This is a genomic window from Pseudomonas sp. UBA6753 (assembly GCF_002453565.1).
GTDB classification, from domain to species: Bacteria; Pseudomonadota; Gammaproteobacteria; order Pseudomonadales; family Pseudomonadaceae; genus Aquipseudomonas; species Aquipseudomonas putida_Z.
Genome location: NZ_DKHD01000032.1, coordinates 171,872 through 229,542 on the forward strand (window position 1 = coordinate 171,872; position 57,671 = coordinate 229,542).

The 57,671-nt window shown below is 63.5% G+C and carries 48 protein-coding genes and 2 pseudogenes (2 of these 50 running past the window's edge); 25 read left to right on the top strand and 25 right to left on the bottom strand.

From position 1 onward, the window contains the following. From B2790_RS12475 to B2790_RS12495, 5 genes are all read right to left on the bottom strand, one after another. Positions 1–1,030, bottom strand: the 5' portion of a protein-coding gene (locus B2790_RS12475) for a type II and III secretion system protein family protein (RefSeq protein WP_075046196.1). The gene continues 458 nt to the left of window position 1, outside the view; only the first 1,030 of its 1,488 coding nucleotides appear in the window; its start codon is at positions 1,028–1,030; its stop codon lies off the left edge, out of view. 87 nt (positions 1,031–1,117) lie between these two features. Continuing rightward, on the bottom strand, positions 1,118–1,930 hold the full coding sequence (gene cpaB / locus B2790_RS12480) for a Flp pilus assembly protein CpaB (RefSeq protein WP_075046197.1): 813 nt from the start codon (positions 1,928–1,930) through the stop codon (positions 1,118–1,120). Positions 1,931–1,942: 12 nt separating this feature from the next. Continuing rightward, complete coding sequence (locus B2790_RS12485) at positions 1,943–3,277, bottom strand: AAA family ATPase (protein ID WP_075046198.1); 1,335 nt, start codon at positions 3,275–3,277, stop codon at positions 1,943–1,945. A 15-nt stretch (positions 3,278–3,292) separates the two neighbouring features. Next, positions 3,293–3,811: an A24 family peptidase gene (locus tag B2790_RS12490; RefSeq protein WP_286100495.1), complete on the bottom strand. Its 519-nt coding sequence runs from the start codon at positions 3,809–3,811 to the stop codon at positions 3,293–3,295. A 23-nt stretch (positions 3,812–3,834) separates the two neighbouring features. Beyond that, entirely contained in the window at positions 3,835–4,014 is a 180-nt protein-coding gene (locus tag B2790_RS12495; protein WP_286100497.1) for a Flp family type IVb pilin, read from the bottom strand. 450 nt (positions 4,015–4,464) lie between these two features. On the opposite strand from B2790_RS12495, the gene B2790_RS12500 reads away from it, so the two are divergent. Further along, positions 4,465–5,343, top strand: coding sequence for a DNA-binding response regulator (locus B2790_RS12500; RefSeq protein WP_286918934.1), 879 nt, complete (start codon positions 4,465–4,467; stop codon positions 5,341–5,343). Between the two features lie 4 nt (positions 5,344–5,347). On the opposite strand, the gene B2790_RS12505 is transcribed toward B2790_RS12500, so the two are convergent. Together B2790_RS12505 and B2790_RS12510 are read right to left on the bottom strand one after the other, a co-directional pair. Continuing rightward, entirely contained in the window at positions 5,348–6,571 is a 1,224-nt protein-coding gene (locus B2790_RS12505) for a class I SAM-dependent methyltransferase (protein ID WP_286100500.1), read from the bottom strand. A 257-nt stretch (positions 6,572–6,828) separates the two neighbouring features. Continuing rightward, complete coding sequence (locus tag B2790_RS12510) at positions 6,829–7,446, bottom strand: TPM domain-containing protein (protein WP_075046203.1); 618 nt, start codon at positions 7,444–7,446, stop codon at positions 6,829–6,831. Between the two features lie 186 nt (positions 7,447–7,632). Between B2790_RS12510 and bglX the strand changes: the two genes are divergently transcribed. The 5 genes from bglX to B2790_RS12535 all read left to right on the top strand — a co-directional run bounded on the left by bglX (position 7,633) and on the right by B2790_RS12535 (position 16,078). Next, positions 7,633–9,924, top strand: a complete 2,292-nt coding sequence (gene bglX, locus B2790_RS12515) for a beta-glucosidase BglX (protein ID WP_025340465.1) — start codon at positions 7,633–7,635, stop codon at positions 9,922–9,924. Between the two features lie 148 nt (positions 9,925–10,072). After that, positions 10,073–11,830 (top strand): ATP-binding protein, encoded by a 1,758-nt coding sequence (locus B2790_RS12520; RefSeq protein WP_286918935.1) that lies wholly within the window; start codon positions 10,073–10,075, stop codon positions 11,828–11,830. Next, positions 11,824–13,158, top strand: coding sequence for a sigma-54-dependent transcriptional regulator (locus B2790_RS12525; protein WP_286918936.1), 1,335 nt, complete (start codon positions 11,824–11,826; stop codon positions 13,156–13,158). Before B2790_RS12520 ends, B2790_RS12525 begins: the two co-directional genes overlap by 7 nt. Positions 13,159–13,436: 278 nt before the next feature. After that, the gene (locus B2790_RS12530) at positions 13,437–14,756 is read left to right on the top strand and encodes an MFS transporter (protein ID WP_075046206.1); all 1,320 of its coding nucleotides are present in this window, start codon (positions 13,437–13,439) and stop codon (positions 14,754–14,756) included. Between the two features lie 182 nt (positions 14,757–14,938). Beyond that, complete coding sequence (locus B2790_RS12535; RefSeq protein WP_286918937.1) at positions 14,939–16,078, top strand: Fic family protein; 1,140 nt, start codon at positions 14,939–14,941, stop codon at positions 16,076–16,078. Here the strand turns inward: B2790_RS12535 and B2790_RS12540 are convergent. Then, entirely contained in the window at positions 16,057–16,809 is a 753-nt protein-coding gene (locus B2790_RS12540) for a membrane protein (protein WP_025340470.1), read from the bottom strand. The genes B2790_RS12535 and B2790_RS12540 overlap by 22 nt on opposite strands. A gap of 343 nt (positions 16,810–17,152) precedes the next feature. Here B2790_RS12540 and B2790_RS12545 point away from each other — a divergent pair, with 343 nt between their 5' ends. Continuing rightward, positions 17,153–17,557: a heme utilization protein gene (locus B2790_RS12545; protein ID WP_215520800.1), complete on the top strand. Its 405-nt coding sequence runs from the start codon at positions 17,153–17,155 to the stop codon at positions 17,555–17,557. Between the two features lie 118 nt (positions 17,558–17,675). Continuing rightward, a complete protein-coding gene (locus B2790_RS12550; RefSeq protein WP_085614260.1) occupies positions 17,676–18,281 on the top strand; it encodes a flavin reductase family protein in 606 nt (201 codons plus the stop codon). Here B2790_RS12550 and B2790_RS12555 read toward each other — a convergent pair whose 3' ends face one another. After that, positions 18,282–18,548 (bottom strand): hypothetical protein, encoded by a 267-nt coding sequence (locus tag B2790_RS12555; protein WP_015271637.1) that lies wholly within the window; start codon positions 18,546–18,548, stop codon positions 18,282–18,284. It lies immediately after the preceding gene. A 130-nt stretch (positions 18,549–18,678) separates the two neighbouring features. Continuing rightward, a complete protein-coding gene (locus B2790_RS12560) occupies positions 18,679–18,972 on the bottom strand; it encodes a putative quinol monooxygenase (protein WP_137162335.1) in 294 nt (97 codons plus the stop codon). A gap of 202 nt (positions 18,973–19,174) precedes the next feature. Between B2790_RS12560 and B2790_RS12565 the strand changes: the two genes are divergently transcribed. Continuing rightward, positions 19,175–20,095 (top strand): AraC family transcriptional regulator, encoded by a 921-nt coding sequence (locus B2790_RS12565; RefSeq protein ID WP_025340474.1) that lies wholly within the window; start codon positions 19,175–19,177, stop codon positions 20,093–20,095. Positions 20,096–20,230: 135 nt separating this feature from the next. On the opposite strand, the gene B2790_RS12570 is transcribed toward B2790_RS12565, so the two are convergent. Next, positions 20,231–21,868 (bottom strand): 5-guanidino-2-oxopentanoate decarboxylase, encoded by a 1,638-nt coding sequence (locus B2790_RS12570; RefSeq protein ID WP_025340475.1) that lies wholly within the window; start codon positions 21,866–21,868, stop codon positions 20,231–20,233. A 114-nt stretch (positions 21,869–21,982) separates the two neighbouring features. On the opposite strand from B2790_RS12570, the gene B2790_RS12575 reads away from it, so the two are divergent. Then, positions 21,983–22,858, top strand: coding sequence for a LysR substrate-binding domain-containing protein (locus tag B2790_RS12575; RefSeq protein ID WP_286918938.1), 876 nt, complete (start codon positions 21,983–21,985; stop codon positions 22,856–22,858). Positions 22,859–22,956: 98 nt separating this feature from the next. Here the strand turns inward: B2790_RS12575 and B2790_RS12580 are convergent, their stop codons facing one another. Both B2790_RS12580 and B2790_RS12585 read right to left on the bottom strand, forming a co-directional pair. Then, complete coding sequence (locus B2790_RS12580; RefSeq protein WP_286918939.1) at positions 22,957–23,571, bottom strand: NAD(P)-dependent oxidoreductase; 615 nt, start codon at positions 23,569–23,571, stop codon at positions 22,957–22,959. A 27-nt stretch (positions 23,572–23,598) separates the two neighbouring features. Beyond that, positions 23,599–24,474 (bottom strand): MBL fold metallo-hydrolase, encoded by an 876-nt coding sequence (locus tag B2790_RS12585; protein ID WP_286918940.1) that lies wholly within the window; start codon positions 24,472–24,474, stop codon positions 23,599–23,601. 103 nt (positions 24,475–24,577) lie between these two features. Here B2790_RS12585 and B2790_RS12590 point away from each other — a divergent pair, with 103 nt between their 5' ends. After that, a complete protein-coding gene (locus B2790_RS12590; protein ID WP_075046215.1) occupies positions 24,578–25,483 on the top strand; it encodes a LysR family transcriptional regulator in 906 nt (301 codons plus the stop codon). 22 nt (positions 25,484–25,505) lie between these two features. Here B2790_RS12590 and B2790_RS12595 read toward each other — a convergent pair whose 3' ends face one another. Further along, positions 25,506–26,375 (bottom strand): isocitrate lyase/PEP mutase family protein, encoded by an 870-nt coding sequence (locus B2790_RS12595; protein ID WP_003259571.1) that lies wholly within the window; start codon positions 26,373–26,375, stop codon positions 25,506–25,508. Between the two features lie 440 nt (positions 26,376–26,815). Here B2790_RS12595 and B2790_RS12600 point away from each other — a divergent pair, with 440 nt between their 5' ends. Then, positions 26,816–28,267, top strand: a complete 1,452-nt coding sequence (locus B2790_RS12600) for an MDR family MFS transporter (RefSeq protein ID WP_286918941.1) — start codon at positions 26,816–26,818, stop codon at positions 28,265–28,267. A gap of 221 nt (positions 28,268–28,488) precedes the next feature. On the opposite strand, the gene ttgR is transcribed toward B2790_RS12600, so the two are convergent. Further along, positions 28,489–29,121: an efflux transport transcriptional regulator TtgR gene (ttgR, locus tag B2790_RS12605; RefSeq protein ID WP_025340482.1), complete on the bottom strand. Its 633-nt coding sequence runs from the start codon at positions 29,119–29,121 to the stop codon at positions 28,489–28,491. 258 nt (positions 29,122–29,379) lie between these two features. Here ttgR and ttgA point away from each other — a divergent pair, with 258 nt between their 5' ends. The 6 genes from ttgA (at position 29,380) to B2790_RS12635 (ending at position 38,586) form a co-directional block, all read left to right on the top strand. After that, positions 29,380–30,534, top strand: a complete 1,155-nt coding sequence (gene ttgA / locus B2790_RS12610; RefSeq protein ID WP_075046218.1) for a toluene efflux RND transporter periplasmic adaptor subunit TtgA — start codon at positions 29,380–29,382, stop codon at positions 30,532–30,534. Positions 30,535–30,537: 3 nt separating this feature from the next. Then, entirely contained in the window at positions 30,538–33,690 is a 3,153-nt protein-coding gene (gene ttgB, locus B2790_RS12615; protein ID WP_286918942.1) for a multidrug efflux RND transporter permease subunit TtgB, read from the top strand. Then, positions 33,687–35,144: an AdeC/AdeK/OprM family multidrug efflux complex outer membrane factor gene (locus tag B2790_RS12620; RefSeq protein ID WP_025340485.1), complete on the top strand. Its 1,458-nt coding sequence runs from the start codon at positions 33,687–33,689 to the stop codon at positions 35,142–35,144. Before ttgB ends, B2790_RS12620 begins: the two co-directional genes overlap by 4 nt. A 359-nt stretch (positions 35,145–35,503) precedes the next feature. Continuing rightward, the gene (locus B2790_RS12625; RefSeq protein WP_137162342.1) at positions 35,504–36,760 is read left to right on the top strand and encodes an OprD family porin; all 1,257 of its coding nucleotides are present in this window, start codon (positions 35,504–35,506) and stop codon (positions 36,758–36,760) included. A gap of 183 nt (positions 36,761–36,943) precedes the next feature. Then, positions 36,944–37,867, top strand: a complete 924-nt coding sequence (locus B2790_RS12630) for a LysR family transcriptional regulator (RefSeq protein WP_286918943.1) — start codon at positions 36,944–36,946, stop codon at positions 37,865–37,867. Positions 37,868–38,061: 194 nt separating this feature from the next. After that, positions 38,062–38,586, top strand: a complete 525-nt coding sequence (locus B2790_RS12635) for a DUF962 domain-containing protein (protein WP_046617257.1) — start codon at positions 38,062–38,064, stop codon at positions 38,584–38,586. A gap of 113 nt (positions 38,587–38,699) precedes the next feature. On the opposite strand, the gene pcaC is transcribed toward B2790_RS12635, so the two are convergent. From pcaC to pcaR, 9 genes are all read right to left on the bottom strand, one after another. Beyond that, positions 38,700–39,095 (bottom strand): 4-carboxymuconolactone decarboxylase, encoded by a 396-nt coding sequence (gene pcaC / locus B2790_RS12640; RefSeq protein WP_003259581.1) that lies wholly within the window; start codon positions 39,093–39,095, stop codon positions 38,700–38,702. Between the two features lie 11 nt (positions 39,096–39,106). Then, complete coding sequence (gene pcaD, locus B2790_RS12645; protein WP_286918944.1) at positions 39,107–39,898, bottom strand: 3-oxoadipate enol-lactonase; 792 nt, start codon at positions 39,896–39,898, stop codon at positions 39,107–39,109. Between the two features lie 11 nt (positions 39,899–39,909). Further along, positions 39,910–41,262: a 3-carboxy-cis,cis-muconate cycloisomerase gene (locus tag B2790_RS12650; protein WP_274078304.1), complete on the bottom strand. Its 1,353-nt coding sequence runs from the start codon at positions 41,260–41,262 to the stop codon at positions 39,910–39,912. 9 nt (positions 41,263–41,271) lie between these two features. Further along, positions 41,272–42,561, bottom strand: a complete 1,290-nt coding sequence (locus B2790_RS12655) for an MFS family transporter (RefSeq protein WP_286918945.1) — start codon at positions 42,559–42,561, stop codon at positions 41,272–41,274. A 188-nt stretch (positions 42,562–42,749) separates the two neighbouring features. Further along, positions 42,750–43,955, bottom strand: coding sequence for a 3-oxoadipyl-CoA thiolase (gene pcaF, locus B2790_RS12660; protein WP_286919001.1), 1,206 nt, complete (start codon positions 43,953–43,955; stop codon positions 42,750–42,752). Further along, on the bottom strand, positions 43,952–44,731 hold the full coding sequence (locus B2790_RS12665; RefSeq protein ID WP_015271653.1) for a CoA-transferase subunit beta: 780 nt from the start codon (positions 44,729–44,731) through the stop codon (positions 43,952–43,954). Before B2790_RS12665 ends, pcaF begins: the two co-directional genes overlap by 4 nt. Continuing rightward, entirely contained in the window at positions 44,728–45,588 is an 861-nt protein-coding gene (locus B2790_RS12670) for a CoA transferase subunit A (protein WP_286918946.1), read from the bottom strand. The genes B2790_RS12665 and B2790_RS12670 overlap by 4 nt, the downstream gene beginning before the upstream one ends. A gap of 239 nt (positions 45,589–45,827) precedes the next feature. Continuing rightward, the gene (locus tag B2790_RS12675; protein ID WP_025340493.1) at positions 45,828–47,174 is read right to left on the bottom strand and encodes an MFS transporter; all 1,347 of its coding nucleotides are present in this window, start codon (positions 47,172–47,174) and stop codon (positions 45,828–45,830) included. 434 nt (positions 47,175–47,608) lie between these two features. Then, the gene (pcaR, locus tag B2790_RS12680; protein WP_025340494.1) at positions 47,609–48,499 is read right to left on the bottom strand and encodes a pca regulon transcriptional regulator PcaR; all 891 of its coding nucleotides are present in this window, start codon (positions 48,497–48,499) and stop codon (positions 47,609–47,611) included. Positions 48,500–48,988: 489 nt separating this feature from the next. Here pcaR and B2790_RS12685 point away from each other — a divergent pair, with 489 nt between their 5' ends. Both B2790_RS12685 and B2790_RS12690 read left to right on the top strand, forming a co-directional pair. After that, positions 48,989–49,189 carry a hypothetical protein gene (locus B2790_RS12685; RefSeq protein ID WP_003259583.1) on the top strand — a complete coding sequence of 67 codons (201 nt, stop codon included), beginning with the start codon at positions 48,989–48,991 and terminating at the stop codon, positions 49,187–49,189. Positions 49,190–49,501: 312 nt separating this feature from the next. Beyond that, positions 49,502–50,974, top strand: coding sequence for an inorganic phosphate transporter (locus B2790_RS12690; protein ID WP_025340495.1), 1,473 nt, complete (start codon positions 49,502–49,504; stop codon positions 50,972–50,974). A gap of 169 nt (positions 50,975–51,143) precedes the next feature. Here the strand turns inward: B2790_RS12690 and B2790_RS12695 are convergent, their stop codons facing one another. Further along, complete coding sequence (locus tag B2790_RS12695; protein ID WP_085706234.1) at positions 51,144–52,619, bottom strand: helicase HerA-like domain-containing protein; 1,476 nt, start codon at positions 52,617–52,619, stop codon at positions 51,144–51,146. 170 nt (positions 52,620–52,789) lie between these two features. Between B2790_RS12695 and B2790_RS25005 the strand changes: the two are divergent. The 5 genes and pseudogenes from B2790_RS25005 to B2790_RS12715 form a co-directional block, all read left to right on the top strand. Next, positions 52,790–53,806 (top strand): annotated as a pseudogene (locus tag B2790_RS25005) (HAMP domain-containing protein); the annotation flags it as partial. A gap of 261 nt (positions 53,807–54,067) precedes the next feature. Further along, positions 54,068–54,664 (top strand): annotated as a pseudogene (locus B2790_RS25010) (methyl-accepting chemotaxis protein); the annotation flags it as partial. A gap of 243 nt (positions 54,665–54,907) precedes the next feature. Continuing rightward, the gene (locus B2790_RS12705; RefSeq protein WP_025340498.1) at positions 54,908–56,029 is read left to right on the top strand and encodes a glycosyltransferase family 4 protein; all 1,122 of its coding nucleotides are present in this window, start codon (positions 54,908–54,910) and stop codon (positions 56,027–56,029) included. Beyond that, positions 56,022–56,786 carry a DUF2334 domain-containing protein gene (locus tag B2790_RS12710; protein WP_137162348.1) on the top strand — a complete coding sequence of 255 codons (765 nt, stop codon included), beginning with the start codon at positions 56,022–56,024 and terminating at the stop codon, positions 56,784–56,786. The genes B2790_RS12705 and B2790_RS12710 overlap by 8 nt, the downstream gene beginning before the upstream one ends. Next, positions 56,783–57,671, top strand: partial view of a lysylphosphatidylglycerol synthase transmembrane domain-containing protein gene (locus tag B2790_RS12715; protein WP_061551882.1) — the 5' portion only. 104 nt of this gene lie beyond the right edge of the window; the window shows 889 of its 993 coding nt (coding positions 1–889); the start codon lies at positions 56,783–56,785; the stop codon falls past the right edge of the window. Before B2790_RS12710 ends, B2790_RS12715 begins: the two co-directional genes overlap by 4 nt.

Sequence of the window (57,671 nt, forward strand, 5' to 3'; positions counted from 1 at the left end):
TTACCGAGACATTCAGGTTGAGGTTGATACGCCCGGATTCGAGCACCACCGGCAGGAACTTCACGCCGACACCGAATTCCTTGTATTCGATGGTGATGCCATCATCCTCGGTGATCGGGATCGGGAACTCGCCACCGGAAATGAACTCGGCCTGCTGGCCGGTCAGCGTGGTGAGAGTGGGCTCGGCCAGCACTTTGGCCGAACCATTGTCCTTGGACGCTTCCAGCACCACATTGAACAGGAAATCGTCGGACAGGAACTGGGCGAACAAACCTTTGCCGCCACCAATCAGCGAACCTGGCGAAAGGATCGACCCGCCGCCTGGAGTCAGGCCCAGCCCTTGGCCATTGTTGAACCCGCCACCGCTCCAATTGCCGGATGAGCCAAGGGCATTGAAGCGCACGTTGAGGTTCTTGATCAGGCTGCGCTGCATCTCGGCCACTTTCACTTCCAACATCACCTGCTGGCTGCCACCGACGCTGAGCAGGTTGATCACCTCCAGCGACTGGGCCGGTGCCGCTTCAGCGGCTTCACCCTTGCCTTGCACCACGCTCGAGGTTTGCGCGGCATAGGTCTTGGCGACCTTCATTGCCGTGTCCATGGCAGCGGCGCTGCGCACCTGGCCACGCAGTACCAGCGCGCCCTGGGCGCTGAACACTTCGATGTTCTCCTCGGGCAGCAACTGGTGCAGTTTGGTCTTGAGCCCGGTGAGGTCATGCACGACCTCCACATCCATGGTCTCGATCAAGCGGTTGTTGTTGTCCCACAGCAGCACGTTGGTAGTGCCCAGGGAACGGCCGAGCAGGTAGAGCTGGGTCGGGCTGGTGATCAGGATATCGGCGATATCCGGATTGCCGACCGAGATTTTCCTCACCGGCGTACGAGCGCTGATCGTACGCGACTTGTAGATGGGTACCTGGATCATATTGGTGTTGGCCGCCGGCATGGCGCTGTATCCCGATCCCGGTTCTGCAGCCTGCGTCACACCGACGAACAGCAGCTGCGTACCCAGCCCGCACAACAGGTACATCCCTAATCTCTGCAAAGTATTCATGCACAACTCCTTGCGAGGTGTTCTTGTTCCTGCCGAAAGTTAGCCATTCGGACGCCAGCTGCTTTAGAACCGCGCTTTCGCTACTTCAACTTCAGTCCCGCGGATGATGGTGACCGAGCCACCTTCACTATTACGATTTACCACCGGTCTCGGTTGGGGTTTGAATGCTGGCGTTGCAGCCTTCACCGGCTCGACAGCGGCTAAGGCTGGCGCCTGCTTCTGAGCGTCCAGCGGATTGCGCAGGGCCAGTTGCAACTTGCCTTCGGATTGCGCCCTGACCAGCACCTCGGCCTCTTTGGCCGACATTTCCAGGGTCACGGCACGTACCACCACCGGCTGGGTCTTGTCCGTCCCCGCAGTCTGGTCCACGGCCAATACCCGGAGGTCCTGGAGGATGGTTCTGGACTCAGCGTCATTACTACCGCCATTGCTTTGCTTGGTTGCCAGAACATCGACTCGGTTACCCGGCAACAGGAACCCGCCCACCCCGACCACGTCATCCACACGCACCGAAATGGCGCGCTTGTCTGGAGCAATCAACGAAGCCAGGGTACTGCCACCCAGGTGCTCGGCCAGGCGAGCGCTACGCAGCACATCGCCGCGCAACAGGGCGAAAGTGGCAATCTTGCCAACCACCTTTTCATTGCTGTCAAAGGCATCGTCAGGTACTGCATCCTTGGGCATGCGCACGATGGCGACTTGCTGCGCCTCGATCATCTGCCCGAACGGGATCTCCACCGTGGCCACCACCACGTTCTTCATGTTGTCATCCGGGGCGGCGTTGAGCCGACCATTGAGCCAGTTGTTGGCCATCAAGGCGGCGCCAAGCCCCAAGGACAGGGAAACGGCAACCAGGATCAGCGTACGGGCACTCATGTCTGCATCTCCTCATCCAAGGAAGTCGATCTGCACGAAGTAGCTTTGCCAGGCCCATTTCAGCTCCTGCTCCGACAACGGCCCCTCGCCCCCCAGATAACGCTGGCGGTCAAGTGCCATGTTCAGCAGGTCGCGAGGGTGGCAGGGCACCAGCGGCACGCCTTCGGCCTCGTACAGCGCCTGTAGCGCGTAACGCAACAGCAGCGGGTCGTAAACCAGGCCCAGGCGTTCGCATTCCTGGCGCCAGATGCGTTCGTACTCATCGACTTTCAGGTAGCTGAACTGCAGCTTGTAGCCAATGCGCCGCAAGAAGGCCTCGTCAGCCAACTCCAGAGGGTTGAGGTTGGTGGAGAACACCAGCACCAGATCGAACGGCAGCTCACAATGACGCCCGCCACCCAGGTTGAGGAAGTCGCGCTTCTCTTCCATCGGCACGATCCAGCGGTTGAGCAGTTCGGCCGGGGCCATGCGCTGGCGCCCCATGTCGTCGATGATGAACAGGCCATTACTGGCCTTGAGTTGCAAGGAGGCCTGGTACTGACGGGTACTGGGATCGAAGCGGACATCCAGTTGCTCCATGCCCAGTTCGCCGCCAGTGATCACTACGGGGCGTTTGCAGCGCACCAGTCGGCGATCGATGCCTTCGTTCAGCAACAGGCTGGTGGGTTGACCCTCCTCCTCCAGGCGCTGATGCACCTGAGGGTCATACACCTCGATGACCGACTCATTGATTTCTATGGCATGCGGTACCCAGATGGATTCGGCGAACAGGCGAATCAACCGGCTGCTGATGTAGGTCTTGCCGGTACCTGCGGGGCCATAAATCATGATGGCGCGCCCTGAGTTCAACGCTACGCCCAGTTGATCGAGCATGCTCTCCGAGAGCACGACGCCAGCGAACGCCGCATGCATGTCCTGCGTACTGATGCGTCCATGGTGGATGGTCTGCAGCTTGAGCAGGTCACGGTAGGCACTTACGGGGAAGGGCGCCGCGCCGATGTAGCCGCTGCGCGCCAGTGCATCTCGGGCGGTACCGCGGCCGCGTTCGGTCAAGCCGTAACGCAGCACCTGCCCCCCCGTTTGCACACCGACCTGGCCCAGTACTTCGACGCGGCCATCCTTGCGCAGAAAGGCCAGCACTTCTTCCACCACCGCACCGGTCAGCGCAAGGCGCTCGACCAAGCGCGACAGGTCCAGCGTACCGGCGTCATGCAGGTGCTTGCACAGCAAATCACCGAGAAAGCTTTCCGCCAGGCCAGTCTCGCGAACTGTACGTGGCTGAGGTGCCAGGCTCTGCACTGCGTCCTTGTCACAGGCGCCGGCACCACTGTCTCTGAGTGCGTACATTATTAGCCTCCCAGGCTATAGGCCTAGCGGTAGCCCAAACAGGCTAACAAGGGTTCCAGAAAGGATTGCGACCGAATAAGGGAATGGCTTGGCTGCAACTGCATCCGACGCTGGTGCCAAATAAGCCCCTGCCCTCAACATCAACCAGTAGCGTTGTAACGTCTGTTGCAACTGGCCGCGGATGAGCACTATCAGGATCCCGAACATGCCACCGGCTATCAGGCTGAAAAGTGCAGCCGAAAGTACGTCGTACGGTGTAAGAAAGGCGCCGACCATGGCCATCAACTTGACGTCGCCGGCGGCCATTCCCCCCAACGCATACATCGGTAGAAATATGGCGAACCCGATAAGCATACTCAGCACGCCATACCCCAACCCGGCGAGTGCTGCGGAGTAAACCTGGCCCGCCAACCCCAACCCCAACCCCACTAAGATCAGGACGTTGGGGATGCGGTGGTGTCGAAGATCGCTCACCACCGCGATACCCAGCAGCCCTAGCAGCACGACAATGGCGAACAGAGACTCTGCTGACATTGCTGCATCCCCCGTCGGGCTTATTAGTTGATTGCATCTATCAGTTCGTTGATTCTGGCAGTAACTGCACCACCCAATGCCTGGAAAGCAGCCACTACGGCAAGAGTGATCAACCCACCAGCCACCGCATATTCCACAATGGTCAGGCCATCTTCGTCTTTGACGAACTTCATCACCGAAGCCTTGATTGTTTGCAGACTCATTTCGCTCACCTCGCTAAGGACATTATTTTTCTTCCCGGGCAGTGGTGTTTTGCACTACCTGTTGCGAATCCTAGTCAGAGGGTGACAGCAGTGGTTAGGAGATTTTTGCGAATCGCTAGGACTTTTTTGCGGCCATTGGCCAGCATCGAAAAGGTGGGCGAGGACACCAGTAAAACAGGCAGGAAACCCGAATATGAGAAGCACTTTCGTACGCATTTGCAGCCGGCTCAGGGAAAGGTTCTGGCACGTTTGTTCAAAGCCGACGAGCGGTCGCCATGATCAAGGACCAGCCTGGCTGCGGAACCTGTCTAACATCAGGGTTTTACAAAACGTATAGAACCCCTTAAGCAAAATCGATCTAAGTTAATAACCAAATTGCTCGTCGAACTAATAGTGTTTTGACAATACTGCTGCTCGTAGGGAAACTCCCAGCACTAAGGTTAAGTCACGATGTCTAACCCGGGCACAAAGCCGCTGTTGTTGTGGTTCGATCTGACACGCGATCATTCCACCGACGCGCTGATGGCACAGTTCAGTCATGTCTGCGATTGCAAACTGGCGAAGGCCGTGGCGCATTCCGAACGCCAGCAGGCAGACATGATCTGCATGCATTTCGATCGCCCCGATACCCTCAACCTCAACCTGTTGCTGGAAGTGAAGCGCAACTCACCGTCAATCCCGGTCACCATGTTCACCGTGCAGCACTCCGAAGAGTTGGCCGTCTGGGCCATGCGTTCGCGGGTCTGGGAGTATCTGGTATTGCCGCTGACAAGCGGTGAGAAAAGTCGCTACATCGATGTCCTCAAGCAGCTTTGCGACATACGCCGCGCCAGCAAGGCCTCAGGCAATGCGCAGCGCATCGATCACCTTCCCTCCCTGCCGGACAGCATTCGCCTGACCGGCGAACACCACAAGCACCAGGCGCTCAGCAAGGTCATGCCTTACATCGACCAGCACTTTCGCGAATGTGTCGATCAAAAGGACCTCGCGCAGCGCTGCGGCATGACCACGGCCCGCTTCAGCCGCCTGTTCAAGGAAGTCAACGGCGTTGGGTTTCTGGATTACATCCTGAGCAAGCGCATGAACCTGGCCATGGACCTGCTCGTCAACAGCCAGATGCCGATTACCAGCATCGGCTATGAGGCCGGCTTCAAGGACCCGTCCTATTTCGCCCGAACCTTCAAGCAGGTGAGCAACTGCACGCCCAGCGAATACCGCCAGGCCCGCCAGCTCGAAGCGACGGCCAGCGAAAGCGAGCCCTTGAAAGGTTCGAATGCGCCACTACTGGATAACGTGTTACCGAGTGCGGCGTTTCACAAGAGCCGCTGAAGGATCACACGCCAGGCAGCAACCCGTCCCCTCGCAACAACGTCTCCAGGCAATGCTCCTGCACTCCATAGAACGCCTTGAGCTGCCCGATCTTCTCCAGCAACGCGCCGTTGTCCCCTGCCTGGCGCCGCTTCACCGCAAGAATCATCTTGTTCTTGTTGGTGTGCTCCAGCGAGATGAACTCGAACACCTTGGTCTCGTACCCGCAGGCTTCCAGGTACAGCGCGCGCAGGCTGTCGGTCAGCATCTCGGCCTGCTGGCCCAAGTGCAGGCCGTACTGCAGCATCGGTTGCAACAACCCCGGGCTGTGCAGTTGCGGGCGGATCTGCTTGTGGCAGCACGGCGAGCACATGATGATCGCGGCGTTGCAGCGGATGCCGGTGTGGATGGCGTAGTCGGTGGCGATATCGCAGGCATGCAGGGCGATCATCACCTCGATGGCCTCGGGCACCACGCTACGCACGTCACCACACTGGAACTCCAGGCCCGGATGCTCCAGACGCAAGGCGGCGGCGTTGCACAAGTCGACCATGTCCTGGCGCAGCTCGACGCCGGTTACCTGCGCTTCGCGGCCCAGGCTGTTGCGCAGGTAGTCGTGCATGGCAAAGGTCAGGTAGCCCTTGCCAGAGCCGAAGTCGGCTACCCGCAGCGCCTGCTCCGCCGGCACCGGGGCGCTGGCCAGGGCGTGGTCGAAGACTTCGATGAACTTGTTGATCTGCTTCCACTTGCGCGACATGGACGGGATAAGCGCGCCTTGTGCGTCAGTCACGCCGAGGTCTCGCAGGAACGGCCGCGACAGCTCCAGATAGCGCTTCTTCTCGCGGTCATGGCCGCTGCTGCTGGCAGCTTCGCGCGGTGCCTGTGCGCCGTGGCGCTGGAGCATGGGCTTGCCCTTCTTGCTGAAGGTCAACTGCACTTCACCGTCGGCGTCGAACAGGTGCGCATTGCGGAAACTGTCCGGCAGCAACTCGGCGACCAGCGCCTGGGCCTGATCCAGCGCCAGGTTGCGGGTGATGTCGCGGGTCTGGTGGCGATAGACCAGCGACAGGCACGGCTGGCCCTTGACCTGCAGCGGCTTGGCAATGATCCGTTGCAAGGTCTGGTCGGCACCGACATGGCGCGCCAATACCAGTTTGACCAGGGTATTGCCATGCAGGGCGGCGTTCAGCAGATCGAGAAACTGGGTGCGCGCATCCGGCGCGGATGGGGCAGAAGAACTGGCGGACATGGAAAAACGGTGCCTCGGATAGCGGGGAGCGCATGGCGCAATGCGCGCATTCTACAGGGTGCTCAACTTCCTGTGGGAGCGGGCTTGCCCTAATGGTTTGCCTGTTTAATTGGGGCTGCTTTGCAGCCCTTCGCGGGCTTGCCCGCTCCCACAGGGGTCGCGCAAATCATGGGCTCAGCGACACACCTGTGGGAGCGGGCAAGCCCGCGAAGGGCCGCAAAGCGGCCCCAATTTGCTTGACTGACTGGCATTAGGACTCAATCGAGAATCACCAACCGGTTGGGCAACTCGTTACGTGCATGGGTAGGCGGCACATGTTCGCTGAGCAGTTCGCCGCACGCCTCGATGCACTCGACAAACCCCTGCAAGGTGCGGCCCTGGCGCACCTGTTCGGCAAAGCGGGCGACGATGGCCGCGCGGGCGGTGGCATCCAGATGGTGTTCGATACCGCGGTCGACCAGGATCTCCACATGCCGCTCCGCCTCGCTGACGAAGATCAGTACGCCCGTGGCACCAGCAGTGCGCTGCAGGTTCTGTTCGCGAAACTGCTGGCGGGCCAGGCGCGAGGCGCGCCAGCGGCGCAGGGCCCGGGGGATCAGCCAGCCGGCCAGGCGTGGGCTGCGCAGCAGCAGGCACAAGCCGACGAACAGCAGCACATTGGCCACCAGCAAGCCACGCACTCCGGGCCAACCCAGCAGCCAGTGCAACAGGGCCGGCACGGCCAGCGCCAGCACGGCGGCCCAGAACAACGGCCAGTAGGCGTAGTCATCGGCCCGGCGGGCCAGCACCGTCACCAGTTCGGCATCGGTGCGCCGTTCGGCACGGGCAATGGCTTCGGCGATCTGGCGCTGATGGTATTCGTCGAGGGGGGTCATGCCGTCGGTCTCTTGAGCGTTCTTATAGTTGTTGTCCCGGCATTCGGGGCTTCGTCCGCAGGCGACATATTCAGGCATAATCCGCCGCTGGAAGAAATGCCTGCAAATCGTACAACAATAGCCGCCTGAAAACTTCGGCCGCGCGCGTATCACCGTGGATACGGCAGAGGCCCCACAACGGAATTGATGATGAAACTGTCTTTGCTGGGCCTGGCCATGGGCCTTGCCAGTCAGGCGGCCCTCGCCGCCCCCTCCGCCCCGCCCCTGCAGGACAAGCAGGCGTTCATCGACCATCTGATCAGCCAGATGACCGAAGCCGAGAAGATCGGCCAGCTGCGCCTGATCAGCATCGGCCCGGAAATGCCCCGCGACAAGATTCGCGAGGAGATCGCCGCCGGCCGCATCGGTGGTACCTTCAACTCGCGTACCGCGCCCGAGAACCGGCCGATGCAGGACGCGGCCATGCGCAGCCGCCTGAAGATCCCGATGTTCTTCGCCTACGATACCGTCCACGGCGAACGCACCATTTTCCCGATCGGCCTGGGCATGGCCGCGACCTGGGACATGGACGCCGTCGCCAAGGTCGGCCGCACCGCCGCCATCGAAGCCGCGGCCGACGCCCTGGACATGACCTTCGCACCGATGGTCGACATCGCCCGCGATCCGCGTTGGGGCCGCACCAGTGAAGGCTTTGGCGAAGACACCTACCTGACCTCGAAGATCGGCCAGGTGATGGTCCGTTCGTTCCAGGGCAGCAGCCCGGCCAATCCCGACAGCATCATGGCCATCGTCAAGCACTTCGCCCTGTATGGCGCGGTGGAAGGCGGGCGCGACTACAACACGGTCGATATGAGCCTGCCGAAAATGTACAACGACTACCTGCCGCCCTACCGCGCCGCGCTTGACGCTGGTGCCGGCGGGGTGATGGTGGCGCTGAACTCGATCAACGGCGTGCCGGCCACCTCCAACACCTGGCTGATGAACGACCTGCTGCGCAAGGAGTGGGGCTTCAAGGGCGTGACCATCAGCGACCACGGCGCCATCCAGGAGCTGATCCGCCATGGCGTCGCCCGCGACGGTCGCGAAGCCGCCAAGCTGGCGATCAAGGCCGGCATCGACATGAGCATGAACGACACCCTGTACGGCGAAGAGCTGCCAGGCCTGCTGAAGTCCGGCGAAGTGACCCAGGGCGAGCTGGACCAGGCGGTGCGCGAAGTGCTGGGTGCCAAGTACGACATGGGCCTGTTCAAGGACCCGTACGTGCGCATCGGCAAGGCCGAAACCGACCTGAAGGACTACTACGGCAACGACCGCCTGCACCGCGATGCCGCGCGTGACGTGGCGCGCCGCAGCCTGGTGCTGCTGGAAAACCGCAACCAGACCCTGCCGCTGAAAAAGGCCGGCACCATCGCCCTGGTCGGCCCGCTGGCCGATGCCCCGATCGACATGATGGGCAGCTGGGCTGCCGACGGCAAACCAGTGCACTCGGTGACCGTGCGCGAAGGCCTGCGCCGCGCCGTGGAGGGCAAGGCCAAGCTGGTCTACGCCAAAGGTTCCAACGTCACCGGCGACAAGGCGATGTTCGATTACCTGAACTTCCTCAACTTCGATGCCCCGGAAATCGTCGACGACCCGCGCCCGCCCGCCGTGCTGATCGACGAGGCGGTGAAGGCGGCGAAGCAGTCCGATGTGGTGGTGGCAGTGGTGGGTGAATCCCGCGGCATGTCCCACGAGTCGTCGAGCCGTACCACCCTGGAAATCCCGGCCAGCCAGCGGGAGCTGATCAAGGCCCTGAAGGCCACCGGCAAGCCGCTGGTGCTGGTGCTGATGAACGGCCGCCCACTGTCGATTGCCTGGGAACGCGAGCAGGCCGACGCCATTCTGGAAACCTGGTTCGCCGGTACCGAAGGCGGCAACGCGATTGCCGACGTGCTGTTCGGCGATTACAACCCGTCCGGCAAGCTGGCCATCACCTTCCCGCGTTCGGTCGGGCAGATCCCCATGTACTACAACCACACCCGTATTGGCCGGCCCTTCACGCCGGGCAAACCGGGCAACTACACCTCGCAGTACTTCGAGGAGCCCAATGGCCCGCTATACCCGTTCGGCTATGGCCTGAGCTACAGCAGCTTCGAGCTGTCGGGGCTGAAGCTGTCGAACAAGGACCTCAAGCGTGGCGACACGCTGGAAGCCAAGGTGACGGTGAAGAACACCGGCAAGGTGGCAGGCGAGACCGTGGTGCAGCTGTACCTGCAGGATGTATCGGCATCGATGAGCCGCCCGGTGAAGGAACTGAAGAACTTCCAAAAGCTGATGCTCAAGCCTGGCGAATCGCGCACGTTGAGCTTCCGCATCAGCGAAGAAGACCTGAAGTTCTACAATGGCCAACTGCAGCGGGTTGCCGAGCCAGGGGAATTCAATGTCCAGGTCGGGCTGGATTCCCAGGCGGTGCAGCAGCAGAGCTTTGAACTGCTGTAACTGACAGGTTTTGCCTGTACCGGCCCCTTCGCGGGCTTGCCCGCTCCCACAGGTACTGCACAGGTCCATCGGGCTGTGAATCTCCTGTGGGAGCGGGCAAGCCCGCGAAGAGGCCGGCCCTGATATCCCATTCATCCGGATCCGCCGCATGCCCTTTTCCGTTCGCGCCCTGCGTCTGGGGCTGATCACCCTGCTGATCGTGTTGGGCACCGCCTTCAGCGCCGGCTGGGCCATGCACCAGGCCAAGCGCCAGGCCATGGAAGCCGACGCCCAGCGTGCCAGCCAGCAGTTGGGCCTGTACGCCAATGCCCTGCACACGCTGATCGACCGCTACCGCGCCCTGCCCGCCGTGCTGGCGCTGGACCCGGAGCTGATCGCAGCCCTGCGCGGCCCGGTCAGCGAAGCGGTGCAGGACGCCCTGAACCGCAAGCTCGAACGCATCAATGGCGCCGCCAACTCCTCCACCCTCGAACTGCTCGACCGCACCGGCCTGGCCATCGCCGCCAGCAACTGGCGGTTGCCCAGCAGCTACGTGGGCTCCAACTACGGTTTCCGCCCCTACTTCAAGCAGACTCGCAGCCAGGGCAGTGGCCGCTTCTACGCCGTGGGCGTGACCAGTGGCGTGCCGGGCTACTTCCTCGCCAGCGCGGTGAACGACGAGCATGGCCGCTTCCTCGGCGCCATGGTGGTGAAGCTGGAGTTTCCCGAGCTGGAACGCGAGTGGCGCCAGGGCAGCGACATCCTGCTGGTCAGCGATGCCCGCGGCATCACTTTCATCGCCAACCAGGACGGCTGGCGCTACCGCGAACTGCAGCCACTCAATGGAGCCGACCGTGCCGAACTGGCCGAAACCCGTCAGTACGACAAGCAGCCGCTGGTGCCGCTGCAGCACCAGGTGCTGACCCGCTTTGCCGCCAACAGCACCCTCAGCCGGGTGCAAGGCCCGGAGGGCAGCGCCGAATACCTGTGGGAAAGCCTGCCGCTGGAAGGTGAAAACTGGACCTTGCACCTGCTGCGCAAGCCGCAGGTGGCCGCCGACGGTCGCAATGCCGCCCTCGGCGCCGCCGCCGTGTGGCTGAGCCTGGTGTTCGCTGCGCTGTTCGTCAGCCAGCGCCTGCGCCTGGCCCGCTTGCGCCAGCGCAGCCGGGAGGAGCTCAAGCGCCAGGTCGAGGAGCGCACCCGTGAGCTGCGCACCGCCCAGGAGGGGCTGGTGCAATCGGCCAAGCTGGCGGCGCTGGGGCAGATGTCGGCAGCCATGGCCCATGAAATCAACCAGCCGCTGACCACCCAGCGCATGCAGCTGGAAACCCTGCGTCTGCTGCTCGACCATGGCCGACATGACGAAGCACGCCAGGCACTGGAGCCGCTGGAGCAGATGCTCACACGCATGGCCGCGCTCACCAGCCACCTGAAAACCTTCGCCCGCAACAGCCCGGTCGGCCTGCGCGAGCGCCTGGACCTGGCCACCGTGGTCGACCAGGCCCTGCACCTGCTGGAAGCACGCATTCGCAGCGAAGAAGTGGAAGTAGCCCTGTACCTGGCGCGCCCGGCCTGGGTGCGCGGCGATGCCATTCGCCTGGAGCAGGTGCTGATCAACCTGCTGCGCAATGCCCTCGACGCCATGGCCGACAAGCGCTACAAACGCCTGGAGATCCGCATCGAGCCCGACGGCGAGCTGTGGCGCCTGAGCGTGCTGGATTCGGGTGGCGGCATTGCCGAGGCCGACCTGGCCAAGGTCTTCGACCCGTTCTTCACCACCAAGCCGGTGGGCGAAGGCCTGGGGCTGGGCCTGGCCATTTCCTACGGCATCGTCCACGAGGCCGGCGGCCAGCTGCAGGCCGAAAACCTGCCTGGCGGCGCGCGCCTGAGCCTTACCCTGCCCCGTGACCTGGAGCCTGTATGTTGAATTCAGTGATCGTCATCGATGATGAAGCCAGTATCCGCACCGCGGTCGAGCAATGGCTGAGCCTGTCCGGCTTCAGCGTGCAACTGTTCGCCCGCGCCGAAGAATGCCTGGCACACCTGCCACGGCACTTTCCCGGGGTAATCATCAGCGATGTACGCATGCCGGGCATGGATGGCCTGCAATTGCTCGAACGCCTGCAGGCGGACGACCCCGACTTGCCGGTGATCCTGCTGACCGGCCACGGCGATGTGCCCATGGCAGTGGAAGCCATGCGCAGCGGGGCCTACGACTTCCTGGAAAAACCCTTTACCCCGCAGCACCTGCTGGGCAGCCTGCGCCGGGCCCTGGAAAAGCGCCAGCTGGTCCTGGAAAACCGCCGCCTGCACGAGCAGGCCGACCTAAAGTCACGCCTGGAAGGCACGCTGCTTGGCATGTCCCAAGGCCTGCAACAGCTGCGCCGGCAAGTGCTGGACCTGGCCTGCCTGCCGGTCAATGTGCTGATCCGCGGCGAAACCGGCAGTGGCAAGGAGCGCGTGGCGCGCTGCCTGCACGATTTTGGCCCGCGCGCCGGCAAGCCGTTCGTCGCCCTCAACTGTGCAGCCATCCCCGAGTCGCTGTTCGAGGCCGAGCTGTTCGGCCATGAAAGCGGCGCCTTCACCGGCGCCCAGGGCAAGCGCATCGGCAAGCTGGAGTACGCCAACGGCGGCACGGTGTTCCTCGACGAAATCGAAAGCATGCCACTGGCCCAACAGGCCAAGCTGCTGCGGGTGATCCAGGAACAGAAGCTGGAGCGCCTGGGGGCCAACCAGAGCATCAGCGTCGACCTGCGCATCATTGCCGCGACCAAGCCCGACCTGCTCGAAGAAGCCCGCGCCGGGCGCTTCCGCGAAGACCTTGCCTATCGCCTGAACGTGGCCGAGCTGCGCCTGGCGCCATTGCGTGAACGGCGTGAGGACATTCCACTGCTGTTCGAGCACTTTGCCCGTGCCGCCGGCGAAAAGCTTGGCCGCGCAGCCCCACCACTGTCGGGTGCGCAACTGGCGCAGCTGCTGTCACACGACTGGCCGGGCAACGTGCGTGAACTGGCTAACGCGGCGGAACGCCATGCATTGGGGCTGGGCTCACCGAACATCGAGGTGGCGCCTGCCGGGCAGTCGCTGAGCGAGCAGATGGAAGCATTCGAGGCGCAATGCCTGCGCGCGGCGCTGCGCCAGCACGGGGGCGCGATCAATGCAGTGATGGAAATGTTGCAGCTGCCGCGGCGCACGCTGAACGAGAAGATGCAGCGGCATGGGTTGGTGCGCGAGGACTTCATTGGGCGGGAATGAGCGGAAATCCGCCTATCGCACTCGGCCGGCAAGCAAAAAACCGCTCATTAGCAGGATTTTTTTGGGCTGCCTTGCAGCCCTTCGCGGGCACGCCCGCTCCCACAGGGAAACGCGAAGAGTCAGACGTCACGCGGTCCCTGTGGGAGCGGGCGTGCCCGCGAAGGGGCGCGCAGCGCCCCAACTTGAAGCCCAACGCACCCATTTGGCACACCTTCTGCAATTGCCTTGGCAAGCTGCGCCACGGCGCGCTCCACAAAAACAACGAGAAGGTATCCCTGATGGATAATGCCACCTCCCTGCCAGCCGGGGCGGCCACCGCGCCTGCCACAGAAAAAACCACCGCCAGCCGCCTGAAGTCGATCTTCAGCGGGTCCATCGGCAACATGGTCGAATGGTACGACTGGTACGTCTACGCCGCATTCTCGCTGTACTTCGCCAAGGCCTTCTTCCCAGCCGGCGATTCCACCGCACAATTGCTCAATACCGCCGCGATCTTCGCCGTGGGCTTCCTCATGCGCCCGATCGGTGGCTGGCTGATGGGCCTGTACGCCGACCGCAAAGGCCGCAAGGCCGCATTGATGGCCTCGGTGCTGCTGATGTGTGCAGGCTCGCTGGTCATCGCCCTGACCCCGGGCTACGAAACCATCGGCGTCGCCGCGCCAATCCTGCTGGTCATCGCACGCCTGCTGCAGGGCTTGTCGGTGGGTGGTGAATACGGCACCTCGGCCACCTACCTCAGCGAAATGGCCAGCAAGGACCGCCGTGGCTTCTTCTCCAGCTTCCAGTACGTGACCCTGATCTCCGGCCAGCTCATCGCCCTGGCGGTACTGATCGTCCTGCAACAGACCCTGACCACCGAGCAGCTGTATGCCTGGGGCTGGCGCGTACCGTTCGTGATCGGTGCGCTGTGCGCCGTGGTGGCCCTCTACCTGCGTCGCGGCATGGAAGAAACCGCCTCCTTCACCAAGAAGGAAAAGGCCAAGGAAAGCCTGATGCGCACCCTGCTGCGCCACCCCAAGGAGCTGATGACCGTGGTCGGCCTGACCATGGGCGGCACCCTGGCCTTCTACACCTACACCACCTACATGCAGAAGTACCTGGTCAACACCGTGGGCATGAGCATCAGCGACTCGACCACCATCTCGGCCGCGACGCTGTTCCTGTTCATGTGCCTGCAGCCGGTGATCGGCGGCCTGTCCGACAAGATCGGTCGACGCCCGATCCTGATCGCCTTCGGTGTACTCGGCACCCTGTTCACCGTACCGATCCTCAGCACCCTGCACACCATCCAGACCTGGTGGGGCGCGTTCTTCCTGATCATGGCGGCGCTGATCATCGTCAGCGGCTACACCTCGATCAACGCCGTGGTCAAAGCCGAGCTGTTCCCAACCGAAATCCGCGCCCTGGGCGTGGGCCTGCCGTACGCCCTGACCGTGTCGATCTTCGGCGGCACCGCCGAGTACGTGGCCCTGTGGTTCAAGAGCGCCGGCATGGAGAGTGGCTTCTACTGGTACGTCACCGCCTGCATCGCCTGCTCGCTGCTGGTTTACGCGACCATGAAGGACACCAAGCAGCACTCGCGGATTACCACTGAGTGATGCTGGCCTGGCAGTACTGAAAAGGGGCGCTCCAGTGCATGGGGCGCCCCTTTTTTGTGATACGCGGCAGCCTGTGAGCCGATTGACGGCCTTATTCGGCTCACAGAATGAGCCGAATAGCGCTATTATTCGGCTCACAAGATGAGCCGAATGGCCGGCTCATTCGGCTCATGGGACGGATCATGAATAGCCCCGTATGGATCTGGCAGCAACCTGCCTGGCCACGCTTCACCTGGCAAAACGAAGCCATCGCCCCAATGCTACGCAATTGCATCGACATGCAAGGACGCCTGCTGGGCAAGATCGGCAGCGTCGATGCACTCAGCGAGTGCCAGAACATCCTCGATACGCTGCTGCAAAACATCGTCACCTCTTCGGCAATCGAAGGTGAGCAGTTGAACGTGGGTTCTGTCCGCTCTTCCCTCGCTCGCCGGCTGGGCATCGAGGAGCATGGACCTACCAATGCCCGCAGTGAAGGGCTGGCGGAGCTGATGCTGGATGCAACGCAAGGGTATGACCGACCGCTGACCCTGCAGCGCCTGTACACCTGGCACCAGTGGCTGTTCCCACTGGCACAAGGCGCCTTGAGCAAAGCGATACTGGTCGGCCAGTTGCGTGATGAAATGCCCATGCAGGTGATCTCCGGCCGGCTCGACAAGCCTACCGTGCATTTCGAAGCACCACCGCGCGATGGCCTGGAAGCCCGACTCAACGAGTTTCTCGACTGGTTTGCCAACAGTCGCGATTCCACCAGCCTGGACCCACTGCTACGTGCCGGCATCGCCCACTTCTGGTTCGTCACCCTGCATCCGTTCGACGATGGCAATGGCCGTCTGACTCGGGCAATCACCGACCTGGCGCTGGCGCAAGGTGAGCGACAGGCCATTCGTTTCTATGCCATGTCTGCCAGCATCCTCGAAGACAGGGCCGGCTATTACCAAGTGCTGGAGAACAGCCAGAAAGGCGACCTGGATATCACCCGCTGGCTATCCTGGTTTCTTTCTACCCTGCTGCGCAGCCTGGAACAGGCCCTGGCCAATATCGACCGGATACTGGCCAAGGCCAGGTTCTGGCAAGCACATCGCTCAGATGGTTTGCTGCCCGAACAGGTAAAGGTGCTCAACAGGTTGCTCGATGGCGGCCCCCGAGGATTCGAGGAAGGCATCAACGCAGCGCAATACCAGGCGGTGGCGAAGGTATCAAAGGCCACTGCGACCCGCCACCTGTCCGATCTGCTCGACAAGGCCTGCCTGGTTCGCCTGCCTGGCGGGGGCCGCAGTACCCGCTACCGCATCAACACTCAGGACATCTCCAACGCCTGACGCGGCTCACGGCGCTGGTACCAGGTGGCCATCAGCACCAGTACCAGCAACACCCCGCCCAGCACTGCCGAAGAGCCGACCGTGCCGAAGTCCAGGCCGCCCTTCTCGTGGGGCTTGGTAAGGAAGTCGCCCAAGGTGGCGCCGAACGGGCGGGTAAGCACGAACGCAACCCAGAACAACACCACGCCAGGAATGCGTGTCCAGTAGCGGGCCACCACTACCAAGGCGATGGCACTGCCGATCAACAGTGCGCCACCGGCAAAACCGAGCCCCGAGTCATCGGCCAGGTAATCGCCCAGCGCCGTGCCGAGGGTGTTGGAAAACAGGATCGCCACCCAGTAGAACAATTCGCCCGTGCGGTTCTTGATGCGGGTGACATCCAGCGGGTTGCCGCTCAGGCGCCATACCAGGAAGGTCAGCAGCAGGATGCCGATGAGGATGGCCGAACCCGCGGCGTAGCCCAGGCCCAGGGTGCGGTCCATGAAGTCGGACATGGTGGTGCCGGCGGTGCTGGTGGAGAGGATCACCAGCCAGTACAGCATCGGGTGGTAGCGGCGCGAGTACAGCTGGCCGAGCAAGGTCAGCAGGAACACGCTGATCAGCAGCAGCGAGCTGAGGGCATAGCCGATGTTCAGGGTCATCGACAGCAAATCACCCGCCGTTTCGCCAAGGGTGGTAGCGCAGATCTTCATGACCCAGAAGGCCAAGGTGATTTGCGGAAGTTTGTTCATTGTTGTGCCGCTCCGGTTTGAGGTGCGGCGATGGTGCTGAGCAGCATTTGAAAAATCGGTTGGTGATGTATGAAAAATGCGTTGAGCAGCCTTCAATGACAGATTTTTCATCCTTAACGCCCCATTAATTCCACCCCCTCAAGCTGCAATGGCTGGCAGAACGTCGGCGCATGGGCAGACACATCCTGAGCTAGAACCGCTGCCAGATCCCAAGATGCGCGCCAATATATATCTAATTATTCGATTTTTAAGCGCTATTATTTGCGCTTTTTAATCAAGTTAATCGGCGTAGGATTAAACCCATAGAAACAAAACAACCTCAAGAACCCCTGGAGCAACGACCATGAAAAACAAACTGATCCTTACCCTGGCCCTCTCGGTTTTCGCTGCTGGCGCCTTCGCCGAAGATGGCTTCAACCGCACCAACGCCCACACCTTCGCAGCGACCCAGAGCCAATCCGCTGCCTACGCTGAAGATGGTTTCGACCGCACCGGTGGCCAGCGCTTCGCCGAAGACGGCTTCGACCGCACTGGTGGTCAACGCTTCGCCGAAGACGGCTTCGACCGCACCGGTGGCCAGCGCTTCGCTGAAGACGGCTTCGACCGCACCGGTGGCCAGCGCTTCGCCGAAGACGGCTTCGACCGCACCGGTGGCCAGCGCTTCGCCGAAGACGGCTTCGACCGCACTGGCGGCCAACGTTTCGCCGAAGATGGCTTCGATCGCACCAACGCCCACCGCATCAGCTGATCCCTGATGCGAGCACCCAGCCCGGCTTCGGCCGGGCTTGATCATTTGCAGGCGGGCACAGGCTTGGCACACTAGGCGTCTTGTCCACCAGGAGGTAGGGCCAGCAAGCCCAGCACAGATGTATTACTACGAACCCGCAAAAGGCCACGGCCTGCCCCACGACCCGTTCAACGCCATCGTCGGCCCCCGCCCTATCGGCTGGATCTCCTCACAGGACCGCGAAGGCCGCCTGAACCTGGCGCCCTACAGCTTCTTCAACGCCTTCAACTACATTCCGCCGATCATCGGTTTCTGCAGCGTCGGGCGCAAAGACAGCCTGAACAACATCGAGCAGACCGGCGAATTCGTCTGGAACCTGGCAACCCGCCCGTTGGCCGAGCAGATGAACCAGAGCTGCGCACCGGTTGCCGCCGAGATAAACGAATTCGAACTGAGCGGCCTCACCGCCAAGCCGTCGAGCATCGTCAACGTGCCGCGTGTCGGCGAAACCCCGGTGGCCTTCGAGTGCAAGGTCAGCCAGATTGTCCAGCTCAAGCGGGCCGACCAGGAACTGGTGCCCAGCTGGCTGATCCTGGGTGAAGTGGTGGCGGTGCACATTGCCGAGCACCTGTTGAAGAACGGTATCTACGATACCGCTGCTGCCGAGCCGATCCTGCGTGGCGGTGGCCCGGCAGACTATTTCGAGCTGGGCAACCTGTTCAAGATGGCCCGCCCGCCGGCCTGATCACCAGATCAGCTCACCCTCTTCGCTGACGCCCTGCAGGCGTTGCAGCTCGGCCGTGGCCGCTTCATCGGCGGCCACGGCGCCCTTGAACACCTGGCCGTCGAGAATCTTGTGAAAGCGCGGCGCGCCGCCCATGCCCAGGGCCTTGACCGCGATGGCCGCGTTGTAGCCGCCACCTTCCACCGGGACCATCGCCGAAACCGCTTCGAAATGCGGGAATTCTCTACGTGCCATGTTGCTATCTACCTGGTTGATCAAGGGCAGCATCTTACCCCATTCACCTGTACCGGCCCTATCGCCGGCAAGCCAGCTCCCACAGGTACTGCACCGCCCTCAAGACCTGTGATGACCCTGTGGGAGCTGGCTTGCCGGCGATGAGGCCAGAACAGGCAATACCTCAATCAAAGGTATGCAGATCCAGGCTGCTGACCACCTGTTCCTGCACCAACTCACCAAACGCTTCCAGCGTCGGCGAAGCAAAGTAGCCAGTCATCGCCTGCTGGTCTTGCCAGCTGCCACTGAGCAACCATAAATCGGCATCAGCCTGCGAACGCTGCACCGTGAAACTCAGGCAGCCCGGTGCCCGCAACGAGGGCTCGAGCAGATCACGCAGGCGCGCGCCCAGCTCCGCCGAGCGCCCGCTGCTGGCACGGATGAAAGCAAGGTGGGTGACCGGTTGTGTCGGGGTCATTGCACAATCTCCTTGAAGCAGGCGGACGGAAAAACCAGGCTGCCAAGGTTAGGGCCTCACCCGCGCGACGCGTTAGGCCATTACTGCTCGCCGATTGCCTGATCCTGCAGCGCGGCAGGATCAGGCAATCGGCGTGCAGCTTTTGACTAGCGCCCGCCATTGCCCAAACCTATGCTGCGTCGGTCAGCAGAGGAAAGCCATCATGACCACCGCCACGTCCATCGACCCTAGCCTGGAACTGCAACGCCAGGAGCTGGCCGAGCTGATCCGCCGCCACGCCGGGGAGCCCCACGGCCCGGCATCGGCCATCGATGACCTGTACCTGGTGCGCTACACCGAAAACGTGCGCTCGGTACCGACCCTGGCGCAACCCGCGCTGTGCATCCTCGCCCAGGGCAGCAAAAGCCTGTTCCTGGGTGACGAGCAGTACGCCTACGACCCGCTGCACTACATGGTGGTCTCGGTAACCTTGCCGCTTAGCGGCGTAAAGCTCGACGCCAGCCCCGAGCACCCGAGCCTTGGCCTGCGCATGGACCTGGACCCGGCCGAAATCAGCCAGCTGATCGCCGAAAGCGGGCCAATGCTGGTGCCCAACCGGCCTTCCGGTCGTGGCTTGTATGTGGAAAGAACCGATGCCGCATTGCTCGACGCCTTGCTGCGGCTGATACGCCTGCTGGACACCCCTCGCGACATCGCGATGCTCGCGCCGCTGTTCCGCCGGGAGATTCTGTACCGCCTGCTGCGCGGGCCGCAGGGCTATCGGTTATACGAAATCGCCTTGGCCAACAGCCAGACCCACCGGGTTTGCCAGGCCATTACCTGGCTCAACCAGAACTACCAACTGCCTTTGCGCATCGAGGACCTGGCGCGGGAGGTCAACCTCAGCACCTCGACCTTGCACCACCGGTTCAAGGCCGTGACGTCGATGAGCCCGTTGCAGTATCAGAAGCAACTGCGCCTGCAGGAGGCGCGGCGCTTGATGCTGAATGACGGGCTCGAGGCGGCGGTGGCGGCCTACCGGGTGGGGTATGAAAGCCCGTCACAGTTCAGCCGTGAATACAGCCGGCTGTATGGCGCGCCGCCTATTCGTGATGTGGCCAGGTTGCGGGCAACTGCTGGCTGAAATTTTGGCTGGCAGTACCGGCCTCTTCGCGGGCTTGCCCGCTCCCACAGGTACAGCACAATGTTCAGAGCCTGTGCAAAATCCTGTAGGAGCGGGCAAGCCCGCGAAAGGGCCGGTACAGACAATAGCTTCACTTCAACCCAACACAGCCCCCTGCCACTGATTCTGGTCAACCTGGATCAAGGTCGGCCCCTTGCGCTCAACTGCCTGCCCCAACGCCACCTGCAGCTGCGCCACATCTGCCACCTGCTCCGCCGCCGCGCCCAGGGCCCGCGCCACACCGATGAAGTCCGGCGTATGGATATCCACCCCGACTGGCTCGATGGCCCGGTTGACCATGTACTTCTTGATTTCCTCGTACCCCTGGTTATTCCACAGCAGCACGATCAGCGGCACCTGCGCTTCCACCGCGCTGGCCAGCTCCGGCAAGGTGAACTGCAAACCGCCATCACCAATCAGGCACACCGCAGGCGCACGCTCACCGATCTGCTCCGCGCTGCCCAGCCAGGCGCCCATGGCCGCCGGCAATGCATAACCCAAGGTGCCGTAGCCGGTCGAGGCATTGAACCAACGGCGTGGCTGGTCCATGTCCAGGGTCAGGTTGCCGGTGTACACCGGTTGGGTCGAATCGCCCACCAGAATGGCATTGGGCAGGCGCTCGATAATTGCATTCAGCAAACGCGTCTGGCTCAGGGTCGGCTGGTCCCAACCCGCCGCCAGTGCCTGCCGCAGCTTGGCCACCCGGGCGGCCCCCCACGTACTTTCACGCACGGGTTGCGGCAATGCTTGCAAGGCGCCAAGCAGCGCCTCGGCGGCCAGTTCGGCATCGGCCACCAGCGACAGTGTCGGCAGGTAATTGCGCACGGTCTGGTCCGGGTCGATGTCGATGCGCAACAGGCTGCCCGGGATCTCGAAACCACCTTTGAAGGTGACGTCATAGTCGGTTTCGGCCAGTTCGGTGCCGATCGCCAGCACCACATCGGCCTCGGCCACCAGCGCCCGCGTGGCTGGCAGTGACTGGGTCGAGCCAATCTGCAGCGGGTGGCTGGCCGGCAGCAGCCCCTTGGCATTGATGGTCAGCGCCACCGGCGCCTGCAGGTGTTCGGCCAGGCGCGCCAGCGCAGCGCCCGCGGCCAATGCGCCGCCCCCGGCCAGGATCAATGGTCGCCGTGCATTGGCCAGGCGCTCGGCCATCTGCGCCACTGCCTGCGGCGCTGCCCCCGCCCGGCTGCTGCGCACCACGCGCCCCGGCAGCAGGTGATCGGCCGGTTCGACCAGCACGTCGAGCGGGATCTCGATATGCACCGGGCGCGGCCGGGCGCCTTCGAACACGGCGAATGCCCGGGCCAGCACCTGCGGCAGGTCATCGGCACTCATCAGGGTGTGGGAAAACGCCGCCACACCCGACACCAGCGCTGCCTGGTTGGGCAACTCGTGCAACTTGCCGCGGCCACCGCCCAGCTGGTCGCGGGCCTGCACGCTGGAAATCACCAGCATCGGGATCGAGTCGGCATAGGCCTGGCCCATGGCGGTGGTGATGTTGGTCATGCCCGGGCCGGTGATGATGAAGCACACCCCCGGTTTGCCGCGGGTCCGCGCATAGCCGTCGGCCATGAACCCGGCACCCTGCTCGTGGCGCGGGGTGACATGGCGGATGGACGAGCCCGCCAGGCCGCGGTAGAGCTCCACGGTATGTACACCAGGAATGCCGAAGACATGGTCAACGCCATAGCCTTCAAGGAGTTTTACCAGTACTTCGCCGCAGGTTGCCATCGGGTTTCACCATGAATCTTGGTTGGGTTATGCCCTTATTGGACCCAGCCACGGCTATCGCCACAATGCAAAAAAACACATACTAGCCATGTCCTGCAATCATGGCTCAGCACAATGAAACGCCTCCCGCCCCTGCCCGCCCTGCATACCTTTCTGGTCACCGCCCAGCACTGCAATTTCACCCGTGCCGGGCAGCAGTTGCATATCACCCAGGGCGCCGTCAGCCGACAGATCGCGGCCCTCGAAGAGCATCTGGGTTATGCCTTGTTCCAGCGCCAGGCCCGTGGGCTGAGCCTGACCCGTGAAGGCCAGGACTGGCTGCCAAGGGTGCAGCAGGTGTTCGCGCTGATCGAACAAGCGGTGCGCGAGGTGGGTGGGCGCAACACTACCTTGCAGCTCAAGGCACCGACCTGCGTGATGCGCTGGCTGCTGCCACGCCTGATGGAATGGCAGGCGCTACGCCCGGATGTACCTGTAGAGCTGACCACTACGGTGCAACATGGAGTGGACTTTCGCCGCGAGGGTTTCGATGCGGCGGTGGTGTATGGCGATGCGCCGAACCATGGGCTGCGCGTGCGCAAGCTGTTCGATGAGCAGCTGACGCCGGTGTGCGCGCCGTCATTGCGCCAAGGGCCGGTACCGTTGCAGCAGGTCGAGGACCTGGCGCTACACATGCTGCTGCACCCGTCGCGGGATGAGCATGACTGGCGGTTATGGCTGCAGGCAGCCGGGGTGACGCTGGGCACTCAAGGGCCGAAGCAGCATTTCGAGACGCTGGACATGGCGATGGCCATGGCCTCGCAGGGGACCGGCGTGGCCATCGGCGACTGGTCGCTGATCGGCGATGACTTGCGCGGGGGGCGGTTGTGCATGCCGTTTGCGCTGAAAGTGATGACCGGCAAGGGGTATTACCTGGTGAGCCAGGCCAAGAGCTTGCCGCCGGGGCTGGTGGAGTTGCTGGATTGGCTGGAACACCAGGCCAGCCATTGAGGGCCTCTTCGCGGGCACGCCCGCTCCCACAGGTACAGCACAGATTCCAAGACCTGTGCTTTACCTGTGGGAGCGGGCGTGCCCGCGAAGCAGGCGACTCAATACCCGACCGTGAACCGCTGCCGCGAGTGCTGCGGCTTTTCCAGTTCGTCGAGCATGGCAATCGCGTAATCGGCAAAGGTGATCCAGCTCTTGCCATCCGCGCCGATCAACAGATGATCCTTGCCCAGCTTGTAATGCCCGCTGCGATCACCTTCAACGAACTCCGCCGATGGCGACAGGAAGGTCCAGTCCAGGTTCGGCTCCCGTTGCAACGCTTCCAGAAAACGCACCCCGGCAGTGGCCTCGGCCTTGTATGCCTCGGGGAAGTCCGGGCTGTCGATCACCCGATGCCCCGACGGCAGCAACAGGCTACCGGCCCCACCTACCACCAGCAGGCGCTTGACCCCGGCCCGCTTGACCGGCTCGATGATGGCGTGTGGCTCGATGGTCGAGAAATGCGCCGCACTCAGCACCGCATCCGCACCCGCGACCGCCGCTTGCAGGGCCGCGCTGTCCTTGGCATCCAGCGCCTTGATCGTCACCCCGTCCCGCCCCTGCAACCGCGACGGTTCGCGGGCGATGGCCAGCACACTGTGGCCACGGCGCAGGGCCTCTTCCAGCAACTGGCTGCCAGCGCGGCCAGTGGCACCGATGATTGCAATCTTGCTCATGGGATACTCTCCATCAGTTGAACGGAATTACCACTTCATCTCGCCCTTGGCGACCTTGGCCCCCAGCTCCAGCGAGCTTTCATCGGCCAACCCTGGGTAACGTCGCTTCATCGCCGCGATCAACGCACCGGCGTCTTTCGCCTTGTCGGTCTCGGCATCGAAATCACGAATGTAGTTCGCCGTGAAACGCACGGCCTGCAGCGATCGGCTGCTGTCCCCCAGGTAATGCCCGGGGATGACCGTGCGCGGCGCCAGCGCTTCGATGTGCGCCAGGGTGCCGAGCCAGTCGGCGTGGGACTTGGCCGTTTGCGTGTCGGCCATCCATACATGAATGTTCTCCGACACCACCACGCCACCGACCACCGCCTTGATCGACGGGATCCACACAAAACTGCGGTCAGGTTGCGGGCCGTCCAGGCCGACCACCTCGAGGGCCTGCCCTTCCAGCGTCAGGCGGTTGCCTTCGAGCACCTGCGGCAGCACCAGCCGCGCCGGCTTGTCCGCGCCCATCTGCGGGCCCCAGTAGGCCAGCTTGGCATCCATGGTCTGGCGGATATGGGCAACCGTGGCGGCCGATGCCAGCACCTTGGCCTCGGGGAAGGCCTGGGTCAGGGTATCCAGGCCGAAGTAGTAGTCCGGGTCGCCATGGCTGATGTAGATGCTGGTCAGCTGCTTGCCACCCGCCCGCAGGCGCTGCACCAACTGCTCGGCCTGGGCCTTGCCGAACTGGGCATCGACGAGGATGGCGTCGTGCTCGCCGCTGACGATCACCGAACTGACCGGGAAGATCGCCTCATGCCCGGGGTTGTATACCTCCAACCGCAAGGGGTCGGCAGCCAGCGCCGGGCCGGCCAGGGTCACACAGGCCAGCAGCAGGCCACGCAAAGGAGTGAAAAGAGACATCGCAAACGCCCGTCAGATGAACAATGCCCAACAGCTTAGTTGCCCAATCCGTGACAAAAAATGCGATGCTCGAACATAGTTTGTTTCTGAAACCGGGCAAATCATGGACCGTCTCAACGCCATGCGCGTTTTCGTCACCGTCGTCGACCTGGGCAGCCAGTCGGCGGCGGCGGATCATCTGCAACTGTCGCGGCCGGTGGTGTCGCGCTACCTGGCAGAGCTGGAAGACTGGGTTGGCGCACGGCTGATGCAGCGCACCACACGCAAGCTCAGCCTCACCGCCGCCGGCCAGGAAACCCTGCCTCGCTGCCGGCAACTGCTGGAACTGGCCGGCGACCTGCAGGCCGCGGTGCAGCAGCCGGATGACGCGCCCAAGGGCGCACTGCGCATCAGCGTCAGCACCTCGTTCGGCCAGGCCCAGCTGGTGGATGCAGTGGCCGCCTACGTCCGGCGCTACCCCGGAGTGAAGGTGGAACTGCAGATGCTCGATCGCACGGTCAACCTGGTGGACGAGCGCATCGACCTGGCCATCCGCACCAGCAATGACCTGGACCCCAACCTGATCGCCCGGCGCCTGAGCGTGTGCCGCTCGGCAGTGTGTGCGGCACCGGCCTACCTGCGCGAGCACGGCACGCCGCAACGGGTCGAGGAGCTGAGCCGGCACAACTGCCTGACCCATGCCTACTTCGGCCACAGCCTGTGGCATTTCGAGGTGGCCGGCCAGCAAGTCGCCGTGCCAGTGGCGGGGAACATCAGTGCCAACGAGGCGATGACACTGCAGAAGGCGGCGCTGGCCGGCGCAGGTATCGCCATGCTGCCGACCTACCAGGCCGCGGAGGCCCTGCGCCGGGGTGAACTGGTGCGCCTGCTGCCCGAAGCCAGCCCACGCGAGCTGAACCTGAATGCGGTGTACACCTCACGCAAGCACATGCCGGCGACCTTGCGCAGCATGCTGGATTTTCTGGTGCAGCGGTTCAAGGACGAACCGGAGTGGGATCAGGACTTGTAAGGCCCATGTTGGAGCGGCGTTGTCACTCCTCGACGCTCATGTATTCCTTGGCCCAGCGGATGTAGTCCTCGGGCTGGGTGTAGGTATGCGAGAGTTCGGTGGCGCTGAGGTTTTCCGACTTGTTCTGCTGGCCGCGCTGCAGCCGCAGGCAATCGTAGGTGGCCTTGATCGCGGCAAAGTAGGCGGCGTGACCATCGACCACGATGCGCACGCCCAGGCGTGCCAGGCGCTCGTCGTCGCGCAGGTTCGGGTTGCCGTAGGTCACCAGCATCAGCGGCACCGTCAGGTGCTCGGCAATCTGCTCGAGTTGCTCGAAGTCCTTCACCCCAACCATGCAGATACCGTCGGCTCCGGCCTTCTGGTAGCTCTGGGTACGCACGATGATTTCTTCGGTGGTGAGCACGCCAGCGTTGGTCCGGGCAATGATCGACAACGACGAATCGACCCGCGCCTCCAGCGCCGCACGGATCTTGCCGACGCCCTCTTCAACCGGGATCAGGTCGGTGGACTTGCGCCCGAACTGGGCAGGCAGCAGGGTGTCCTCGATGGTCAGCGCAGCCACGCCGGCGCGCTCCAGTTCGATGACCGTGCGCATGACATTCAGCGCGTTGCCATAGCCGTGGTCGGCGTCAGCCAGCACCGGCAGTTGCGCCACGCGACCAATACGGGTGGCCTGCTCGACGAACTCGCTGAGGGTGATCAGGGCGAAGTCCGGTGCAGCCAGTACCTGCAACGAAGCGACCGAACCACCGAGGATGCCGACCTCGAAGCCCAGGTCTGCGGCAATGCGTGCCGACATCGGGTCGAACACCGATGCAGTGTGATAACAGGAACCTGAAGCGAGCAGCTCGCGGAAGGCAAAACGCAGATCTTGATGGGAAGCCTTGGGCATGATCACTCCGCAAAATAAGTTGAAATTCGAACGGTAACTACCGACCCCTGTAATCGGGTCTACCTGACCTGTTCCAACCGTCGCCATCTGGGCGGTCATGCTCGACATGCAGGCAGAGGAATAAAAGGTGTGGGAGACAGCGGCGCGAAAACCTGCGGCATAATGTTGCACCAAGCTGGTGCAAGCCCCCGGTTTTCAGCCTCTGTGGCATACCAACGATATCACGCAGCCATGCAGCACTGGATGAATGCGCCAATGCCGATCTTGCATAGGGGATGCAGATAGTACATAGGAAGCTACCTAACTCAGGTTACAATTTCGGGGCCCCTTCGCGGGCACGCCCGCTCCCACAGGTACACCATGGCCTTCAAGCCCTGAGTTGTACCTGTGGGAGCGGGCGTGCCCGCGAAGGGGTCTCAACCGATAAACAAGGTATCCCCGTGACCGCCGCCCTGCCCCCCACCACCCTGCGCAACGTGCTCACCGCCCTGATGCTGGCGATCTTCCTCGGCGCCCTGGACCAGACCATCGTTGCCGTCTCGCTGCCGGCGATCTCGGCGCAGTTCAACGATGTCGGCCTGCTGGCCTGGGTCATCTCCGGCTACATGGTGGCGATGACCGTGGCCGTGCCGATCTACGGCAAGCTGGGCGACCTGTACGGGCGGCGCAGGATGATCCTCACCGGCATCAGCCTGTTCACCCTGGCCTCGATCGCCTGCGCCCTGGCCCAGGACATGCAGCAACTGGTGCTGGCCCGGGTACTGCAGGGCATTGGCGCCGGTGGCATGGTCTCGGTGAGCCAGGCGATCATCGGCGACTTCGTGCCCCCGCGAGAGCGCGGCCGTTACCAGGGCTATTTCAGCAGCATGTATGCGGTGGCCAGCGTCGCCGGGCCGGTGCTGGGCGGCTGGCTGACCGAATACCTGTCATGGCGCTGGGTGTTCTGGATCAACCTGCCGCTGGGGCTGGTTGCACTGTGGGCGATCCGCCGCGCCCTCGGCGGCATGCCGGCGCAGCGCCGCGAGGCGCAGGTGGACTACCTTGGCGCCGTGCTGCTGATCCTCGGCCTGGGTAGCCTGTTGCTGGGCATTACCCTGGTCGGCCAGGGCCACGCCTGGGCCGACTCGGCCGTGCTGGCGCTGTTCGCCTGCGCCGCGCTGGGCCTGGTGCTGTTCATCGCCCATGAGCGCCGCTGCCCGGAGCCACTGCTGCCACTCGGCCTGTTCGGCAACCGCGTGGCGGTGCTGTGCTGGGGCGTGATCTTCTTCGCCAGTTTCCAGTCGATCTCCCTGACCATGCTCATGCCGTTGCGCTACCAGGGCATCACCGGCGCCGGTGCCGACAGCGCTGCCCTACACCTCCTGCCGCTGGTGATGGGGCTGCCCATGGGTGCCTTCACCGGCGGGCGCATGACCAGCCTGACCGGGCGCTACAAGCCGCAGATCCTGGCCGGCGCACTGCTGATGCCGCTGGCCATTTTCGCCATGGCGCTGACCCCGCCGCAGTCGGCCTTGCTCAGTGCACTGTTCATGCTGCTGACCGGCATCGCGTGCGGGCTGCAGTTCCCGACCTCGCTGGTAGGCACGCAAAGCGCGGTGGACAGCAAGGATATCGGCGTGGCCACCAGCACCACCAACCTGTTCCGCTCGCTGGGCGGGGCCATGGGGGTGGCGTGCATGTCCAGCCTGCTGCTGGCGCTGCTGCACCAGGGCGGGTTCGAGTCGCTGGGTAATCCGTTGCTGGGGAGCCTGAAGGCCGGAGAAGTGGACCTGGTGACACAGGGGCGGTTGCTGGAGACGTTCCAGCAACTGTTGATGGGGAGTGCCGGGGTAGCCGTGCTGGGAATGTTTGCAGCGTTTGCATTGCCCGACCGGCAACTGCGCGGACGCTAGAAGCTACGCGATCTCTGTGGGAGCGGCCTTGTGTCGCGAAAGGGCCGCGAAGCGGCCCCAGGATTTCAGCAGTGATGCACAAATTGCCGGGGCTGCTGCGCAGCCCTATCGCGACACAAGGCCGCTCCCACAGGATCTGTGATTTGTTCAAGGTCACCCGAAAGCATTAATCCCCCCTTAACACAAAGGGGTAACACTCCCTCACAATCCTTAACAAAGTGTCATTTGCGCAGAGCCGGGCTCAAGCGCAGCATATCCAGCCCGGTGTCGACCCATTTTTCGACATCCTTCAACAGATCGACACTGTCAGGCAGCAACAGCCAGCGCCCGATCAGGCCATCGACATAGGCAAACATGGCTACCGCCGCGCGCTCGACATCCAGCTCGCCTGGCAACTGGCCCCGGCGCACGGCATTGGCCAACGCCAGGGTGATGCCCTTGTGGCAATCCAGCACCGCACCCTGGCGCTGCTGGCGAATTTCACACATGTCATCGGTGAACTCGCACTTGTGATGCAGGATTTCATTGATACGCCGGGTTCGGGCATCGAGCACCAGCTCGTTGAACACTTGCAGCAACAGCTTGCGCATGCAGCCAAGCGGGTCCACTTCGTCCTCGCTTTCGCTCGCCCGCGCCAGGTGGTCATGGGTTTCATGCAGGCTGTCGAGCAGCGCCTGCACCAACTCTGCCTTGTTGTTGAAGTGCCAGTAGATCGCCCCCCGCGTCACACCCGCCAGTTCGGCGATGTCGGCCAGGGTGGTTCGCGCAACCCCGCGCTTGTAGAAGGCCTTTTCCGCCGCCTCGATGATCTGGGCGCGAGTTTCCTGGGCTTCTTCTTTGGTTCGACGGACCATGGCAGTACAAACCTCATCTGCCCCGAACGCGCGGCGCGTGCGGGGAACACTCCGGGGGCACCTCTGCAGGGTGCCTCGCGGAGGAGCTAATCAAGGGCTGTGGCAGTACCCGAGTACAACCCAGCGGTATTTACAAACAACCATGAATGTAAGTATATTCCTTAGCAAGCTATTTATCCACCGGATAGCAATTTTTCCAGATCAAGACTCTTCCATTACTCTTGAGCGTCTCCCAGCTCCAGCGACCCGAGGATCCTCATGCAATTCAAGCCAGCCGTTACCGCTCTGGTTTCCGCCGTCGCCCTGGCAACCCTGCTCAGTGGCTGTAAGAAAGAAGAAGCAGCGCCAGCGGCGCAGGCTCCTCAGGTCGGCGTCGTGACCATCCAGCCCCAAGCCTTCACCCTGACCTCGGAATTGCCGGGGCGTACCAGTGCCTACCGCGTCGCCGAAGTGCGCCCGCAGGTCAACGGCATCATCCTCAAGCGCCTGTTCAAGGAAGGCAGTGAGGTCAAGGAAGGCCAGCAGCTGTACCAGATCGACCCTGCCGTGTACGAAGCCACCCTGGCCAATGCCCAGGCCAACCTGCAGGCCACCCGCTCGCTGGCCGAGCGCTACAAGCAGCTGATCGACGAACAGGCTGTCTCCAAGCAGGAATACGACGACGCCAATGCCAAACGATTGCAGGCCGAGGCTTCGCTCAAAAGCGCGCAGATCGACCTGCGCTACACCAAGGTCCTGGCACCGATCAGCGGCCGTATCGGCCGTTCTTCGTTCACCGAAGGTGCACTGGTGAGCAATGGCCAGGCCAACGCCATGGCCACCATCCAGCAACTCGACCCGATCTACGTCGACGTCACCCAGTCCACCGCCGAGCTGCTCAAGCTGCGCCGTGACCTGGAAAGCGGCCAGTTGCAAAAGGCCGGCGACAACGCCGCCTCGGTGCAGCTGGTGCTGGAAGACGGCAGCCTGTTCAAGCAGGAGGGCCGCCTGGAGTTCTCCGAGGTCTCGGTCGACGAGACCACCGGCTCGGTCACCCTGCGCGCCCTGTTCCCCAACCCCGATCACACCCTGCTGCCAGGCATGTTCGTGCATGCGCGGCTCAAGGCCGGGGTCAACGCCAACGCCATCCTGGCCCCGCAACAGGGCGTGACCCGCGACCTGAAAGGCGCGCCGACCGCGCTGGTGGTCAACCAGGAGAACAAGGTCGAACTGCGCCAGCTCAAGGCCAACCGTACCCTGGGCAGCGACTGGCTGATCGAGGAAGGCCTGAACCCGGGTGACCGCCTGATCACCGAAGGGCTGCAGTACGTGCGCCCGGGCGTCGAGGTCAAGGTCAGCGAAGCCACCAACGTCAAGAAGCCGGCCAGCCCTGTTCAGGCCAACGCGGCGAAAGCAGACGCCAAAGCGGAGTAAACCATGTCGAAGTTCTTTATCGATCGCCCGATCTTCGCCTGGGTGATCGCCTTGGTGATCATGCTGGTCGGCGCCTTGTCGATCCTGAAGCTGCCGATCAACCAGTACCCCAGCATCGCGCCGCCGGCCATCGCCATCGCCGTGACCTACCCGGGCGCCTCGGCGCAAACCGTGCAGGACACCGTGGTACAGGTGATCGAGCAGCAGCTCAACGGTATCGACAACCTGCGTTATGTGTCGTCGGAAAGTAACTCCGACGGCAGCATGACCATTACCGCCACCTTCGAGCAGGGCACCAACCCAGACACCGCACAGGTGCAGGTGCAGAACAAGCTGAACCTGGCCACCCCGCTGCTGCCGCAGGAAGTGCAGCAGCAAGGTATCCGCGTCACCAAGGCAGTGAAGAACTTCCTGCTGGTGATCGGCCTGGTGTCCGAAGACGGCAGCATGACCAAGGACGACCTGGCCAACTACATCGTCTCCAACATGCAGGACCCGATCTCGCGTACCGCGGGTGTGGGTGACTTCCAGGTGTTCGGTGCGCAGTACGCCATGCGTATCTGGCTCGATCCGGCCAAGCTGAACAAGTTCCAGCTGACCCCGGTCGACGTCAAGACCGCCGTGGCCGCGCAGAACGTGCAGGTGTCCTCCGGCCAGCTCGGCGGCCTGCCGGCCATGCCGGGTACCCAGCTGAACGCCACCATCATCGGCAAGACCCGCCTGCAGACTGCCGAGCAGTTCGAGAAGATCCTGCTCAAGGTCAACAGCGACGGTTCGCAGGTGCGTCTGGGTGATGTCGCCCAGGTTGGCCTGGGTGGTGAAAACTATGCCGTCAGCGCCCAGTTCAACGGCAAGCCGGCCTCCGGCCTGGCAGTTAAACTGGCCACCGGTGCCAACGCCCTGGACACCGCCAAGGCCCTGCGCAAGACCATCGCCGACCTGGAACCGTTCTTCCCGCCTGGGGTGAAAGCGGTATTCCCGTATGACACCACCCCGGTGGTCACCGAATCGATCAGTGGCGTTATCCACACCCTGATCGAAGCCGTGGTCCTGGTGTTCCTGGTGATGTACCTGTTCCTGCAGAACTTCCGCGCCACCATCATCACCACCATGACCGTACCGGTTGTGTTGCTGGGTACCTTCGGCATCCTTGCCGCTGCCGGCTTCAGCATCAACACCCTGACCATGTTCGCCATGGTCCTGGCCATCGGCTTGCTGGTGGACGACGCCATCGTCGTGGTGGAGAACGTCGAGCGGGTGATGTCCGAGGAAGGCTTGCCGCCCAAGGAAGCGACCAAGCGCTCGATGGAACAGATCCAGGGTGCCCTGGTGGGTATCGCCCTGGTGCTGTCGGCGGTACTGCTGCCCATGGCGTTCTTCGGCGGCTCCACGGGTGTGATCTACCGGCAGTTCTCCATCACCATCGTCTCGGCCATGGGCCTGTCGGTGCTGGTGGCGCTCATCTTCACCCCGGCCCTGTGCGCCACCATGCTCAAGCCGCTGAAGAAGGGCGAGCACCATGTGGCCAAGCGCGGCTTCTTTGGCTGGTTCAACCGCAACTTCGACCGCAGCGTAACCGGCTACGAGCGCAGCGTGGGCGCCATCCTGCGCAACAAGGTACCGTTCCTGCTGGCCTACGCACTGATCGTGGTCGGCATGATCTGGCTGTTCGCCCGCATCCCTACCGCGTTCCTGCCGGAAGAAGACCAAGGCGTATTGTTCGCCCAGGTACAGACCCCGGCCGGCTCCAGTGCCGAGCGCACCCAGGTGGTGGTCGACCAGATGCGTGAGTACCTGCTCAGCGAAGAGGCCGACACCGTGGCTTCGGTGTTCACCGTCAACGGCTTCAACTTCGCCGGCCGTGGCCAGAGCTCGGGTATGGCGTTCATCATGCTCAAGCCGTGGGATGAGCGCTCCAAGGAAAACAGCGTGTTCGCCCTTGCCCAGCGCGCCCAGCAGCACTTCTTCACCTTCCGCGATGCGATGGTGTTCGCCTTTGCCCCGCCTGCGGTGCTCGAACTGGGTAACGCCACCGGCTTCGACGTGTTCCTGCAGGACCGCGGCGGTGTCGGCCATGCCAAGCTGATGGAAGCGCGCAACCAGTTCCTGGCCAAGGCCGCGCAGAGCAAGATCCTCAGCGCCGTGCGCCCGAACGGCCTGAACGACGAGCCGCAGTACCAGCTGACCATCGATGACGAGCGTGCCAGCGCCCTGGGCGTGACCATCGCCGACATCAACAACACCCTGTCGATTGCCCTGGGTGCCAGCTACGTCAACGACTTCATCGACCGTGGCCGGGTCAAGAAGGTGTACATCCAGGGCGAGCCGAACGCGCGGATGAGCCCGGAAGACCTGCAGAAGTGGTACGTGCGCAATGGCGCCGGCGAAATGGTGCCGTTCTCCTCCTTCGCCAAGGGCGAATGGACCTACGGTTCGCCGAAGCTGTCGCGTTACAACGGTGTCGAGGCAATGGAAATCCTCGGTGCTCCGGCCCCGGGCTACAGTACCGGTGAAGCCATGGCCGAGGTCGAGCGCATTGCTGGCGAACTGCCAAGCGGCATCGGCTTCTCCTGGACCGGCATGTCCTACGAGGAAAAACTCTCCGGTTCGCAGATGCCGGCACTGTTCGCCCTCTCGGTACTGTTCGTGTTCCTGTGCCTGGCAGCCCTGTACGAAAGCTGGTCGATCCCGATCGCCGTGGTACTGGTAGTACCGCTGGGTATCATCGGTGCCCTGATCGCCACCAGCCTGCGCGGGTTGTCCAACGACGTGTACTTCCTGGTCGGCCTGTTGACCACCATCGGCCTGGCGGCGAAAAACGCCATCCTGATCGTCGAATTCGCCAAGGAACTGCACGAACAAGGCCGCAGCCTGTACGACGCGGCGATCGAGGCGTGCCGCATGCGTCTGCGCCCGATCATCATGACCTCGCTGGCGTTCATCCTCGGCGTGGTACCGTTGACTATCGCCAGCGGCGCCGGCGCCGGCAGCCAGCACGCCATCGGTACTGGCGTGATCGGCGGCATGATCAGTGCGACCGTGCTGGCTATCTTCTGGGTACCACTGTTCTTCGTCGCAGTGTCGTCACTGTTCGGCAGCAAAGAGCCGGAAAAAGACGTCACCCCTGAAACTCCACGTTATGAGGCTGGGCAATGACCAAGTCTTTGTTGTCCCTGGCAGTAACCGCTTTCATTCTTGGCGGCTGCTCACTGATCCCTGACTACCAGACCCCGGAATCGCCGGTGGCTGCGCAGTGGCCGCAAGGCCCTGCGTACTCGCCGACGCAATCGGCGGAAGTTGCCGCCGCCGAGCAGGGCTGGCGCCAGTTCTTCCACGACCCGGCACTGCAGCAGCTGATCCAGACATCGCTGGTCAACAACCGCGACCTGCGCGTTGCCGCGTTGAACATCGACGCCTACCGTGCGCAGTACCGCATCCAGCGTGCCGACCTGTTCCCGGCGGTTTCGGCCACCGGCAGCGGCAGCCGCCAGCGCGTACCGGCGAACATGTCGCAGACGGGCGAAGCGGGCATCACCAGCCAGTACTCGGCCACCCTGGGCGTCAGCGCCTATGAGCTGGACCTGTTCGGCCGCGTGCGCAGCCTGACCGAGCAGGCCCTGGAAACCTACCTGTCCAGCGAGCAGGCGCGTCGCTCCACGCAGATCAGCCTGGTGGCCAGCGTGGCCAACGCCTACTACACCTGGCAGGCCGACCAGGCGCTGTTCAAGCTGACCGAAGAAACGCTGAAGACCTACGAGGAAAGCTACAACCTCACCCGTCGCAGCAACGAAGTCGGCGTAGCCTCGGCACTCGACGTCAGCCAGGCGCGTACCGCCGTGGAAGGCGCCCGGGTCAAGTACTCGCAGTACCAGCGCCTGGTCGCCCAGGACGTCAACAGCCTGACCGTGCTGCTGGGCACCGGCATTCCCGCCGACCTGGCCAAGCCTCTGGAGCTCAATGCCGACCAGCTGGCCGAAGTACCGGCCGGCCTGCCGTCGGACATTCTCCAGCGTCGCCCGGACATCCAGGAAGCCGAGCACCTGCTCAAGGCCGCCAACGCCAACATTGGCGCGGCCCGCGCAGCGTTCTTCCCGAGCATCAGCCTGACCGCCAATGCCGGCAGCCTGAGCCCCGACATGGGCCACCTGTTCTCGGGCGGCCAGGGCACCTGGCTGTTCCAGCCGCAGATCAACCTGCCGATCTTCAACGCCGGCAGCCTGAAGGCCAGCCTGGACTACTCGAAGATCCAGAAGGACATCAACGTCGCCAAATACGAAAAGACCATCCAGACCGCCTTCCAGGAAGTCTCCGATGGCCTGGCGGCGCGCAAGACCTTCGAAGAGCAGCTGCAGGCGCAACGCGACCTGGTGCAGGCGAACCAGGACTACTACCGCCTGGCCGAACGCCGCTATCGCATCGGTATCGACAGCAACCTGACCTTCCTCGACGCCCAGCGCAACCTGTTCAGCGCCCAGCAGGCACTGATCGGCGACCGCTTGTCGCAGCTGACCAGCGAGGTCAACCTGTACAAGGCGCTTGGCGGTGGCTGGTACGAGCAGACCGGGCAGGCCAACAACCAGCAGGCAGCGGTGGAAGCACCGAAGAGCTGATTGACCTGTCAAAGCATCAAGCCCACCCTCGCGGTGGGCTTTTTGTTTTGTGTTGCCTGTGCTGGCCTCTTCGCGGGCTTGCCCGCTCCCACAGGGCCACCACAGTTTCCAAGGCTGTGGTGATCCTGTGGGAGCGGGCAAGCCCGCGAAGAGGCCAGCACAGGAAAAACAATTAACCAACCAGAACATTCCGTTCGATTATCGCCCGCTTCCGTTTGTGGCGAATTGCCTCACCCCAGCCCTACGCCGCACCATCCTCCCCACGCAACGTTGCCCCGGTTCATCCCAAAAGACCCGCACCTGCAGGCCGCACCCTGCAGCGTACCGGCTCGCCCATAAAAACAAGAGATCCACGACAGATGAGCACTTTGCAACCCGCACGCCAGCTGCTGCCCGGCCTGTTGGCCATGTCCTGCGCACTCCCCGTGTTCGCCGCCGACCAAGGTGGTTTCCTGGAGGACGCCAAGGCCACCCTCAACCTGCGCAACTTCTACATCAACCGCAACTTCGTCGACCCGGCCCACCCGCAGGCCAAGGCCGAGGAGTGGACGCAGAGCTTCATCCTCGACGCCCGCTCCGGCTTCACCCAAGGCACCGTCGGTTTCGGCGTGGACGTACTGGGCCTGTACTCGGTCAAGCTCGACGGCGGCAAAGGCACCACCAACACCCACCTGCTGCCGGTGCACGACGACGGCCGCCCGGCCGATGACTTCGGCCGCCTGGGAGTGGCACTGAAAGCCAAGCTGTCCGAAACCGAGCTGAAAGTGGGTGAATGGATGCCGGTACTGCCGATCCTGCGCTCGGACGATGGCCGCTCGCTGCCGCAGACCTTCCGCGGTGGCCAGCTGACCTCGAAGGAAATCGCCGGCCTGACCCTGTACGCCGGCCAGTTCCGCGGCAACAGCCCGCGCAACGACGCCAGCATGGAAGACATGTCGCTGAACGGTAAGGCCGCATTCACCTCCGACCGTTTCAACTTTGGCGGCGGCGAGTACACCTTCAACGACAAGCGCACCATGATCGGCCTGTGGGATGCCCAGCTCAAGGACATCTACCGCCAGCAGTACTTCAACCTGGTGCACAGCCAGCCCCTGGGCGACTGGACCCTGGGCGCCAACCTGGGCTACTTCATCGGCAAGGAAGACGGCGCCGAACGCGCTGGCGAACTGGACAACCGCACCGCCTCGGCCATGCTCTCGGCGCGCTATCAGGGCCACACCTTCTACGTCGGCCTGCAGAAAGTCAGCGGCGACGACGCCTGGATGCGGGTCAACGGCACCAGCGGCGGCACCCTGGCAAACGACAGCTACAACTCCAGCTTCGACAACGCCAAGGAGCGCTCCTGGCAGGTGCGTCATGACTTCAACTTCGCCACCGTCGGCGTACCAGGCCTGACCCTGATGAACCGCTACATCAAGGGTGACAACGTCACCGCAGGCGGCGTGGACGATGGCAAGGAATGGGCGCGAGAAACCGAATTGGCCTATGTGGTGCAGTCGGGCAGCTTCAAGGACCTGTCGGTGAAGTGGCGCAACTCCACCATGCGCCGGGACTTCAGCACCAACTCGTTCGATGAGAACCGGTTGATCGTGAGTTACCCGCTGAATCTCCTCTGAGTTCTTCGCGGGACCGCACCAGCCTTGAAACCTGTGCGGTCCCTGTGGGAGCGGGCATGCCCGCGAAGAGGCCAGAAGCCCCAGCAAATAACGATAAGCTATAAACAAATCAATAAACCTTCTTTGACGACATATGCAGCAACCGCTTGAATAGGCCCCTGATCCCCGCCCCAGAGCCGTGACATGGACCTCCGTCAGCTGCGCTACTTCATCGCCCTCACCGAATACCGCAGCTTCGTCCGTGCCGCCGAGGCCATGGGCATCACGCAACCCGCCTTCAGCCGTGCCATCCAGAGCCTGGAGCACAGCTTCGGCTGCCCACTGGTCGACCGCGCCAGCAAAGCCCTGCCGCCCACCCCCGAAGGCTTGGTGGTGCTGCAACATGGCCGACGCCTGGTACAAGGTGCCGCGCAGCTGAGCAACGAAGTGCTGCAGATGACCAAGCTCGACGCCGGCGAGCTGCATTTCGGCAGCGGCCCGGCGCTGGCTGTGCGCCCGGTGCCCGACGCCCTGCGCCACTTTCTCGAACGCCACCCGGGCATCCGCACCTCGCTGCTGGTGGACAACGCCGAACGCCTCGGCCAGGCTCTGCGCCGCGAGCAGATCGAGTTTTTCGTCGACGATATCCGCCCGTTCGAAGCCGACCCCAACTTCCACACCGAGCCCCTTTCACCGCGCCCCGGCCTGTTCTTCTGCCGCCCAGGGCACCCATTGCTGGCCAAGGACAGCCTGTCGACCAACGACCTGTTCAGCTACCCCCTGGCCAGCGCCCTGCTCGCCCCCGGCGTGCGCAAGCGCCTGGCCAACCTGAGCGGGCGCAGCGATTTCACCCCGCACCTGCAAACCGAGCACCTGGCCGTGCTGCGCAGCGTGGTGCAGGCCAGCGATGCCATCGGCACCGCCAGCGAGGAAGCCGTGGCCGAAGACCTGGCCAGCGGCCGCCTGGTGCGCCTGCACTGGCGCAACCTGCCACCGGCGCTGGAAGTGCTGAGCGTGCGCTGTGGCGTGGTCAGCCGCAGCGGTTACCGGCTGTCGCCGGCGGCGCGAGCGATGATCGAGACGCTAGTGGGGCTGGATATGCCAGTGCGGGCTGCTGCCATTCGCTGAGCTGATGATGGTGGTGGCTGCGGGCTATCCTGATCACTATCCGGTCACAGGTTGCCTGTACTGGCCTCTTCGCGGGCTCGCCCGCTCCCACAGGTAATCCACCTGGCTTGAAAACTGTGGTGATCCTGTGGGAGCGGGCAAGCCCGCGAAGAGGCCGGTTCAGGCAAAACAAAGCTGAACAGGGAGGCACAACAATGAAAACCCTCGTCGACCACCTGAGCCAATACGCCAGCTACCACCGCGACCCACGCAACATCGCCACCCACTTCGTCGGCATCCCGATGATCGTGCTGGCGGTCACCATCCTGCTGTCGCGCCCTGGCTGGGAGGTAGCCGGCATGTGGCTGTCCCCTGCCCTGCCGGCGGCGGCAGCCTCGGTCTGGTTCTACCTGCGCCTGGACCTGCGCTTCGGCCTGGTGATGGGGTTGTTGCTTGGGCTATGCCTGTGGGTCGGCCAGGTGCTGGCGATGCAGACGACAGCGCTGTGGCTCGGTGCCGGGCTGGGGGCGTTCGTGGTGGGCTGGATCATCCAGTTCGTCGGCCATTACTACGAAGGCCGCAAGCCGGCGTTTGTCGACGATGTCAGCGGATTGATCATCGGGCCGTTGTTCGTGGTGGCAGAAGCGGCATTCATGCTCGGCCTGTGCCCGGCCCTGAAGCAAGCCGTGGAAAGCAACGCCGGCCCAGTGGCCATGCGGCAGAAGAATGCGGCCATGTAAACATTCCATGGCCCTATCGCCGGCAAGCCAGCTCCCACAGGGACTGCACTGCCCTCAAGCCTGATGCTATCCCTGTGGGAGCTGGCTTGCCGGCGATAGGGCCGGTACAGGCATTACTGCTGTCGCGACTCCACGCCCAGCTCATCCCACACCGACTCAGCCATGTGGAAGGTGGCATTGGCCGCCGGAATGCCGCAATAGATCGCGCTCTGCATCAGCACTTCCTTGATCTCGTCGCGGGTCACGCCGTTGTTGGCCGCCGCGCGCAGGTGCAGCTTCAGCTCGTCGTTGCGGTTCATGCCAATCAGCATGGCGATGGTGATCAGGCTACGGGTATGGCGCGGCAGGCCCGGGCGAGTCCAGATGTCACCCCAGGCGTGGCGGGTGATCATCTCCTGGAACTCGCCGTTGAAGTCGTTGAGCTTCTCCAGGCTGCGGTCCACGTGGGCATCGCCAAGCACTGCGCGGCGTACCTGCATGCCGGCGTCGTAACGTTGTTTCTCGTCCATGGCGGTATCCCTCAGTGAGCCAGCAGGAAGTCGAGCACGCGGCGGCTGAACGCCTCGCCGATCTCGACGTTGGACAGGTGCGCCGCCGGAAAGTCGACGTACTCGGCACCCGCGATACCGGCCTGCATGAAGCGGCCGTGCTCCGGAGTGGTCACCACGTCCTCGGTACCGGCAACGATCAGCGCCGGCACCAGGATACGGCCCAGTTGCTCGCGGTAATCGGCATCACGCACCGCCGCGCAGTTGCCGGCATAACCTTGCGGGCTGGTTTGCGCGAGCATCTGGCAGATGCGCTGGGCCTGCGCTGGCTGGGCCTGGGCGAAACCTGGGGTGAACCAGCGGGCGATGGAGGCATCGCGCAGGTCGAGCATGGCCTGCTGGCCGCCCTTGAGCACGGTGTCGATACGGGTGTTCCACACCTCGTCGTTGGCGATCTTGGCGGCGGTATTGCACAGGGTCAGGCTGTGCAGGCGCTCGCCGGCATTGATGCCCAGCCACTGGCCGATCAGGCCGCCCATCGACAGGCCGACGAAGTGCGCCTTGGCGATATCCAGGCCATCGAGCAGGGCCAGCACGTCACGGCCCAGCTGTTCGATGCTGTAAGGGCCTTCAGTGACCAGCGACCCACCGTGGCCACGGGTGTCGTAGCGCAGCACGCGCAAGTGCTGGCTCCACAGTGGAATCTGCGTGTCCCACATGCCCAGGTCGGTACCGAGCGAGTTGGACAGGACCAGCACCGGGGCGTTTTCCGGGCCATCGATCTGGTAATTCAAAACGCCATCGGCCAGTTGCAAATGCGCCACAGCGGTCTCCTTCAGGCAGTGAAACGTTGATGTTCGGACACGGCGCGCGCCACCCAGACGCGGGCCTGGCCCAGGTAATGGGCAGGGTCGAGCAAGCGATCGAGTTCTTCGGCTGACAGCTCGGCGCTGACTTGCGGCTCTTCACCCAGCACGGTGCGCAGGTGGCGCTGTTCGGCCACGGCGCGCTGGCAGCACTGCTCCAGCAGGTGGTGGGCGTGGTCGCGGCCCAGGCGCTGGGCAAGGACGATGCTCACCGCTTCGGCCAGCACCAGGCCCTGGGTCAGGTCGAGGTTACGGCGCATGCGCGCGGCATCCACTTCCATGCCCTCGGCAATCACCTGGGCCTGGCGCAGCGCACCAGATACCAGGCAGCAGATGTCCGGCAGGGTTTCCCATTCGGCATGCCACAGGCCAAGGCTGCGCTCATGCTCCTGGGGCATGGCGGCGAACAGCGTCGAAACCAGCCCCGGCACGCGGGTCGCGGCACCGATCAGCACCGCAGCGCCGACAGGGTTGCGCTTGTGCGGCATGGTCGAAGACCCACCCTTGCCCGGCGCGGAAGGCTCGAACAGTTCCCCCGCCTCGGTCTGCATCAGCAGGCTCACATCACGGCCGAACTTGCCCAGGCTACCTGCGACCAGGCCCAGCACCGAGGCAAACTCCACCAGGCGGTCGCGCTGGGTGTGCCAGGGCTGCTCGGGCAGGTTCAGCTTGAGCTGCTCGGCCAGGGCTTCGGCCACCGGCATCGCCTTGCTGCCCAAAGCCGCCAGGCTGCCCGAGGCGCCGCCGAACTGCAGCACCAGCAAGCGTGGGCGCAGCTCCTGCAGGCGCTGGCGGTGACGGGTCAAGGCGCCCAGCACACCGGCCAGTTTCATGCCCAGGGTCACCGGGGTGGCATGCTGCAGCCAGGTGCGCCCCACCAGCGGCGTGTCGGCGTGCTGCAAGGCCTGGCGCGACAAGGTATCGGCCAGCTTGCCGAGGTCGGCTTCGATCAGGTCGAGGGCAGCGCGCAGCTGCAGGACCAGCCCGGTATCCATCGCGTCCTGGCTGGTGGCGCCCAGGTGCACATAGCGCTCGGCCTCGGGCACGCCACTGGCAATCACCTTGCCCAACGCCTTCACCAGAGGGATCGCCGAGTTGCCAGCAGTGGCGATGGCATTGGCCAGCGCGCCAACGTCATAGCGCTCGGCGTGGCACGCCGCCTCGATGGCCGCTACCGCGCTATGCGGGACCAGCCCGGCAGCCGCCTCGGCCCGCGCCAGCGCCGCTTCGAAATCGAGCATGCCCTGCAGGCGGCCCCGGTCGGAGAAGATCTCGCGCATGGCCGGTGCGGTGAAGTAGGCGTCGAACAGTTGGTTGGTCATGCCACGTCCTTAATCATCGTGGTGCAGGTACGCGGCCTGCTTCGGCAAGCGCAGGCTGAACAGGAAGGCAATCGCCATCATCGCTGTCACGTACCAGTAGAAAGTGTTTTCCATGCCCAGGGTCTTCAGGCCCAGGGCAACGTATTCGGCCGAACCGCCGAACGCCGCGTTGGCCACTGCATAGGCCAGGCCCACGCCCAGCGCACGCACCTGCGGCGGGAACATCTCGGCCTTCACCAGCCCGCTGATCGAGGTGTAGAAACTGACGATACACAACGCTAGGGTAATCAGCACGAAGGCCATGAACGGGCTGCTCACGGTTTTCAGCGCCATCAGCAGTGGCACTGTGAACAGCGTACCCAGGGCGCCGAACAGCATCATCGAATTACGCCGGCCGATGCGTTCGGAGAGCATGCCGAAGAACGGCTGCAGCACCATGAACAGGAACAGCGCGCCGGTCATCACGTAGCTGGCGTTTTTCGCAGTCATGCCAGCGGTGTTGACCAGGTACTTTTGCATGTAGGTGGTGAAGGTGTAGAAGATCAGCGAACCGCCCGCGGTATAGCCGAGCACGGTGATGAAAGCCGCCGCGTGGTTGCGGAACAGGCCCTTGATGGTACCGGCGTCCTTGTCCTGGCGGGTTTCGGCGCCGCTGGTCTCATGCAGCGAGCGGCGCAGCATCAGCGAGATCAGCGCGGCAATGGCGCCGACCACGAACGGAATGCGCCAGCCCCAGGCGCGCAGTTCTTCTTCAGTGAGCAGCTGCTGCAGGATCACCACCACCAGCACCGCCAGCAACTGGCCGCCGATCAGGGTCACGTACTGGAACGAGGCGAAGAAGCCGCGCTGGCCGCGCAGGGCCACTTCACTCATGTAGGTGGCAGTGGTGCCGTATTCGCCGCCTACCGACAGGCCCTGGATCAGCCGGGCCAGCAACAGCAGCGCCGGGGCCCAGGTGCCGATGCTGGCATAGGTGGGCAGGCAGGCGATCATCAGGGAGCCGAAGCACATCATCAGCACCGAGATCATCAGGGAATTCTTGCGACCATGGCGGTCAGCGAGGCGGCCGAAGATCCAGCCACCGATGGGGCGCATCAGAAAGCCCGCGGCGAACACGCCTGCCGTGTTCAACAACTGCACGGTGGGGTCGTCGGAGGGGAAGAAAGCCGGGGCAAAGTAGATCGCGCAGAAGGCATAGACGTAGAAGTCGAACCATTCCACCAGGTTGCCTGAAGAGGCACCAACGATAGCGAAGATGCGTTTACTGCGTTCTTCGCCGGTGTAATAGGCTGAGGTCATGGTGAGTTTACTCCTGGAGGGTCGCAGGTAATTCTAGACACACCTGGTAACACACTCGTTCCGCTATCTGGCTGGCTATTGGCCTTGAGTCTGGCAGGACCGGCCTCTTCGCGGGCACGCCCGCTCCCACAGTGGGAGGCGTGGTTCCCCTGTGGGAGCGGGCGTGCCCGCGAAGAGGCCGGTACAGGTCAAACCCGCTCGATGGCCAGCGCCAAACCTTGGCCAACGCCCACACACATGGTCGCCAGGCCTTTACGGCCACCGCTCTTCTCCAGCTGGTGAAGCGCAGTCAGCACCAGGCGCGCACCGCTCATGCCCAGCGGGTGGCCCAGGGCGATGGCACCGCCGTTGGGGTTCACCTGCGGTGCATCGTCGGCCACACCCAGCTCACGCAGCACCGCCAGACCTTGGCTGGCAAAGGCTTCGTTGAGCTCGATCACATCGAAATCATTCACCGCCACACCCAGGCGCTCGGTCAGCTTGCGCACTGCCGGCACCGGGCCAATGCCCATCACCCGCGGTGCAACACCGGCACTGGCCATGCCCAGTACCCGGGCACGCGGGGTCAGGCCGTGTTTCTTCACCGCCTCGGCCGAGGCCAGGATCAACGCCGCGGCACCGTCGTTCACGCCCGAGGCATTGCCTGCGGTGACGGTCTTGTCCGGGCCGTTGACCGGCTTGAGCTTGGTCAGGGCTTCCAGTGTGGTTTCCGGGCGCAGGTGCTCGTCATGCTCGACGATGGTCTCGCCCTTATTGTGCGCGATACGCACCGGCACGATTTCTTCGGCGAAGAAACCGGCGGCCTGGGCGGCAGCCGCCTTCTGCTGGCTGCGCAGGGCGAAGGCGTCCTGGTCAGCACGCGAAACCTGGTAATCGTCGGCCACGTTGTCGGCGGTTTCCGGCATGGAATCCACACCGTACTGGCTCTTCATCAGTGGGTTGATGAAACGCCAGCCGATGGTCGTGTCTTCGAGCTTCATGTTGCGCGAATAGCCGCTTTCGGCCTTGCCCATGACGAACGGGGCACGCGACATCGACTCGACGCCGCCGGCAATCGCCAGCTCCATTTCGCCGCTGGCAATGGCGCGGAAGGCAGTGCCGATGGCATCCATGCCCGACGCGCACAGGCGGTTCAGGGTAACGCCCGGGATGCTCTGCGGCAGGCCGGCCAGCAACAGCGCCATGCGCGCCACGTTGCGGTTGTCTTCACCGGCCTGGTTGGCGCAGCCGAAGAACACTTCGTCAACCTGATCCCACTGCACGCTCGGGTTGCGCTCGATCAGCGCCTTCAGCGGCACGGCGGCCAGGTCGTCGGCCCGCACACCGGCCAGGGCGCCGCCGAAGCGGCCGATCGGGGTACGGATGGCGTCACAGATGAATACGTCGCGCATCAGGCTTCTCCTGCCACCTGGCCATGGGCCGCGGCGGTACGGGCTTCGAGGTCACGCAGGGCGGACAGCTCGACTTCGGTAGGTTCGGCAGTGGTCTGCACATCGTCGGCAAAGCGGATCGCCCAGCCAGTGGCGGCGATGATCTGCTCGCGGGTCACACCCGGGTGGATCGCGGTGACGACGAATTCGTGGGTGCCGGCTTCCGGCTCCATGATGCACAGGTCGGTGATGATGCCGACCGGGCCGTCGCCTGGCAGGCCAAGGCGTTTGCGCGAGTCGCCGCCTTCACCGTGGCCAACAGAGGTGATGAAGTCCAGCTTGTCGACGAAGGCACGCGGCGACTGCTTGAGGATGATCAGCACCTGCTTGGCAGAGCCGGCGATTTCCGGTGCGCCACCGGCACCCGGCAGGCGGGTTTTCGGGGCGTGGTAGTCACCGACCACAGTCGTGTTGATGTTGCCGAAGCGGTCGACCTGGGCGGCGCCGAGGAAGCCGACGTCGATGCGCCCACCTTGCAGCCAGTAGCGGAAGATCTCGCCGGTCGGCACCACGGTGTCAGCGGTTTCGGCCAGCTCGCCGTCGCCGATCGACAGCGGCAGCACGCTGGGCTTGGCGCCGATCGGGCCGGATTCGTAGATCAGCACCACATCTGGCGACGAGGTCAGGCGCGCCAGGTTGGCAGCCTTGGATGGCAGGCCGATGCCGACGAAGCACACAGCACCGTTGCGCAGGCGACGGGCTGCGGCGACGGTCATCATTTCGGAAGTGGAGTAGCTCATTGTGCGGCCTCCGCAGTGCTGGCCAGCTTGGCCTTGAATTCGTTGAAATCGGCAGTGCCACGGATGTAGGTGTCGATCCAGGCGGTGAACAATTCGCGGCTACGCGCGATCGGGTCCCAGGCCTGGTAGAAGCGGTTGTCACGCTCGTAGTAGCCGTGGGCATAGGACGGGTGCGCACCACCTGGCACCAGGCACACCGCGCTCAGCGCCCAGGTCGGCAGCACGCAGGCGTTCATCGGGGCCTGCAGGTCGTCGACGATTTCCTCGACGGTGACGATGCAGCGCTTGGCGGCCAGGGCGGCTTCCTTCTGCACACCGAGGATGCCCCACAGCAGCACGTTGCCCTTGCGGTCGGCCTTTTGCGCGTGGATCACGGTCACGTCCGGGCGCACCGACGGCACGGCTGCCAGCACTTCACCAGTGAACGGGCAGGTGACACTCTTGATCAGTGGGTTGACCTTTGGCAGGTCGGAGCCGGCGTAGGCACGCAGCACGGCGAACGGCAGGCCAGAAGCACCGGCGACATAGGCGTTGGCCAGGTCGGCGTGGCTGTGTTCTTCGATTTCGATGGCGTGTGGCCACTGCTTCTCGACGGCATCACGCAGGCGGTGCAGCGAACCGACACCCGGGTTACCACCCCAGGAGAAGATCAGCTTGCTGGCGCAACCGGCGCCGATCAGCTGGTCGTAGATCAGGTCCGGAGTCATGCGCACCAGGGTCAGGTCGCGCTTGCCCTGACGGATGATCTCGTGGCCGGCGGCAGTCGGGATCAGGTGGGTGAAACCTTCGAGGGCGACGGTATCGCCATCCTGGATGAACTGCTTCACGGCTTCGTGAAGCGGGAGAATTGCAGCCATTTGGAGACTCCTGGTCAGGGTGCTTCGGTGAGCTCAGATTAAGGAGACTGGTGGGTGGCTTACAATCCGATAATCGACTATTTGTGCGATTATCGAACCGATTATTGCATCCCTACCTATCTCCCCTCACTGCCTGTAATGGCCTCATCGCCGGCAAGCCAGCTCCCACAGTTACCGCACCGGCTCGGGGCCTGATGCACTCCTGTGGGAGCTGGCTTGCCGGCGATGAGGCCATTGCTTCAGGTCGCGTCAGCGTGGCTCACCAGCCCTTTCACGATCACACCCACGGTCGCCAGCCCCGCCGGCACCAGCAACGCCGTCAGCACCTGTTCGAAGTTCCAGCCCAGCCCCAGCAGCGTCGCGCCACTCCAGGCCCCGAGAATCGCCCCGAAGCGGCCGATACCCAGCATCCACGATACCCCTGTGGCGCGGCCCTGTGTCGGATAGAAGCGCGCCGCCAGCGAAGGCATCGCCGACTGGGCGCCGTTCACGCACATGCCGGCAACCAGCACCAGGGTGGCCAATACGGTGATGTTGCCCAGGCTCTGCCCCACGGCGTAGGCGAACACCCCGGCCAGCAGGTAGAAAATGCCGATCACCTTGTGCGGATTGAAGCGGTCCATGGCCCAGCCCACGCCGACGGCACTCAGCACGCCACCGAACTGGAACAGCGCGCCGATGAAGGCAGCCTGCTCCATGCTCGCACCGCTGTCGCGCATCAAGGTTGGCAGCCAGCTGGTCAGCAGATAGACGATCACCAGGCCCATGAAGTAGGTCAGCCACAACAGCATGGTGCCCATGCCGTAGGTACCGGAGAAGATCAGCGCGAACACGTTGCGCGCGGCCACCGCCTTCTGTTCCGGCACGCTGAAGCTGCCCGCCTCGGCCACCACCTGCGGCGCGATGGGCGACAAGGTCTGGCGCACCTTGTCGGTGCCCCGATTGCGCACCACCAGGAACCGCGCCGACTCCGGCAGCCATACCATCAGCACCAGCGCCAGCAGCAACGGCAGCACGCCACCGATCACCAGCAGGCTGTGCCAGCCGTAAGCCGGGATCATCTTGGCGGAAATGAAACCACCACCGGCCATGCCCAGGTTGAAGCCGCAGAACATGCTGGTCACCAGCAGCGACTTGAGGCGCTCGGGGGTGTATTCAGACAACAGCGTGGTGGCGTTGGGCATGCCTGCGCCAAGGCCCAGGCCGGTCAGGAAGCGCAACACCAGCAACTGGTCGACGTTGGTGGCATAGGCCGAGGCCAGGCTGAAGCCGCCAAATACCAGCACCGCGCCCACCAGCACGCCCTTGCGACCAAACCGGTCCGCCAGCGGGCCGGAGCCGAGGGCACCGAAAACCATGCCGATCAATGCAGCACTCATGACCGGGCCTAGGCTGGCGCGGTCAATCCCCCACTCCTGCGACAGGGCCGGGGCGATGAAGCCCATGGCGGCGGTGTCCAGGCCATCGAGGAAGACGATCAGGAAGCACAGCAACACCACCCGCCATTGGTAGCGGGACAGCGGCTGCTGATTGATGAACGACTGGACGTCGAGGCTTTTGCCGACGTTGGTTTGCGCTTGGTTCATTGTTGTTATCCAGAATGAGGGGCACAGCCAGGCCACTGCACGCGATAAACCGGTACAGAAGACAATAGTTTGAGGGAATGCGGCCGGCGTCAGCCTGGATATAACTGTACTGCGCGCGGGTGCGGCCGCGGCAGCGAGGGGACAGTATTCATGTAAGTGCCTCTTATTATGTTTTTCTTGTTCGGTCGGCACAGCCGACCGTTGCGAGAGACATTAATCAGCGGGCGGTGGTGGCGCAATTGACCGCGAACGACACTGTGCGTTTATCGCACAGGAAACGGTTTTGCCTGTTCTAAATTTGAAAGGGGGCGCTGTGCGCCCCAATCGCGACACAAGGCCGCTCCCACAGGTATCGCACAATATTTGATATATGCGAGGCCCTTGTGGGAGCGGCCTTGTGTCGCGATTGGGCCGCAAAGCGGCCCCCGGCAGGCTCAGCCAAACAACTGATGGCAAAGGTCCCGGCTGGCCGCCAGCAGGATCGGCAAGAACCGCTGCTCCAGTTCACTGCGCGTCACCCGCCCGACATGGGTACTCACATTCAACGCCGCCAACACCTGCCCCGAGGCGTCATACACCGGCACCGCAATCGAGCGCAGCCCCTGCTCCAGCTCCTGGTCCACCACGCACCAGCCCTGGGCGCGCACCTGCTGGATACAGGCGAACAGCGACTCGGGGTCATGCAAGGTACGGCTGGTTCGCGCCTTCAGGTCGGCACGCTCCAGGTATTCACGCAGGCTGGTGTCGTCCATGGCCGCCAACAGAATACGCCCCATCGATGTGCAATAGGCTGGCAGGCGCCCGCCCACCGACAGGTCGACCGAAATCAGCCGCTCCACGGTGGCCGAACGGGCTATATAAAGAATGTCGTCACCTTCGAGCGTGGCCATGTTGGCCGCCTCGTGCAGCTGGTCGCTGATGCGGTCCAGGTAAGGCTGGGCGGAAATCGCCAGCGGCGTCGACGACAGGTACGCATGCCCCAGCGTCAGCACTTTGGGCAACAGCGAATAGGTGCGCCCGTCGGTGGTGGCGTAACCCAGCTTGATCAACGTGTGCAGGCAACGGCGTACCGCCGCACGGGGGATTTCGGTGCGGTGGCTGATCTGGGCGATGGTCAGGTGACGCTTGCGTTCCTGGAAAGCCTGGATCACAGCCAGGCCTCGCGCCAGGGAGGTCATGAAGTCCGGGTCGCCAGTAAAGGCCTGGATGCGCTTTGCCGGGGAAGCCACGATCGGCGGTGCCAGGGCTGCCGAGGCAGACCGCCCCTGCTCCGGGTTGCCCGACTCTGGATTGACGGAATCGTTGGCCAGGGTTTCGTCACTCATCGCACACCTCAAAAAAAACGCCCACTCGTGCGATTATCGAACAAACGGCCGATAATCGCAATTGACCGCTGACACTTTTACTTATACCTTTCTCATGCCACTTGTGGCTTCTTTGGAGAGACTGGTCAGGTACCCACCGTAGAAGTCCCCAGGCAACGGCCTCGCCTTTTGGCGAGGCCGTTTTTCATTACCCTCCCGGTCGACGGTCCCGCTGCTGCATTGCAACGAACTTTTGTCCGTCTTGCCTTTCAAACTTGTACGAAAGGCCCAAACTGTTGTCGGATGCATTGCGTTACTTGCGTCTGGTGATGTCAGGGTTGGGTAAATAACGATGTTCGGCGAAATATCGGTTGCTATAATCGATTGCGCAGGCCTCGACGATGCCGTGGCAATGGAACCTTCCGCTGTATCAAACCGTTGCGGCCAGCAAGGCATGTGCACGCTGCACAGCGCATAACAACACTCATCAAAACTAATTCAGGTACTACTGTGACGAAAGATGAACTGCGCGCGGAACTCGAGCGCCAGGCTGAACGTTACAAGGATGTTTACGGTGGCGAAGTCACCACTTACGCCGCACAACCGGATCCGGAACGCAAACCTTGGCGCAAGCGCGCAAGCGTGCGCGACCAGGCCTTCAGCCAGGAACTGGAACGCATGGAAAAGGAACTGCGCAGCGACACTCCCTGACCCCGGGACCACGCCAGCGCGTCGTCGCCCGGCCAGCCCGGGCGCGGTCGATCTTTACTGTCTGGCCGAAGGTGAAATGGAATTACACAAATTTCATACGGCCGTTTGAACAGAAGCGAAGCGGCTTTTTCTCCAGCTTTTTGCCGGTTTTCGCCAGGTTTTGCGCGTTTTAGCGGACATTTCCCTTCCTGCACGCCCCTCCGTGCACATTACGCTCCCGACAGGAAGATTGCCGTCGGTCTGTCGCGGATGCATCGATTGCCAAGGTTTTCTGGCATAATCCCGCCCCCCTAAGACCGCCAGACAACCTTCATGATCGAATTATTCAGCGGACTGGATGCCTGGGTGTTGGTGAGCCTGCTGCTCGCCTTGACCTTCGTGCTCGCCTTCGAGTTCATCAATGGCTTTCATGACACCGCCAACGCGGTAGCTACCGTCATCTATACCAAAGCCATGCCGCCGCACCTCGCCGTGTTCTTCTCCGGCGTGTTCAACTTCCTTGGCGTTCTGCTCGGCGGTGTCGGGGTGGCCTATGCCATCGTGCACCTGCTGCCGGTAGAGCTGCTGATCAATGTGAACACCGGACACGGCCTGGCCATGGTCTTCTCGCTGCTGGCTGCGGCCATCACCTGGAACCTGGGCACCTGGTACTTCGGTATCCCCGCCTCCAGCTCGCACACGCTGATCGGCTCCATCCTCGGCGTCGGCCTGGCCAACGCCCTGATCAACGACATCCCGCTGGGCGACGGCGTCAACTGGCAGAAGGCGATCGACATCGCCATGTCGCTGGTGGTCTCGCCGATGGCCGGCTTCGCCGTTGCCGCCCTGGTACTGATCGGCCTGAAGTGGTGGCGCCCGCTGTCGAAGATGCACAAGACCCCCGAGCAGCGCCGCAAGCTCGACGACAAGAAGCACCCGCCGTTCTGGAACCGCCTGGTACTGGTGGTTTCGGCCATGGGCGTGAGCTTCGTGCACGGCTCCAACGACGGCCAGAAAGGCATCGGCCTGATCATGCTGGTGCTGATCGGTATCGTTCCGGCCAAGTTCGTTCTCGACCTGAACAGCACCACCTATCAGATCGAGCGTACCCGCGACGCCACCCTGCACATGAGCCAGTTCTACCAGCGCAACGCCGCCACCCTGGGCGAGTTCCTGGCACTGGGCAAGGCCAAGGCCAGCGACCTGCCGGAGCAGTTCAGCTGCAACCCGCAGCAGACCGAGCCGACCATTGCCGCGCTGCAATCCTCGCTGCAGGGCGTGACCGACTACCACAGCCTGAGTGCCGACAAGCGTGTCGAAGTGCGCCGCTACCTGCTGTGCCTGGACGACACGGCGAAGAAGGTCGGCAAGCTGCCAGGCCTGGAAGCCCGTGAAAAGGCCGACCTGGAAAAACTGCGCAAAGACCTGACCGCCACCACCGAGTACGCCCCGTTCTGGGTGATCGTGGCCGTCGCCCTGGCCCTGGGCCTGGGTACCATGGTCGGCTGGAAGCGCGTGGTACTGACCGTTGGCGAGAAGATCGGCAAGCAGGGCATGACCTATGCCCAGGGCATGTCGGCGCAGATCACCGCGGCTTGCGCCATCGGCATGGCCAACATCTTCGCCCTGCCGGTATCGACCACCCACGTGTTGTCGTCCGGTGTGGCCGGCACCATGGTCGCCAACAAGAGCGGCCTGCAAGGCGGCACCGTTAAGACCATCCTGCTGGCCTGGGTACTGACCCTGCCTGCGTCGATGGGGCTGGCGGCCGGCCTGTTCTGGCTGGCGTCCAAAGCCATTGGCTGAGTGATACCGCAATAGAAAAAGGCGCCTGACGGGCGCCTTTTTCATAGGTGTCATTCCTGTACCGGCCCTATCGCCGGCAAGCCAGCTCCCACAGGTATTGCACCGCCCGCAAGGCCTGTGCAGTACCTGTGGGAGCTGGCTTGCCGGCGATAGGGCCGGTACAGGCAAACTACCTTTTCTTGCCCCCCAGCAACGACCCCATCAACCCACGCACCAACTGCCGCCCCAACTGGTTGGCCGCCTGGCGCACCGCCGACTTGATGGCCTGCCCTGCCGCACTCTGCAAGAACTCACCGGCCTTGTCGGCAAAGCTCTCTTCATCTGCCTTGGGTTGCGGCGCGGGCTCCACCGGCTCACCCTTGCGCTGGGTCAGCATCTCATACGCCGACTCACGGTCCACCGGCTTGTCGTAACGCCCCGCCAGCGGCGAATCGGCAATCAGCGCACTGCGCTCAGCCGCACTCAACGGCCCGATACGCGACTGCGGCGGTGCAATCAGCACCCGTTGCACCATCGCTGGCGTGCCCTTCTCTTCCAACGTCCCCACCAGTGCCTCGCCAATGCCCAGTTCAGTCAGCACCGCCAGGGTGTCGAACGCCGGGTTGGGGCGGAAGCCATCAGCCACCGCCCGCAGCGACTTCTGCTCCTTGGCGGTAAACGCCCGCAAGCCATGCTGAATGCGCAAGCCCAACTGGGCCAGCACCGCGTCCGGCAAATCCCCCGGCGACTGGGTAACGAAGTACACCCCCACACCCTTGGAACGAATCAGCCGCACCACCTGCTCCAGGCGATCTTGCAATGCCTTGGGCGTATCGTTGAACAACAAGTGTGCTTCATCGAAGAACAACGCCAGCACCGGCTTGTCGGCATCACCGCGCTCGGGCAGCTGCTCGAACAACTCGGCCAGCAGCCACAACAGGAAGGTCGCGTACACCTTGGGGGCATCGTGAACCAACCGGCTGGCGTCCAGCAGGTGGATACGCCCACGGCCATCCGGGTCTGGCCGCAGGAGGTCCTCGAGCTGCAGCCCCGGCTCACCGAACAACGCTTCGGCGCCCTGCTGCTCCAGGGTCGCCAACCGGCGCAACAGCGCCTGGGTGGAGGCCGTGGTCATCAGCGCGCTGTCTTCGCCCAGCAATTGCGGGTTGTCCTTCAGGTGCGCGAGCAGCGCCTTGAGGTCCTTGAGGTCGAGCAGCAGCAGGCCTTCACGGTCGGCCACCTTGAACGCCGCGTACAGCGCCGCCTGTTGGCTGTCGGTCAGTTCCAGCAGGTTGCCCAGCAGTAGCGGCCCCATTTCACTGAGGGTGGTGCGCAGCGGGTGGCCGGACTGCCCGGCAATGTCCCACAGGCTCACCGGGTAAGCCTGGGGCCTGTGCCCCAGCCAGGGCATGCCGGCGATGCGCTCGGCCACCTTGCCCTGCGGTGCACCAGCAGCGCCCAGGCCGCACAGGTCACCTTTGACATCGGCAGCGAACACCGCAACCCCCGCGTCACTGAACGCTTCCGCCAGATGCTGCAGGGTGACGGTCTTGCCAGTACCCGTCGCGCCCGCCACCAGGCCATGGCGGTTAGCCAGCCTCATCGCTTGCCCAACTGGCTGGCCATCCGGGCCAGCGCCTACAACGATGGTCGAAATTTCCGACATCTCTTTAATCCTCTGCTCAAGCTTTACCGTAATTCGGCCGATACCTGTGGGTGATATTCGCCTTAATAGAGAGGAACAACCGAAAAGGGAATTTTTCGGGATGTTGCACTGCTTTGCGACTCCACGCGTGCAAACGCCTGATATGAAACCTTAGCGGAACCGATTACGCCATGAACAAAAGCCTTCGTTTCAGCCACAAGATTCTTTTGGCAGCGTCACTGATCGTGATACTCGCCTTCAGCCTTTTCACGCTCTACAACGATTACCTCCAGCGTAATGCGATCCGCGAGGACCTCGAAAACTATCTGGCTGAAATGGGCGCTTCCACTTCGACCAATATCCGCAACCTGTTCGAAGGCCGTATCAAGCTGGTGGAAAACCTGGCACAGAACATAGCCCAGGACCCGACCAACGCCGAAACCCTGATGGGCCAGAATGCGCTGGTTTCCAGCTTCCTCACCGTCTACCTGGGCAAGGTCGACGGCGGCTTCAGCGTGCGCCCTGATTCGAAAATGCCCGACGGCTACGACCCGCGCACCCGCCCCTGGTACAAGGACGGCATGAATGCCGCCGGCGCGACCCTGACCGAGCCGTACATCGACATGACCACCAACAAGATGGTCATCGGCATCCTCAGCAAGGTTTCCGCCAGTGTCGGCGTGGTCGGTGGCGACCTGGCCCTGGACGGCCTGGTGCAGATCATCAACTCGCTGAACTTCGGCGGCATGGGCTACGCCTTCCTGGTCAACGACCAGGGCAAGATCCTGGTGCACCCGGACAAAGACCTGGTGATGAAGTCGCTGTCGGACCTGTTCCCGCAGCACACGCCGAAACTGACCGGTGAGCTGACCGAAGTGCAGAGCGAAGGCCAGGCCCGCCTGCTGACCTTCACCCCGATCACCGGCCTGCCTTCGGCCAACTGGTACATCGGCCTGTCGGTGGACAAGGACAAGGCATTCTCGATGCTCAGCACCTTCCGCACCTCGGCGGTGATCGCCACGCTGGTGGCGGTGGTGATCATCATCGGCCTGCTCGGCCTGCTGATCCGTGTGCTGATGCAGCCGCTGCACACCATGACCCGCGCCATGGAAGACATCGCCGAAGGTGAAGGCGACCTGACCAAGCGCCTGCGTATCCACAACCATGACGAATTCGGCATCCTGGGCAGCGCCTTCAACCGTTTCGTCGAGCGTATTCACAGCTCGATCCGCGAAGTGTCCTCGGCCACCGAGCAGGTCAACGAAGTAGCCCTGCGGGTCATCAGTGCCTCGAACTCGTCGATGACCAACTCCGACGAACAGTCCAACCGCACCAACAGCGTGGCCGCCGCCATCAACGAACTGGGCGCCGCTGCCCAGGAAATTGCCGGCAACGCCGCCCAGGCTTCGCAGCACGCCAGTTCGGCGCGGTTGCTGGCCGAAGAAGGGCAGCAGGTGGTGGAACGCAACATTGCGGCAATGAACCGCCTCTCCGACCTGATCGTCACTTCCAGCGCGCACATCGAGACGCTGAACAGCAAGACCGTCAACATCGGCCAGATCCTCGAGGTGATCACCAGCATTTCCCAGCAGACCAACCTGCTGGCGCTGAACGCGGCCATCGAAGCGGCCCGCGCCGGTGAAGCCGGGCGTGGTTTTGCGGTTGTCGCCGATGAAGTACGCAACCTGGCGCACCGCACCCAGGAGTCGGCGCAACAGGTGCAGACCATGATCGAAGAACTGCAGGTCGGCGCGCGCGAATCGGTCGAGACCATGGACCAGAGCCAGCGCCACAGCCAGGACAGCATGCAGATCGCCAACCAGGCCGGTGAGCGGCTGGACAGCGTTACCGTGCGCATCGGCGAGATCGACGGCATGAACCAGTCGGTGGCCACCGCCACCGAAGAGCAGACCGCCGTGGTCGAGGCGATCAACATGGACATCAACGAGATCAACATGCTCAACCAGGAAGGCGTGGAAAACCTGCAGGCCACCCTGCGCGCCTGCTCCGACCTGGAGCAGCAGGCCGGCCGCCTGAAGCACCTGGTGGGCAGCTTCCGCATCTGATCGCAAACCGCGTCGCCTGCTTCGCGGGCTCGCCCGCTCCCACAGGAACTGCACACCCCCCTGAGGCCTGTGTAACTCCTGTGGGAGCGGGCAAGCCCGCGAAGAAGCCCACACCGCTCCCCCGCCGTCCCCGCCCCGCCCAACCCCGATCGAACAAACTATCCTTCTGATAGGTCAACCTTTAGGCGCGTCATCGCCGGCCCGTTAGCGCCGGATGACAGACCCGAAGACGATCCCGGAGGGATGCTGATCGTGCACATCGCCGACATCACCATGTTCTACGCCCCCGCCAGTGGCGGCGTACGTACCTATCTTGATGCCAAACACCACCGCCTCGACGCCATCCAGGGCGTCCGCCACAGCTTGCTGATACCCGGTGCCAGCGCCCAGCACGCCGATGGCATCTACCAGGTGCCCGCACCGCCGCTGCCGTTCGGCAATGGCTACCGCTTCCCGGTGCGCCTGGCCCCCTGGTGCAATGTACTGCGCAGGCTCAAGCCCGACCTGATCGAAGTCGGCGACCCCTACCTGACCGCCTGGGCTGCGCTGGAAGCGCGGCGCAAGCTCGATGTGCCGGTGATCGGCTTCTACCATTCCGACCTGCCGCTGCTGGTCAGCAACCGCATGGGTAACTGGTTCACCCCCAATGTAGAGGCCTATGTCAGCAAGCTGTACGGCAATTTCGACCGGGTCCTGGCCCCCAGCCAGGTCATGGCCGACAAGTTGCGCCGCCTGGGGGTGCGCGATGTGCACGTGCAGCGCCTGGGCGTCGACCTGGCCACCTTCCACCCCAGCCAGCGCGACCCGCAGCTGCGTGCCGAACTGGGCATTGCCGACACCAGTCGCCTGCTGATCTACGCCGGCCGTGGCTCGCGGGAAAAGAACCTGCCGGTGCTGCTCGAGTGCATGCAGCACCTTGGCCACCCCTACCACTTGCTGCTGGTGGGTTCGAACATGCCGGCCAACGTGCCGCAGAACGTCAGTGTCATCGATCACTTCTGCCCGGCTCCGGAAGTCGCCCGGCTGATGGCCAGCGCCGACCTGCTGGTGCACGCCGGCGACCAGGAAACCTTCGGCCTGGTCATTCTCGAAGCGATGGCCAGCGCCACGCCGGTGGTGGCCGTGCGCGCCGGTGCTTTCGGCGAAATCGTCAACGAACAGTGCGGGCGCCTGTGCCGCCCCAACGATAGCAAAGCCATGGCGACGGCCGTGCAGGAGGCGTTCGAGGCCGGCGTGCGCAAGCTCGGGGCTCAGGCCCGTCGCCATGCCGAGCAGCAGTATTCGTGGGACCACGTGGTCGCCGGCCTGCTGCAGCACTACCAGGCCGTGCTTGGCCACCAACCGCAGGTCCGTGCCCATGGCTGAGCCACTGCCGCCAGCGCGCAGCCTGATGCTGGTGCTGCACGATGTCGCGCCCGAAACCTGGCCCGACTATCAACCCTTCGTCCAGGCCGTCGACGCCATCGGCGGCATCCCCATGACCTGGCTGGTGGTGCCGGACTTTCACCACCGCAACCCGCTGCAGCGCTCGCCCACCTTCTGCCGCTTGCTCGAACGGCGCCTGGCTCAGGGCGACGAGCTTGCCCTGCACGGCTTCTACCATGCCGACAACGGCCCGCCACCACGCACGCCCGGCGAATACTTCATGCGCCGCATCTATACCCATGAAGGCGAGTTCTACGCCCTGGACCAGCAACAGGCCCTGCAACGCCTGGAGCACGGCCTGGCCCTGTTCGCCCAGCAGGGCTGGCCGGTGGCCGGCTTTGTCGCGCCTGCCTGGCTGATGAGCGAAGGCACCCGCCAGGCACTGCGCCTCCTGCCGCTGCGCTACACCAGCACGCCACAGCACTTGTACCGTTTACCGGACTTCACCGCGATCAAGGCCCCTGGGCTGGTCTGGAGTGCCCGCAGCGCCTGGCGTCGCGGCCTGTCACGGGTGCTGTGCGACTGGCAATGCCGGCGCTGGCGTGACGCCCAGACCCTGCGCCTGGGCCTGCACCCGGTGGACATGCGCCATCGCGCGTCCCGCGACTATTGGCTGAACACCTTGCACACGCTACTGGCACAGGGCCGCGAGCCCCTGACCAAGTCCACCTGGCTCGACCGCCAGGCCAGCGCATGAACCGCCTGGCCTGGCTGGCCCTGGCACTGCTGGGTGCCGTGCTGGTGCCAGCCCTGCTCGGTGGCAGCGAGCTTCTACCGAGGCTGCAGCGCTTCGCACCCAGCCTGATGCTGACCCTGCTGGGCATGATCCTGCTGTGCTGGGTCATCAACGCCATCCGCTTGCGCCTGTTGCTCGGCCAGCAAGGAGCAAGGCTTGGGCGCCTGCGCAGCCTGGGTGTGGTGATGGCCACCGAGTTCGCCATCTGTACCACCCCCGGCGGCAGCGGCGGCCCCTTGACCCTGATGGCCCTGCTGGCACGTGACCGGATCGGCCCGGCGCGCAGCGGCGCGGTGTTTGCCATGGATCAGTTGAACGACTTGGTGTTCTTTTTCTGCGCGATGCTGGCGATTGCCGGCTATGCACTGTTCCACAGCCTGGGCCGCAGCCAGGAAAGCATGTTGCTGGGCAGCGCGTTGCTGCTGTGCACGGCACTGGCCGGTGTGATCGGCCTGCTGCGCTACCGGCGCACGGTGATGCGCGTGAACGGCAGGCTGCTGCGCCGCCTGGGCATGAGCCGCCAGCGCAAGCGGCGCTGGGCGCGCAAGCTGCTGCGCTTCATCGACGCACTGGCGCAGACCTGGCGCCTGCCCAAGCGCACGCTGACCCTGGTGTTCACCCTGACCTGCGCCCACTGGGGCCTGCGCTACAGCGTGTTGTATCTGGTATTGAGGGGGTTGGGGGTAGACCTGGCGTGGATTCCCAGCTTTTTGGTACAGATGCTCTCGCTCAGTGCCGGCCAGTTCAGCCTGCTGCCTGGCGGTGCCGGTGCCGCCGAGCTGACTTCGGCCAGCTTGCTGACGCCACTGGTGGGCAGTTCGACCGCAGCTGCGGCGATCCTGATAT

Excerpts from the sequence above, each read along its gene's own strand:
- cpaB (WP_075046197.1), bottom strand. The coding sequence starts at position 1,930 with ATGAGTGCCCGTACGCTGATCCTGGTTGCCGTTTCCCTGTCCTTGGGG.
- B2790_RS12485 (WP_075046198.1), bottom strand. The coding sequence starts at position 3,277 with ATGTACGCACTCAGAGACAGTGGTGCCGGCGCCTGTGACAAGGACGCA.
- B2790_RS12490 (WP_286100495.1), bottom strand. The coding sequence starts at position 3,811 with ATGTCAGCAGAGTCTCTGTTCGCCATTGTCGTGCTGCTAGGGCTGCTG.
- B2790_RS12495 (WP_286100497.1), bottom strand. The coding sequence starts at position 4,014 with ATGAGTCTGCAAACAATCAAGGCTTCGGTGATGAAGTTCGTCAAAGAC.
- B2790_RS12500 (WP_286918934.1), top strand. The coding sequence starts at position 4,465 with ATGTCTAACCCGGGCACAAAGCCGCTGTTGTTGTGGTTCGATCTGACA.
- B2790_RS12505 (WP_286100500.1), bottom strand. The coding sequence starts at position 6,571 with ATGTCCGCCAGTTCTTCTGCCCCATCCGCGCCGGATGCGCGCACCCAG.
- B2790_RS12510 (WP_075046203.1), bottom strand. The coding sequence starts at position 7,446 with ATGACCCCCCTCGACGAATACCATCAGCGCCAGATCGCCGAAGCCATT.
- bglX (WP_025340465.1), top strand. The coding sequence starts at position 7,633 with ATGATGAAACTGTCTTTGCTGGGCCTGGCCATGGGCCTTGCCAGTCAG.
- B2790_RS12520 (WP_286918935.1), top strand. The coding sequence starts at position 10,073 with ATGCCCTTTTCCGTTCGCGCCCTGCGTCTGGGGCTGATCACCCTGCTG.
- B2790_RS12525 (WP_286918936.1), top strand. The coding sequence starts at position 11,824 with ATGTTGAATTCAGTGATCGTCATCGATGATGAAGCCAGTATCCGCACC.
- B2790_RS12530 (WP_075046206.1), top strand. The coding sequence starts at position 13,437 with ATGGATAATGCCACCTCCCTGCCAGCCGGGGCGGCCACCGCGCCTGCC.
- B2790_RS12535 (WP_286918937.1), top strand. The coding sequence starts at position 14,939 with ATGAATAGCCCCGTATGGATCTGGCAGCAACCTGCCTGGCCACGCTTC.
- B2790_RS12540 (WP_025340470.1), bottom strand. The coding sequence starts at position 16,809 with ATGAACAAACTTCCGCAAATCACCTTGGCCTTCTGGGTCATGAAGATC.
- B2790_RS12545 (WP_215520800.1), top strand. The coding sequence starts at position 17,153 with ATGAAAAACAAACTGATCCTTACCCTGGCCCTCTCGGTTTTCGCTGCT.
- B2790_RS12550 (WP_085614260.1), top strand. The coding sequence starts at position 17,676 with ATGTATTACTACGAACCCGCAAAAGGCCACGGCCTGCCCCACGACCCG.
- B2790_RS12555 (WP_015271637.1), bottom strand. The coding sequence starts at position 18,548 with ATGCTGCCCTTGATCAACCAGGTAGATAGCAACATGGCACGTAGAGAA.
- B2790_RS12560 (WP_137162335.1), bottom strand. The coding sequence starts at position 18,972 with ATGACCCCGACACAACCGGTCACCCACCTTGCTTTCATCCGTGCCAGC.
- B2790_RS12565 (WP_025340474.1), top strand. The coding sequence starts at position 19,175 with ATGACCACCGCCACGTCCATCGACCCTAGCCTGGAACTGCAACGCCAG.
- B2790_RS12570 (WP_025340475.1), bottom strand. The coding sequence starts at position 21,868 with ATGGCAACCTGCGGCGAAGTACTGGTAAAACTCCTTGAAGGCTATGGC.
- B2790_RS12575 (WP_286918938.1), top strand. The coding sequence starts at position 21,983 with ATGAAACGCCTCCCGCCCCTGCCCGCCCTGCATACCTTTCTGGTCACC.
- B2790_RS12580 (WP_286918939.1), bottom strand. The coding sequence starts at position 23,571 with ATGAGCAAGATTGCAATCATCGGTGCCACTGGCCGCGCTGGCAGCCAG.
- B2790_RS12585 (WP_286918940.1), bottom strand. The coding sequence starts at position 24,474 with ATGTCTCTTTTCACTCCTTTGCGTGGCCTGCTGCTGGCCTGTGTGACC.
- B2790_RS12590 (WP_075046215.1), top strand. The coding sequence starts at position 24,578 with ATGGACCGTCTCAACGCCATGCGCGTTTTCGTCACCGTCGTCGACCTG.
- B2790_RS12595 (WP_003259571.1), bottom strand. The coding sequence starts at position 26,375 with ATGCCCAAGGCTTCCCATCAAGATCTGCGTTTTGCCTTCCGCGAGCTG.
- ttgR (WP_025340482.1), bottom strand. The coding sequence starts at position 29,121 with ATGGTCCGTCGAACCAAAGAAGAAGCCCAGGAAACTCGCGCCCAGATC.
- ttgA (WP_075046218.1), top strand. The coding sequence starts at position 29,380 with ATGCAATTCAAGCCAGCCGTTACCGCTCTGGTTTCCGCCGTCGCCCTG.
- ttgB (WP_286918942.1), top strand. The coding sequence starts at position 30,538 with ATGTCGAAGTTCTTTATCGATCGCCCGATCTTCGCCTGGGTGATCGCC.
- B2790_RS12620 (WP_025340485.1), top strand. The coding sequence starts at position 33,687 with ATGACCAAGTCTTTGTTGTCCCTGGCAGTAACCGCTTTCATTCTTGGC.
- B2790_RS12625 (WP_137162342.1), top strand. The coding sequence starts at position 35,504 with ATGAGCACTTTGCAACCCGCACGCCAGCTGCTGCCCGGCCTGTTGGCC.
- B2790_RS12630 (WP_286918943.1), top strand. The coding sequence starts at position 36,944 with ATGGACCTCCGTCAGCTGCGCTACTTCATCGCCCTCACCGAATACCGC.
- B2790_RS12635 (WP_046617257.1), top strand. The coding sequence starts at position 38,062 with ATGAAAACCCTCGTCGACCACCTGAGCCAATACGCCAGCTACCACCGC.
- pcaC (WP_003259581.1), bottom strand. The coding sequence starts at position 39,095 with ATGGACGAGAAACAACGTTACGACGCCGGCATGCAGGTACGCCGCGCA.
- B2790_RS12650 (WP_274078304.1), bottom strand. The coding sequence starts at position 41,262 with ATGACCAACCAACTGTTCGACGCCTACTTCACCGCACCGGCCATGCGC.
- B2790_RS12655 (WP_286918945.1), bottom strand. The coding sequence starts at position 42,561 with ATGACCTCAGCCTATTACACCGGCGAAGAACGCAGTAAACGCATCTTC.
- B2790_RS12665 (WP_015271653.1), bottom strand. The coding sequence starts at position 44,731 with ATGAGCTACTCCACTTCCGAAATGATGACCGTCGCCGCAGCCCGTCGC.
- B2790_RS12670 (WP_286918946.1), bottom strand. The coding sequence starts at position 45,588 with ATGGCTGCAATTCTCCCGCTTCACGAAGCCGTGAAGCAGTTCATCCAG.
- B2790_RS12675 (WP_025340493.1), bottom strand. The coding sequence starts at position 47,174 with ATGAACCAAGCGCAAACCAACGTCGGCAAAAGCCTCGACGTCCAGTCG.
- pcaR (WP_025340494.1), bottom strand. The coding sequence starts at position 48,499 with ATGAGTGACGAAACCCTGGCCAACGATTCCGTCAATCCAGAGTCGGGC.
- B2790_RS12690 (WP_025340495.1), top strand. The coding sequence starts at position 49,502 with ATGATCGAATTATTCAGCGGACTGGATGCCTGGGTGTTGGTGAGCCTG.
- B2790_RS12695 (WP_085706234.1), bottom strand. The coding sequence starts at position 52,619 with ATGTCGGAAATTTCGACCATCGTTGTAGGCGCTGGCCCGGATGGCCAG.
- B2790_RS12705 (WP_025340498.1), top strand. The coding sequence starts at position 54,908 with ATGCTGATCGTGCACATCGCCGACATCACCATGTTCTACGCCCCCGCC.
- B2790_RS12710 (WP_137162348.1), top strand. The coding sequence starts at position 56,022 with ATGGCTGAGCCACTGCCGCCAGCGCGCAGCCTGATGCTGGTGCTGCAC.